Origin of the sequence: Labrys methylaminiphilus subsp. lupini, assembly GCF_051161885.1 — a bacterium.
In the GTDB taxonomy this organism is placed as follows: Bacteria; Pseudomonadota; Alphaproteobacteria; order Rhizobiales; family Labraceae; genus Labrys.
Map to the genome: position 1 here is coordinate 1,668,274 of NZ_JBMDIH010000002.1, position 56,239 is coordinate 1,724,512.

55 protein-coding genes, 4 pseudogenes and 1 other annotated feature (2 of these 60 running past the window's edge) are annotated in these 56,239 nt (G+C 61.6%); of the genes and pseudogenes, 42 read left to right on the forward strand and 17 right to left on the reverse strand.

What is annotated here, in order from left to right; translation table 11 throughout:
- The 5 genes from ACN6KF_RS33290 to ACN6KF_RS33310 form a co-directional block, all read left to right on the forward strand.
- A protein-coding gene (locus tag ACN6KF_RS33290; RefSeq protein ID WP_434961156.1) for an ABC transporter permease crosses the window boundary here: on the forward strand, window positions 1–763 show its 3' portion. The gene continues 281 nt to the left of window position 1, outside the view; the window shows 763 of its 1,044 coding nt (coding positions 282–1,044); the start codon falls outside the window, past its left edge; the stop codon is at window positions 761–763.
- A 107-nt stretch (window positions 764–870) separates the two neighbouring features.
- The gene (locus ACN6KF_RS33295) at window positions 871–1,818 is read left to right on the forward strand and encodes a D-ribose ABC transporter substrate-binding protein (protein ID WP_434961157.1); all 948 of its coding nucleotides are present in this window, start codon (window positions 871–873) and stop codon (window positions 1,816–1,818) included.
- Between the two features lie 142 nt (window positions 1,819–1,960).
- Window positions 1,961–2,827, forward strand: a complete 867-nt coding sequence (locus ACN6KF_RS33300; protein ID WP_434961158.1) for a DeoR/GlpR family DNA-binding transcription regulator — start codon at window positions 1,961–1,963, stop codon at window positions 2,825–2,827.
- A gap of 72 nt (window positions 2,828–2,899) precedes the next feature.
- The gene (locus tag ACN6KF_RS33305) at window positions 2,900–4,423 is read left to right on the forward strand and encodes an FGGY-family carbohydrate kinase (RefSeq protein WP_434961159.1); all 1,524 of its coding nucleotides are present in this window, start codon (window positions 2,900–2,902) and stop codon (window positions 4,421–4,423) included.
- A gap of 123 nt (window positions 4,424–4,546) precedes the next feature.
- A complete protein-coding gene (locus tag ACN6KF_RS33310) occupies window positions 4,547–6,211 on the forward strand; it encodes a glycerol-3-phosphate dehydrogenase/oxidase (RefSeq protein WP_434961160.1) in 1,665 nt (554 codons plus the stop codon).
- 401 nt (window positions 6,212–6,612) lie between these two features.
- Here ACN6KF_RS33310 and ACN6KF_RS33315 read toward each other — a convergent pair whose 3' ends face one another.
- Complete coding sequence (locus ACN6KF_RS33315; RefSeq protein ID WP_434961161.1) at window positions 6,613–7,623, reverse strand: GntR family transcriptional regulator; 1,011 nt, start codon at window positions 7,621–7,623, stop codon at window positions 6,613–6,615.
- Between the two features lie 609 nt (window positions 7,624–8,232).
- Between ACN6KF_RS33315 and ACN6KF_RS33320 the strand changes: the two genes are divergently transcribed.
- The 11 genes from ACN6KF_RS33320 (at window position 8,233) to ACN6KF_RS33370 (ending at window position 18,793) form a co-directional block, all read left to right on the forward strand.
- Window positions 8,233–9,309: an ABC transporter ATP-binding protein gene (locus ACN6KF_RS33320; protein WP_434961162.1), complete on the forward strand. Its 1,077-nt coding sequence runs from the start codon at window positions 8,233–8,235 to the stop codon at window positions 9,307–9,309.
- Between the two features lie 51 nt (window positions 9,310–9,360).
- Complete coding sequence (locus ACN6KF_RS33325) at window positions 9,361–10,260, forward strand: ABC transporter permease (RefSeq protein ID WP_434961163.1); 900 nt, start codon at window positions 9,361–9,363, stop codon at window positions 10,258–10,260.
- Window positions 10,261–10,263: 3 nt separating this feature from the next.
- Window positions 10,264–11,109, forward strand: coding sequence for an ABC transporter permease (locus tag ACN6KF_RS33330; RefSeq protein WP_434961164.1), 846 nt, complete (start codon window positions 10,264–10,266; stop codon window positions 11,107–11,109).
- A complete protein-coding gene (locus ACN6KF_RS33335) occupies window positions 11,106–11,849 on the forward strand; it encodes an SDR family NAD(P)-dependent oxidoreductase (protein ID WP_434961165.1) in 744 nt (247 codons plus the stop codon). Before ACN6KF_RS33330 ends, ACN6KF_RS33335 begins: the two co-directional genes overlap by 4 nt.
- Before the next feature lie 25 nt (window positions 11,850–11,874).
- On the forward strand, window positions 11,875–12,636 hold the full coding sequence (locus ACN6KF_RS33340; protein WP_434961166.1) for an SDR family NAD(P)-dependent oxidoreductase: 762 nt from the start codon (window positions 11,875–11,877) through the stop codon (window positions 12,634–12,636).
- A gap of 35 nt (window positions 12,637–12,671) precedes the next feature.
- A complete protein-coding gene (locus ACN6KF_RS33345) occupies window positions 12,672–13,907 on the forward strand; it encodes an ABC transporter substrate-binding protein (RefSeq protein WP_434961167.1) in 1,236 nt (411 codons plus the stop codon).
- A gap of 67 nt (window positions 13,908–13,974) precedes the next feature.
- A complete protein-coding gene (locus ACN6KF_RS33350; RefSeq protein ID WP_434961168.1) occupies window positions 13,975–15,069 on the forward strand; it encodes an ABC transporter ATP-binding protein in 1,095 nt (364 codons plus the stop codon).
- 56 nt (window positions 15,070–15,125) lie between these two features.
- On the forward strand, window positions 15,126–16,007 hold the full coding sequence (locus ACN6KF_RS33355; RefSeq protein WP_105865590.1) for a polysaccharide deacetylase family protein: 882 nt from the start codon (window positions 15,126–15,128) through the stop codon (window positions 16,005–16,007).
- Window positions 16,008–16,112: 105 nt separating this feature from the next.
- The gene (locus ACN6KF_RS33360; protein WP_434961169.1) at window positions 16,113–16,445 is read left to right on the forward strand and encodes a hypothetical protein; all 333 of its coding nucleotides are present in this window, start codon (window positions 16,113–16,115) and stop codon (window positions 16,443–16,445) included.
- Entirely contained in the window at window positions 16,435–17,520 is a 1,086-nt protein-coding gene (locus tag ACN6KF_RS33365; protein ID WP_434961170.1) for a CobW family GTP-binding protein, read from the forward strand. The genes ACN6KF_RS33360 and ACN6KF_RS33365 overlap by 11 nt, the downstream gene beginning before the upstream one ends.
- A 49-nt stretch (window positions 17,521–17,569) precedes the next feature.
- Window positions 17,570–18,793: an ABC transporter substrate-binding protein gene (locus ACN6KF_RS33370; RefSeq protein ID WP_434961171.1), complete on the forward strand. Its 1,224-nt coding sequence runs from the start codon at window positions 17,570–17,572 to the stop codon at window positions 18,791–18,793.
- Window positions 18,794–18,895: 102 nt separating this feature from the next.
- Here ACN6KF_RS33370 and ACN6KF_RS33375 read toward each other — a convergent pair.
- Window positions 18,896–19,758 (reverse strand): annotated as a pseudogene (locus tag ACN6KF_RS33375) (IS3 family transposase); the annotation flags it as partial.
- A 323-nt stretch (window positions 19,759–20,081) separates the two neighbouring features.
- Here ACN6KF_RS33375 and ACN6KF_RS33380 point away from each other — a divergent pair.
- The gene (locus ACN6KF_RS33380) at window positions 20,082–20,435 is read left to right on the forward strand and encodes a COG4315 family predicted lipoprotein (protein WP_434961172.1); all 354 of its coding nucleotides are present in this window, start codon (window positions 20,082–20,084) and stop codon (window positions 20,433–20,435) included.
- Between the two features lie 498 nt (window positions 20,436–20,933).
- Here ACN6KF_RS33380 and ACN6KF_RS33385 read toward each other — a convergent pair whose 3' ends face one another.
- Window positions 20,934–22,004, reverse strand: coding sequence for an ABC transporter ATP-binding protein (locus ACN6KF_RS33385; RefSeq protein WP_434961173.1), 1,071 nt, complete (start codon window positions 22,002–22,004; stop codon window positions 20,934–20,936).
- 131 nt (window positions 22,005–22,135) lie between these two features.
- On the opposite strand from ACN6KF_RS33385, the gene ACN6KF_RS33390 reads away from it, so the two are divergent.
- The 13 genes from ACN6KF_RS33390 to ACN6KF_RS33450 all read left to right on the forward strand — a co-directional run bounded on the left by ACN6KF_RS33390 (window position 22,136) and on the right by ACN6KF_RS33450 (window position 36,175).
- Complete coding sequence (locus ACN6KF_RS33390) at window positions 22,136–22,846, forward strand: GntR family transcriptional regulator (protein WP_434961174.1); 711 nt, start codon at window positions 22,136–22,138, stop codon at window positions 22,844–22,846.
- Window positions 22,843–23,844, forward strand: coding sequence for an alpha/beta hydrolase (locus ACN6KF_RS33395; protein WP_434961175.1), 1,002 nt, complete (start codon window positions 22,843–22,845; stop codon window positions 23,842–23,844). The genes ACN6KF_RS33390 and ACN6KF_RS33395 overlap by 4 nt, the downstream gene beginning before the upstream one ends.
- A 32-nt stretch (window positions 23,845–23,876) precedes the next feature.
- Window positions 23,877–25,094, forward strand: coding sequence for an ABC transporter substrate-binding protein (locus ACN6KF_RS33400; protein ID WP_434961176.1), 1,218 nt, complete (start codon window positions 23,877–23,879; stop codon window positions 25,092–25,094).
- Between the two features lie 67 nt (window positions 25,095–25,161).
- Complete coding sequence (locus ACN6KF_RS33405; protein WP_434961177.1) at window positions 25,162–26,085, forward strand: carbohydrate ABC transporter permease; 924 nt, start codon at window positions 25,162–25,164, stop codon at window positions 26,083–26,085.
- On the forward strand, window positions 26,082–26,915 hold the full coding sequence (locus tag ACN6KF_RS33410) for a carbohydrate ABC transporter permease (RefSeq protein ID WP_434961178.1): 834 nt from the start codon (window positions 26,082–26,084) through the stop codon (window positions 26,913–26,915). Before ACN6KF_RS33405 ends, ACN6KF_RS33410 begins: the two co-directional genes overlap by 4 nt.
- 46 nt (window positions 26,916–26,961) lie before the next feature.
- Window positions 26,962–27,843, forward strand: coding sequence for a sugar phosphate isomerase/epimerase family protein (locus ACN6KF_RS33415; RefSeq protein WP_434961179.1), 882 nt, complete (start codon window positions 26,962–26,964; stop codon window positions 27,841–27,843).
- Entirely contained in the window at window positions 27,840–28,835 is a 996-nt protein-coding gene (locus ACN6KF_RS33420; RefSeq protein WP_434961180.1) for a Gfo/Idh/MocA family protein, read from the forward strand. Before ACN6KF_RS33415 ends, ACN6KF_RS33420 begins: the two co-directional genes overlap by 4 nt.
- A gap of 1,286 nt (window positions 28,836–30,121) precedes the next feature.
- Entirely contained in the window at window positions 30,122–30,463 is a 342-nt protein-coding gene (locus ACN6KF_RS33425) for a hypothetical protein (protein ID WP_434961181.1), read from the forward strand.
- A 128-nt stretch (window positions 30,464–30,591) separates the two neighbouring features.
- On the forward strand, window positions 30,592–31,110 hold the full coding sequence (locus ACN6KF_RS33430) for a hypothetical protein (protein ID WP_434961182.1): 519 nt from the start codon (window positions 30,592–30,594) through the stop codon (window positions 31,108–31,110).
- Window positions 31,111–31,137: 27 nt separating this feature from the next.
- The gene (locus ACN6KF_RS33435; protein ID WP_434961371.1) at window positions 31,138–32,346 is read left to right on the forward strand and encodes an HlyD family secretion protein; all 1,209 of its coding nucleotides are present in this window, start codon (window positions 31,138–31,140) and stop codon (window positions 32,344–32,346) included.
- A gap of 222 nt (window positions 32,347–32,568) precedes the next feature.
- Entirely contained in the window at window positions 32,569–33,840 is a 1,272-nt protein-coding gene (locus ACN6KF_RS33440; protein ID WP_434958807.1) for a paraquat-inducible protein A, read from the forward strand.
- Complete coding sequence (locus ACN6KF_RS33445) at window positions 33,837–35,540, forward strand: PqiB family protein (protein ID WP_434961183.1); 1,704 nt, start codon at window positions 33,837–33,839, stop codon at window positions 35,538–35,540. Before ACN6KF_RS33440 ends, ACN6KF_RS33445 begins: the two co-directional genes overlap by 4 nt.
- The gene (locus tag ACN6KF_RS33450; RefSeq protein WP_434961184.1) at window positions 35,540–36,175 is read left to right on the forward strand and encodes a PqiC family protein; all 636 of its coding nucleotides are present in this window, start codon (window positions 35,540–35,542) and stop codon (window positions 36,173–36,175) included. The genes ACN6KF_RS33445 and ACN6KF_RS33450 overlap by 1 nt, the downstream gene beginning before the upstream one ends.
- A 160-nt stretch (window positions 36,176–36,335) precedes the next feature.
- Here ACN6KF_RS33450 and ACN6KF_RS33455 read toward each other — a convergent pair whose 3' ends face one another.
- Entirely contained in the window at window positions 36,336–36,554 is a 219-nt protein-coding gene (locus ACN6KF_RS33455) for a transposase (protein ID WP_434961372.1), read from the reverse strand.
- A gap of 422 nt (window positions 36,555–36,976) precedes the next feature.
- Here ACN6KF_RS33455 and ACN6KF_RS33460 point away from each other — a divergent pair, with 422 nt between their 5' ends.
- Together ACN6KF_RS33460 and ACN6KF_RS33465 are read left to right on the forward strand one after the other, a co-directional pair.
- Window positions 36,977–37,474: a hypothetical protein gene (locus ACN6KF_RS33460; RefSeq protein WP_434961185.1), complete on the forward strand. Its 498-nt coding sequence runs from the start codon at window positions 36,977–36,979 to the stop codon at window positions 37,472–37,474.
- 2 nt (window positions 37,475–37,476) lie between these two features.
- Window positions 37,477–38,094 (forward strand): OmpA family protein, encoded by a 618-nt coding sequence (locus ACN6KF_RS33465; protein WP_434961186.1) that lies wholly within the window; start codon window positions 37,477–37,479, stop codon window positions 38,092–38,094.
- A gap of 507 nt (window positions 38,095–38,601) precedes the next feature.
- On the opposite strand, the gene ACN6KF_RS33470 is transcribed toward ACN6KF_RS33465, so the two are convergent.
- The 5 genes from ACN6KF_RS33470 to ACN6KF_RS33490 all read right to left on the reverse strand — a co-directional run bounded on the left by ACN6KF_RS33470 (window position 38,602) and on the right by ACN6KF_RS33490 (window position 41,477).
- On the reverse strand, window positions 38,602–38,982 hold the full coding sequence (locus ACN6KF_RS33470; RefSeq protein WP_434961187.1) for a hypothetical protein: 381 nt from the start codon (window positions 38,980–38,982) through the stop codon (window positions 38,602–38,604).
- A gap of 182 nt (window positions 38,983–39,164) precedes the next feature.
- Entirely contained in the window at window positions 39,165–39,545 is a 381-nt protein-coding gene (locus ACN6KF_RS33475; protein WP_434961188.1) for a DUF6481 family protein, read from the reverse strand.
- Between the two features lie 36 nt (window positions 39,546–39,581).
- Window positions 39,582–39,806 carry a hypothetical protein gene (locus tag ACN6KF_RS33480; protein ID WP_434961189.1) on the reverse strand — a complete coding sequence of 75 codons (225 nt, stop codon included), beginning with the start codon at window positions 39,804–39,806 and terminating at the stop codon, window positions 39,582–39,584.
- A 135-nt stretch (window positions 39,807–39,941) separates the two neighbouring features.
- A complete protein-coding gene (locus ACN6KF_RS33485) occupies window positions 39,942–40,151 on the reverse strand; it encodes a cold-shock protein (protein ID WP_434961190.1) in 210 nt (69 codons plus the stop codon).
- Window positions 40,152–40,835: 684 nt separating this feature from the next.
- A complete protein-coding gene (locus tag ACN6KF_RS33490; protein WP_434961191.1) occupies window positions 40,836–41,477 on the reverse strand; it encodes a dihydrofolate reductase family protein in 642 nt (213 codons plus the stop codon).
- Between the two features lie 140 nt (window positions 41,478–41,617).
- Here ACN6KF_RS33490 and ACN6KF_RS33495 point away from each other — a divergent pair, with 140 nt between their 5' ends.
- Window positions 41,618–41,974, forward strand: a complete 357-nt coding sequence (locus tag ACN6KF_RS33495; RefSeq protein WP_434961192.1) for an ArsR/SmtB family transcription factor — start codon at window positions 41,618–41,620, stop codon at window positions 41,972–41,974.
- Window positions 41,958–42,449 carry an SRPBCC family protein gene (locus ACN6KF_RS33500; protein WP_434961193.1) on the forward strand — a complete coding sequence of 164 codons (492 nt, stop codon included), beginning with the start codon at window positions 41,958–41,960 and terminating at the stop codon, window positions 42,447–42,449. Before ACN6KF_RS33495 ends, ACN6KF_RS33500 begins: the two co-directional genes overlap by 17 nt.
- A gap of 225 nt (window positions 42,450–42,674) precedes the next feature.
- Here the strand turns inward: ACN6KF_RS33500 and ACN6KF_RS33505 are convergent, their stop codons facing one another.
- The 5 genes from ACN6KF_RS33505 to ACN6KF_RS33525 form a co-directional block, all read right to left on the reverse strand.
- On the reverse strand, window positions 42,675–43,307 hold the full coding sequence (locus ACN6KF_RS33505; RefSeq protein WP_434961194.1) for a class I SAM-dependent methyltransferase: 633 nt from the start codon (window positions 43,305–43,307) through the stop codon (window positions 42,675–42,677).
- 102 nt (window positions 43,308–43,409) lie between these two features.
- On the reverse strand, window positions 43,410–43,823 hold the full coding sequence (locus ACN6KF_RS33510) for a nuclear transport factor 2 family protein (RefSeq protein WP_434961195.1): 414 nt from the start codon (window positions 43,821–43,823) through the stop codon (window positions 43,410–43,412).
- A gap of 81 nt (window positions 43,824–43,904) precedes the next feature.
- Window positions 43,905–44,507, reverse strand: a complete 603-nt coding sequence (locus ACN6KF_RS33515) for an NADPH-dependent F420 reductase (RefSeq protein WP_434961196.1) — start codon at window positions 44,505–44,507, stop codon at window positions 43,905–43,907.
- Window positions 44,508–44,539: 32 nt separating this feature from the next.
- On the reverse strand, window positions 44,540–45,292 hold the full coding sequence (locus ACN6KF_RS33520; protein WP_434961197.1) for an SDR family NAD(P)-dependent oxidoreductase: 753 nt from the start codon (window positions 45,290–45,292) through the stop codon (window positions 44,540–44,542).
- A gap of 49 nt (window positions 45,293–45,341) precedes the next feature.
- On the reverse strand, window positions 45,342–46,076 hold the full coding sequence (locus ACN6KF_RS33525; RefSeq protein WP_434961198.1) for an SDR family NAD(P)-dependent oxidoreductase: 735 nt from the start codon (window positions 46,074–46,076) through the stop codon (window positions 45,342–45,344).
- A gap of 227 nt (window positions 46,077–46,303) precedes the next feature.
- On the opposite strand from ACN6KF_RS33525, the pseudogene ACN6KF_RS33530 reads away from it, so the two are divergent.
- A pseudogene (locus tag ACN6KF_RS33530) lies at window positions 46,304–46,633 on the forward strand (LysR family transcriptional regulator); the annotation flags it as partial.
- Here ACN6KF_RS33530 and ACN6KF_RS33535 read toward each other — a convergent pair.
- Both ACN6KF_RS33535 and ACN6KF_RS33540 read right to left on the reverse strand, forming a co-directional pair.
- Window positions 46,633–46,787: pseudogene (locus ACN6KF_RS33535) on the reverse strand (transposase); the annotation flags it as partial. The pseudogenes ACN6KF_RS33530 and ACN6KF_RS33535 sit on opposite strands and share 1 nt — an antisense overlap.
- Window positions 46,788–47,132: 345 nt before the next feature.
- Window positions 47,133–47,957: an alpha/beta fold hydrolase gene (locus tag ACN6KF_RS33540; protein WP_434961199.1), complete on the reverse strand. Its 825-nt coding sequence runs from the start codon at window positions 47,955–47,957 to the stop codon at window positions 47,133–47,135.
- A 393-nt stretch (window positions 47,958–48,350) separates the two neighbouring features.
- On the opposite strand from ACN6KF_RS33540, the gene ACN6KF_RS33545 reads away from it, so the two are divergent.
- The 3 genes and pseudogenes from ACN6KF_RS33545 (at window position 48,351) to ACN6KF_RS33555 (ending at window position 51,655) form a co-directional block, all read left to right on the forward strand.
- Entirely contained in the window at window positions 48,351–48,473 is a 123-nt protein-coding gene (locus tag ACN6KF_RS33545; RefSeq protein WP_434961200.1) for a hypothetical protein, read from the forward strand.
- A gap of 50 nt (window positions 48,474–48,523) precedes the next feature.
- A pseudogene (locus ACN6KF_RS33550) lies at window positions 48,524–49,751 on the forward strand (IS3 family transposase).
- Window positions 48,805–48,921, forward strand: a sequence feature (AL1L pseudoknot). (Overlaps the previous pseudogene by 117 nt.)
- Before the next feature lie 305 nt (window positions 49,752–50,056).
- On the forward strand, window positions 50,057–51,655 hold the full coding sequence (locus ACN6KF_RS33555; protein ID WP_434961201.1) for an HAL/PAL/TAL family ammonia-lyase: 1,599 nt from the start codon (window positions 50,057–50,059) through the stop codon (window positions 51,653–51,655).
- Between the two features lie 130 nt (window positions 51,656–51,785).
- Here ACN6KF_RS33555 and ACN6KF_RS33560 read toward each other — a convergent pair whose 3' ends face one another.
- The gene (locus ACN6KF_RS33560) at window positions 51,786–52,661 is read right to left on the reverse strand and encodes a LysR substrate-binding domain-containing protein (protein WP_434961202.1); all 876 of its coding nucleotides are present in this window, start codon (window positions 52,659–52,661) and stop codon (window positions 51,786–51,788) included.
- A gap of 246 nt (window positions 52,662–52,907) precedes the next feature.
- Here ACN6KF_RS33560 and ACN6KF_RS33565 point away from each other — a divergent pair, with 246 nt between their 5' ends.
- From ACN6KF_RS33565 to ACN6KF_RS33580, 4 genes are all read left to right on the forward strand, one after another.
- Window positions 52,908–54,299, forward strand: a complete 1,392-nt coding sequence (locus ACN6KF_RS33565; RefSeq protein ID WP_434961203.1) for an ABC transporter substrate-binding protein — start codon at window positions 52,908–52,910, stop codon at window positions 54,297–54,299.
- A gap of 97 nt (window positions 54,300–54,396) precedes the next feature.
- The gene (locus ACN6KF_RS33570) at window positions 54,397–55,011 is read left to right on the forward strand and encodes a dimethylsulfonioproprionate lyase family protein (protein WP_434961204.1); all 615 of its coding nucleotides are present in this window, start codon (window positions 54,397–54,399) and stop codon (window positions 55,009–55,011) included.
- The gene (locus tag ACN6KF_RS33575) at window positions 55,008–55,961 is read left to right on the forward strand and encodes an ABC transporter permease (protein ID WP_434961205.1); all 954 of its coding nucleotides are present in this window, start codon (window positions 55,008–55,010) and stop codon (window positions 55,959–55,961) included. Before ACN6KF_RS33570 ends, ACN6KF_RS33575 begins: the two co-directional genes overlap by 4 nt.
- On the forward strand, window positions 55,958–56,239 hold the start of the coding sequence (locus tag ACN6KF_RS33580; protein WP_434961206.1) for an ABC transporter permease. It continues 612 nt past the right edge of the window; only the first 282 of its 894 coding nucleotides appear in the window; it begins with the start codon at window positions 55,958–55,960; the stop codon falls past the right edge of the window. Before ACN6KF_RS33575 ends, ACN6KF_RS33580 begins: the two co-directional genes overlap by 4 nt.

Below are 56,239 nucleotides of genomic sequence, written 5' to 3' on the forward strand. Positions count from 1 at the left end.
CTTCCTGATGGGAGGCGTGACCCTGCAGGTGGCCGGCGTCATCCTCTACCCGCCGGTCTGGGCCATCGTGATCCTGACCCTGGTGGCCGGCGGGCTGGTCGGAGCCTTGAACGGCGTGCTCATCGCCTGGTTCCGCGTGCCTGCCTTCGTGGCGACGCTGGGCGTGATGTATGTCGCCCGCGGCGTGGCGCTGCTGATGACCAACGGCCTCACCTACAACAATCTCTCCGGCCATGCCGATCTCGGCAACACCGGCTTCGAGTGGCTGGGCTTCAATCGCCTGTTCGGCGTGCCGATCTCGGTGCTGATCCTGGCGGCGCTCGCCATCGTCACGGCTCTGGTGCTCGGTCGTTCCGCCTTCGGCCGCTGGCTCTATGCCTCGGGCGGCAATGCCCGCGCCGCCGAATTGTCGGGCGTGCCGGTCAAGCGCGTGCAGATCACCGTCTATACCGTCTCCGGCATCCTGTCGGCGATCGCAGGGCTCGTTCTGTCCTCGCAGCTGACCTCGGCCGGCCCGACGGCGGGCACCACCTATGAACTGACGGCCATCGCGGCCGTGGTGATCGGCGGCGCGGCGCTCACCGGCGGCCGCGGCACGGTGCAGGGCACGATGCTCGGCGCCTTCGTCATTGGCTTCCTGTCGGACGGCCTGGTGATCATCGGCGTGTCCTCCTACTGGCAGACCGTCTTCACCGGCACGGTGATCGTGCTCGCCGTCCTGCTCAACTCGATCCAGTACAAGGCCCGCGGCCGGCAAGGCTGAGGGCCCGCACAGAAACCTTCCCATTTCGGCAACAAATAACAGATCTGCAGTGGGATCGTTGCCGTCTTGCGACGGCAGACAACTTCACCAATCAAGGGAGATGCCCCATGTTCAAAAAAGGCATGCGTTTGCTGGTCGCGGCCGCCGCCGTGACCCCATTGCTGATCGGCTCGGCCTCGGCGGCCGGCCTGATCTCGATCATCGTCACCGATCCGGCCAATCCATATTGGTACACGGAAGGCGAAGTCGCCAAGAAGACCGCCGAGCAGCTCGGCTACACTGCCTCGGTTTCCGCCCATAAGGGCGACACCAACACCGAGAGCACACTGGTTGACACCGCCATCACCAACAAATCCGCCGCCATCATCCTCGACCCGGCCAATGCCGATGGATCGGTCGGAGCGGTGAAGAAGGCCGTCGATGCAGGCATTCCGGTGTTCCTCGTCAATGCCGAGATCAACAAGGAAGGCCTCGCCAAGGCGCAGCTCGTCTCTAATAACGCGCAGGGCGCCGCCGTCGGTGCCGAGCAATGGGTGAATTCGGTCGCCAAGACGGGCAAATATGTCGAGCTGTTCGGCAACCCCGCCGACAACAACGCCGCCACCCGCTCCAACGGCTACGAAACCGTACTGACGCAATATCCCGACCTGACCAAGGCCGCCAAGGAAGTGGCCAACTGGGATCGCGCCCAGGGCTACCAGAAGATGCAGTCCATGCTGCAAGCCCATCCTGACATCACCGGCGTGATCTCCGGCAATGACGAGATGGCGCTCGGCGCCATCGCGGCGCTGAAGGAGGCCGGCAAGCTCAGCAAGGTCAAGGTCGGCGGCTTCGACGGCTCGCCCGATGCGGTTGCCGCCATCAAGGCCGGCGAGCTGCAATATACCGTGCTGCAGCCGGTTGCGGTCTTCTCCAAGGAAGCGGTGGTCCAGGCCGACACCTTCATCAAAACAGGCAAGACCGGCGCAGCGACCGAAAAGCAGCTCTTCGACTGCGTCCTGATCACCAAGGACAATGTCGACAAGTATGTTTCGGCCTTTACGCTCGCCAAATAATGACGAAGCCGGGATGGCCGTTGGCTATCCCGGCTTTCTTACGGGTCGGTGGCGCGTCCTTCCACAGCGGTGATTGCTGCAGGCAGGCATATTCCAACACTTCGGGATATCCTGCCAGCGCTCAACCCGGAAACAGACCGCCATGACATCGACGAGAGCCACGCAGGAAGACACGCTGGAACAGATCATCGCCGATCAGGTGCCGAGCGACAGCCGCCATGCCCGCCAGCTTGCCCGCCGCCAGCTCATCATGCAGGCGGTGATGGCTGAGGGCACCATGCGCATCGAGGAACTGGCCGAGCGCTTCGCCATCAGCCTGATGACCGTGCACCGCGACCTCGACGAACTGATCAATCGCGGCCTGCTGCGCAAGTCGAGGGGCATCGTCTCGGCGACACCCACCAGCTTGGTTGAGTCGAGCGATGTCTACCGTTCCATGCGCGAGGCCGTGGAAAAGCGCGCCATCGCCCAGGTGGCGGCCCAGTTCCTGGAAGCCGGCCAGGCCGTCTTCTTCGACGATTCCACCACCGTGCTGCAGATGGCCCCCCATATCGCAGCCCGCGTGCCGCTGACGGCGATCACCAACTCGATCCCGCTGATGAACGAGTTGAAGGAGATGAGCGACGTGACGTTGCTCGGCCTCGGGGGACGCTATTACAATTGGTGCAACGCCTTCATGGGCCCGGCCACGACGGCCGAGATCCGCCGGCTGCGCGCCGACTGCGTCTTCCTGTCGATGTCGGCCATCACCGATGACATGGTGTTCCACCAATCCGCGGAGATGGTCGAGACCAAGCGAGCTATGTTCGACAGTGCGGCCAAGCGGATCCTGCTTGCCGACCACACCAAGTTCCAGCGTCGCGCCCTGCACGCCATGGGCACTCTGAGCGAGTTCGATGCCATCATCGTCGACGACGGCATGGCCCCGCTCCAGGTCGAATTGCTGCGCTCGCGCGGCATCAACATCGTGATCGCGCCGATCAAGCAGCGCTCACCCCACCCCGCGTGACGCGACGAGGCGTTTCGTCTCCGTCGGACATCGCGATTTCTGCAATATCCTTTCGAGACGGAGTGCCTGCCAATGCCCACCCTCATCGGAATCGACAACGGGCTGACGGTGACCAAGGCGGCCGTCTTCGATGAAAAAGGCGTGCTGCTCGCCGTGGCCCGCCGGCGCATTCCCCAGATCATTCCCCATCCCCACCATGTCGAACGCGACATGGTGGGCCTGTGGCAGGCAACGGCCGAGGCCATCGCCGAGGCACTCGAAAAAGCCGGGCGTCCTGCCAGCGATGTCGCGGCGGTTGCCGCGACCGCCCATGGCGACGGCCTCTACCTTCTCGACGCGGAGCATCGTCCGCTCGGCCATGGCATTCTCTCGCTCGACAGCCGCGCGGCCGCCATCGTCGCCGAATGGGACGGGGATGGCACCTCCGCCACCGCCCTCGCCCGCACCGGCCAGGTCGCGCATGCCTCGGCCCCCTCGGCACTGCTGGCCTGGATCAAGCGCCACGAACCCGAGCGCTTTGCCAGGATCGCCCATGTCCTGGCCTGCAAGGACTGGCTGCGCTTTTGCCTGACCGGAACGCTTGGCACGGATCTCACCGAGGCCAGCACATCGTTCACGGCGATGGAAAGCCAGGTCTATGAACCTGACATCCTGCCGATCTTCGGCCTCGAGGGCCTTGCCGGTGCCCTTCCCGCCGTTACCCGGCCCGATGAGATCATCGGCACGGTTTCGCAGGCCGCGGCCTCCGCGACCGGCCTGACGGCCGGAACCCCGGTGGTGGCCGGCGTGCATGACGTCGTCGCCTCCGCCCTCGGCATTGGAGGCCATCGCGAAGGCACCGTGGCGATCGTGGCGGGGACCTATTCCATCAACGAGACGATCGCCAGCACGCCGAAGACCGATACCCGCTGGTTCTGCCGCAACGGCATCAAGCCGGGCGAATGGAACCATATGAGCATATCGCCGGCATCCGCCGCCAACTACGACTGGTTCCTGGATACGCTCTGCGCCGTCGAGCGACGCAGCGCGGAGGAGACAGGCGGCTCCATCCACGCCGCCATCGGCACCGAAATCGAGGCGGCACTCGCGCGGCCCTCCACCGTGCTCTTTCACCCCTATCTCTACGGTTCTCCCCATGGCGCGACCGCCAGCGCCGGCTTTCTCGGGCTGCGTGGCTGGCATGATCGCGGTGACATGCTGCGCGCCGTCATCGAAGGCATCGCCTTCAACCACCGGGTACATGTCGACGCCCTGCGGGAAGGCTTTTCCCCCGGCACCATCAGCCTGACGGGCGGCATATCGAGGAAGCCGCTCTACGCCCAGATCTTCGCCGACGCTCTCGGCCTGCCCGTCACCGTGAACGAGACCGAGGAGGCCGCCGCCTGGGGCGCTGCCTTGTGCGCCGGCGCCGGAGCCGGCCTCTACGCATCGCCGACGGACGATCCCCGCGATCTCGCAGCTCTCGCCCGGCATTACCAGCCAGATCCCACGCGCAGCCAGCAGTTGCAGGAGCGTTATGCCCTGCATTGCGACATCGCCACGCAGCTTGCACCTCTCTGGCCGCGCATCGAGGCCCTCGCCTCGCAGGCAGCGTAGAGCAAAGTGCGATTCCGTTGAAACGCACTTTGCTCTAACTCTTTGTTTTGACGCGTTTTCTTACTCGAAAAGTCTATCAACTTTTCTAGAAAATGCTCTGGCGCGGCCCCATCGGTATTTGACATGACTAAAGACATTGACGTTCTCATCCTCGGCGCCGGTATCAATGGAGCCGGCCTGTTTCGCGATCTCTGCGAGCAGGGCCTGACCTGCCTGATCGCCGACAGGGCCGATTTCGGCTCGGGCACCAGCGCCGCCCCGTCGCGGCTGATCCATGGCGGCATCAAATATCTGGAGACCGGGGAATTGCGCCTCGTCGCCCAGTCGACTCTGGAACGCAATCTCCTGCTGCGCAATGCGCCGCATCTGGTCGAGCCCCTGCCGACCGTGATCCCGATCTTCTCGTGGCTGCAGGGTATTCCGGCGGCGCTGCGTACATTGTTCGGCTCGACCACGGCTCCCCGCAACCGCGGCGCGGTGCTGATCAAGATCGGCCTGGCGCTCTACGATTTCTATGGCTCCCGCCACCGCGTCATGCCCCGGCATGCCTTGTGGTCACGCCGGCGTACGCTGAGCGAAATTGCGCCGATGACGCCGAAGATCGTCGCCGCCGGCACCTATTACGACGCCAAGGTCACCTGCCCGGAGCGGCTGGTGCTGGAGTTGCTGCAGGATGGCACGGCAGCCAATCCAGCCTCAGAGGCCCTGAACTATACGAACATGATCTCGGCCGAGAACGACCTCATAGGCCTGCGCACACCGGATGGCGGGGAGCGAACCGTTCGCCCACGGATCGTCGTCAATGCGGCCGGCCCTTGGATCGATCACGTCAACCAGGCTCTCGGTTCACCCACCCGGCTGATCGGCGGCACCAAGGGCTCCCATATCCTGCTCGACCATCCCGAGTTGATCGCGGCGCTCAAGGGACGGATGATCTATTTCGAGGCCAATGACGGACGTATCTGCCTGGTCTACGACTATCTCGGCCGAGCACTGGTCGGCTCGACCGACATTCGCGCTGACGATCCCGACACGGTTTGCTGCGACGACGAAGAGATCGACTATTTCCTCAAGAGCCTGCGCGATCTGTTGCCCGGCCTTGCCTTTTCGCGTGACCAGATCGTCTACGCCTATTCCGGCATCCGACCCCTGCCCGCCTCGGGCAGTACGGCGGCCGGGCTGATCAGCCGCGACCATTCGGCTCCCGTGCTCGAGCCCGCCGATGATCGTCCCTACCCGGTCATCTCGTTGGTGGGCGGCAAATGGACGACCTTTCGCGGCTTTGCCGAAGAGGTCTGCGATCTCGTCTTGGGGCGTCTTGGCCATAATCGCCGCCTGAATACGCGGGCCCTTCCGATCGGCGGCGGACGCGACTATCCGACGGAACCAGCCGCACGTGCCAATTGGATCGAGCACACAGCAAAGGCGACGGGTGCATCCGCCATGCGCACCACCGAGTTGCTCGGGCGTTATGGCACGACGGCACGAGCAATCCTCGCCCATGAGGGCCCGCAGGCACAGCGCTTGACGGACACCAACAGCTATTCTCTAAGCGAAATCGACTGGATTGCGCGCTACGAAAAAGTCGTTGAACTCGAGGACATTGTGATGCGGCGTAGCACGCTCGCCATCACGGGCCGTCTGAGCGAACGTGATCTGGCAGCGATTGCGGACATTGCAGCTGAAGCACTTGGATGGAGCGCAGAGCGACGGAATGTACAATTCGCCAAAACGCGAGATCTTCTTGCAGCGCGCCATCGCATCCAATGGGAAAAATCGCATCCTTGAACAGGGCGTCGATCGGCTCCCGGGGAGAGTGGCAATCGCATCGTCATAGTTCGAGCGCTTCCTCGTTCTCGGGGCCGCGGCTGCTCGGATGGCCAACCCGTTTATGACTGTGTGGTTCACGCCTCCGAAGGACGGAGACAACTTGCAGGAGGCTTTCGCAGGAAAGAACCCGTCAGATAGCGGCAGATCCTCCGCCCATGAGCGCTAACTTTGGGTGGTGGCACCAGATTTGGAGGGTCGATCTGGAGATCGACCATCTTGGAAATGTCGAGCGAGTTAGAGGACAAAGGTGGTCGATCTCGCTCCATCAATTGATGGAGCTGTGGAGATCGACCCTCTACGCTACCCGCGCCTCCGGCCGCAAAGTTAGCGCCATGGATCCTCCGCCTGCGCCCGCAGGCCTACTCCGCGATCCTGGTCAAATAAGATGCGATCGACTGCGGTGCCGGGATCACCGCGACAATCTTCATCTGCGCGATATTGCGGTTCTTCGCTTCTTCGAGGTGAGCATCGAACATCGCAGCCGCGGCGTCGATGGCGCCGCGCGTCAGCAATTCGACGATCAGGCGATATTCGGCAATGGCGATACGATCACGCGGCAGGCCTAATTGGCGCAACAGGCGCTCCGAGGCCACGACCGGCAACAGATTGTCCCGTATCAGGTCACGCAGCCTTTCGTTCGGGGTGGCCATCACGCAGGTCTCGACCAGCTTCGTCTCCAGATCCTCCCACTCGACCAGGTCGGCATCCGATTCGGTTCTTTCGGCCTCGGACAAACTGTCGAGAAGCGCCGTCAATCTCGCACGATCGATGCGCGGCGCCGCCGACACCAGGGCAGGAGGTTCGAGGATGCGCCGCAACGCAAAGCGGTCCTTGATCGATTTTGCCGTGAGTGGGCCGGCGATCCAATGGGAGCTCTGGTTCTTATGCACCAGTCCCCTTTCCTGCAGGCGCCCGAGCACGTCGCGCACCACGGTGCGGCTGACATGGAAGTGATCCGCCAGCTCGATCTCGATGATGCGATATTGCCCGAATACGACACAGGCCGCGACATCCGCCTCGATGGAATCGTAGATGCGTTCCCAGGTCGACCGGCTTTGCAACGCCTCGTCGATGGCCTCGGGTACCACCAGGCCCAGGGTCTTGATATCGGTGCGCACCGGCGCGATGCGCCGTCCCGGCGCCCCGACGAGATAGCCGCGCCCATCGAAGCGATGGATGAGCTGCTCCGCCTCCAGGCGCAGCAGCGCCCTCTGAACCGGGGCACGCGACGTCTGAAAGATCTCGGCGATCGGCCCCTCGAGCAGGACCAGCCCCCGTGGCAGCAGCCCGTCGGCGATATTGGTACGCAAGACGTCTTCGACAATTTCGTAGCGCCGCTGGGCGGTCTGGCGAGGCTTGGACAATGGCATGCCGTAAACGGACCTCCTTGCGGGCGTCATCGCAGACCGCCGCTCGAACTGCCCGTGTCTAACGCGTTTGACACAACCTGTCCTATATTCGGATAAATGATCTTTGAATACCATAGTTCAATTTTTCTTAGGGAGAGTCCATTTTCATCGATTTCCCGCGAAATTTATTGCAAATTCCACCCCCTGGCACTTCCACCCTCCTCCAGCTTCCGCGCCGCCCTTGCCATCCACCATCTTTGCCAAACGAAACATGCGCTGTCGAAAGACCCAAAAAATCTCGCTTAAATAGCCAATTTCCTACAAGAATTACGCAAACTTCGGCCACCTCTCGTCAAGGATCCAAATTCCGGATCCGCTCGTATTTTAAGCACCCGATGCACAAAAAAGATTGTTGCATACAAAAATCGATTGCACTAAGATCCAAGCACTCATTGCCAAAGAAGCAATGCAGAGGCGAACTGAATTAAGAAATCTGATTGATATTATGTTGGGCGCAGACGTATTGCGACCAATTAATATTTATCACCTTAAATTATGCTGCTGATGATTCATGCTGTTCTCAGGAATGGCAAGGTATTGGTGTGGCCTAATATGTCCTGGGAGGCTCGTTTGGCAGATGTACTTCGTCTCTCCGGCGTCAGGAAGTCGTATGGCGACCTGCAAGCGCTGGACGGTATCGACCTCGCCATCCCCGACAATACCTATGTATCGCTTCTGGGGCCTAGCGGTTCGGGCAAGACGACACTCCTGCGCGTGATCGCGGGTTTCGAAGACCCTGACCAGGGCAGCGTTGCCCTCGGTGGCCTTTCCGTCGACAATATCCAGGCCCATCGGCGCGGCATCGGCTTCGTCTTCCAGAACTTCGCCCTGTTCCCTCATCTTTCCGTTGCCGGGAACATCGCCTACGGCCTTGAAAACCGCGAAGTCGCCGTACTGACCGATCGCGCCGCCATTCGCCGCAAGGTCGGGGAGATGATCGAACTGGTCGGCCTAGCCGGCCTGGAGGATCGCGGCGTTGCCCAAATCTCAGGCGGTCAGCGCCAACGCGTGGCATTGGCGCGCACGCTCGTGACCGAACCGCGCCTGGTGCTGCTCGACGAGCCGCTGGGCGCCCTCGATGCCAATCTGCGGGCCCGGATGCGGGCGGAGCTCAGGAGCATCCGCGAGCGCCTCGGCGTCACCTTCCTGCATGTCACCGGCAGTGAATCCGAAGCGCTGGCGATGGGCGACATCGTATTGGTGCTCGACCGCGGCCGTATCGCCCAGTCGGCGGATGCCGACACGATCTATAACCGCCCGGCCGCGCCTTCGGTCGCGCGTTTCCTCAATTGCTACAATCTATTCGAAGGGGCGATCTCGGGCGAGGACTTTGTCGGGCCGGCGGGCAGCTTCCCGATTGAGGGAAGCACGCGCCTCGCAGGCGGGAAAACCGCCTATGCCGTCCGCTATGACCGCATTCAGGTGCGCCCGACATCGTCGGCCCTGGCGAGCGACGAAGTGGGCTTCGAGGCTGCCTTCATCGCCAGCGAATATAGCGGCGCGGCCGTGAACTCCTTCTTTGCACTCGACAGCGGCCAGGTGGTGGAGGTGGAGACCCATCTCAGCCATCGCCCCCCCGCCGACTACGCGCCGCAGGAACGCTACGGCCTCGTCTGGAAGCGCGACCTTGCGCTCCTCTTTGCGTGAGCAACGCCCATGTCCCTTGCTGACCCTCGACCCGGAACGGAGATCGACTGGATGACGACGCCTCCCGGCAGCGAAGCGGCGGCGCCGCAGGCTGCATCGCCGCGCAGGTCCCGCAACAAGACAATGTGGCTGCTGGCTCCAGGCGTCGTGTGGATGGTGCTCTTCCTGCTCGTCCCCATCCTGATGATGGTTTATGTCTCGTTCTGGACGCAGACCACCTTCAAGATCGAGCCCATCCTCACTACCAAGAGCTGGGCCACCTTCTTCACGAGCGACACCTATCTCCAGGCCCTCTGGACCACGATCCGCATCTGGCTGACGGTACTGGTCGCGACCCTGGTGGTCGGCTACCCCACGGCCCTGTTCGTGGGCCTGTTCGTGCGCAACAAGGCGCTGCAGACGGCGCTCCTGGTGCTGTGTGTCATCCCGTTCTGGACTTCGTTCCTGATCCGCGTCCTTGCCTGGCGCCCGATGCTGGGCAAGGAGGGCGCCATCAACCTGATCCTGCTCAAGGCCGGCATCATCACACAGCCGATCGAGGCCCTGCTCTTCTCCGACCTGTCGGTGGTGATCGGCACGACGCAGATCTACTGCGTCTTCATGGTCGGCCCGATCGCCTTCATGCTCGGCCGGATCGACCCGAATGTGATCGAGGCGGCGCGCGATCTCGGCGCCGGCTTCTGGCGCATCTTCCGCACCATCATCCTGCCTCTGTCCATGCCCGGCGTGGTCGTCGGCTCGATCTTCGTCTCGGTGATGGTGCTGGGCGAATTCGCCACCTCCGCGGCCCTGTCGGGACGCAAGGTCAACCTCCTCGGCAACATCATCGTCACCCAGGTCGGTTCACTCAAATGGGCCTTTGCCGCAGTGGTCGGCGTGATCCTGACAATCGTCATGGGAGCCGTGGTCGCCGCCCTGCTGCGCGTCGTCGATCTCAGGAAGGAGCTCTGAGCCATGCAGGCACGCGGCGTCAAACCGGTCCTGGCCATCTATACGGCCCTGTTCCTCTTGTTTCTCTATGGCCCCTTCGTCGTGCTGGCGATCCTGTCCTTCCAGACCGGACCGGAAGGCGGGCCGCAATTCCCGATCATCGAATGGTCGACCTACTGGTACCAGCATCTCTTCGGCCTGACACCGCCCTCCCGCATCGCCCCGCTGCCGATCGAAGAGAGCCTGGGACGTTCGGTCGTCCTTGCCATCATGACGATGGTGGTCTCGACCGTCCTGGGCGTGACATCCGCACAGGCCTTCCGCAAAAAATTCCGGGGCTCGGGCATCGCCTTCTATCTGATCGTCCTTGGCATGATGGTGCCCGGCGTGCTGGTCGGCCTCGGTATGGCGCTGGTGGCGAACGTCCTCGGCATCGACCGGCACTGGTGGGGCACGGCCTTCGTCCTCCACGTCGTCTACACCTATCCGTTCGCCTTCCTCGTCATGCTGGCGATCTTCAACCGCTTCGACCAGAGCGTCGAGGAAGCCTCCTGGTCCCTTGGCGTCTCGCCGATCCGCACATTCCGGAAGGTGACGTTCCCGTTGATCTTCCCAGGCGTCCTGTCGGCGATGCTGTTCGCCTTCACCCTTTCCTATGACGAGTTCTCACGCACGCTCTTCGCGTCGGGGCGCGACCTCACTTTGCCGCTGGCGATCTACGGCACGTTCTCGGTCGAGATCCATCCCAATGTCTTCGCCTTCGGCGTGCTGACCACCCTGTTCTCGTTCGCCCTGCTCGCGGTCTACGCGATCCTGATGGGCCTGTCCGTCCGGCGCGGCCGGCGCATCGCCATCCAGGAGGACGCATGATGCCCAGCCAGAAAACCGCCATCGTCACGGGTGCGGGCTCGGGCATCGGCAGGGCCATCGCCGAACGTCTCGCGGCGGACGGCTATGGCGTGCTCGTCAACGATCTGGCGCTGGATCGCGCGCAGGCCATCGCCGAGGCCATCCAGGCGGTTGGCGGGAGGGCGGTCGCCGCAGCCGGCGATGTTTCCAGCGAGGCTGATGTCGCGACCATCGCCACGGCGGCCAAAACGCATCTCGGCCCGGTGGACCTGCTCGTCAACAATGCCGGCCACGTCCATCAATGCCTGTTCGAACAGCTCGAACCCGGTGATTTCGATCGCATGTTTGCCGTGCATGTGCGCGGCACCTTCCTGATGATACGGGCCGTGTTGCCGGCGATGCTGGAGACGGGATCGGGCATCATCATCAATGTCGCATCCCAGCTCGGCCAGATCGGCGGGATCGAACTCGCCCACTATTCCGGTGCCAAGGCCGCCGTGATCGGCATGACCAAATCGCTTGCCCGCGAAGTGTCGAGCCGCGGCGTGCGGGTCAATGCCGTCGCACCGGGGCCGATCAACACGCCGCTGGTGAGAGCGCTCTCGGATGACTGGAAGGAGCGCAAGGCCAGGGAGTTGCCGCTCGGCCGCTTCGGCGAACCGGAAGAGGTGGCAGCCACCGTCGCCTTCCTCGCCTCCCCGGCCGCCAGCCTCTTCGTCGGCCAGACGCTCGGGCCCAATTCCGGCGACGTGATGTTGTGAACGAGCAGAGGGAGAAGACAGCACCATGACGAAGGCACGCATCGTCCTGATCACCGGCGGAGGCATCGGCATCGGCTGCGCCAGCGCAAAGGCCTTCGCCGCGCTCGGCGACCATGTGGTGGTCACCGACATTCTGGAAGCGGAAGGCAAGGCTGTCGTCGAGGAGATCAAGGCCGCCGGCGGCTCGGCCGAATTCGCGCCGCTCGACGTTCGTTCCACCGACAAGGCCGACGCCCTCGTCGCCGATGTGGAGGCTCGTCACGGCGGCATCGATGTCGTCGTCGCCAATGCCGGTATCGCCCACCGCGTGCCGCTCGCCAGGCTCGATGACGACAAATGGGACCTGACCTTCGATATCGACCTCAAGGGCATCTTCCGCGTGGCGCGGGCAGCGCTGCCCGGCATGCGCGCCCACAGATCCGGCGCCATCGTCGCGCTCTCCTCGATCATGGGCGTCGCCTATGGCTGGGACGAGCATGTGCATTACTCCTCGGCCAAGGCCGGTGTCGTCGGCCTGGTGCGGGGCCTCGCCGTCGAGGTCGCCCGCGACGGAGTGCGGGTCAATGGCGTGGCACCCGGGTACATCCGCACCGCCCAGCTCCTCTCCAAGGAGCATTCCCTCGGTCCCGAGGGCGCGGAGACCGCCGGCGCCTTCATTCCCATGGGCCGCATCGGCGAGCCCGAAGAGATCGCCGACGTGATCGTTTTCCTAGCCTCTTCCAGCGCTCGCTACCTCACGGGCCAGACGCTGGTGGTCGATGGCGGCCTGCTGGTGGGTCGCTACTGAAACAAAAGCAAATAACCAGAACCGGAGAAGGAACGATGTCTGACCGAAGCGAGATGACGCGCCGCTCTTTGTTGAAGCGATCCGCGGGAATGATGGCCCTGGCACTGGGCGGCGGCACGCCGTTCCTCTCCTCCCGGGCCGCCTGGGCGCAAGGTACTGGCCTGGCGAGCGAGAGCCTGCGCACGATCGGCCTGTCCGTGACGGTGCAGGAACGCATCCTGGCCGAGTTCAAGGCCGCCTCCGGCGTGGGCACGACCTCGGGCACGGCCGCGACCTTCCCCGATGCCCAGACCAAGATCCTGTCGGGTTCGAAGGACTATGATTGCTGGGAAGTGATCGCCGAACGCCTGCCATCGGTGGTGATGACCAACAATGTCGCGCCGATCGCCGCCTCGTCGCTGAAGAACTGGGCCAATATCCGCGATACTTTCACCAAGCCGAGCGACAAGTGGGATCCCAAGGCCCAGATCACCGGCCAGATCTGGCAGGACGATGCCCATAGCCAGCTCTGGATGGTGCCGGCCGTCTATAATTACGACTCCATCGGCTATAATCCGGACGTGCTGTCGGATGAGGAGGCCAACACCTGGGCGGCGATCTTCGATCCCAAATGGAAGGGCAAGTCCGGCCTCAACACCGACCCCCTGATCGCCTTCGGGCAGGCCGTGATGGCCATGAACTCGCTGGGCCTGTCGGCCGTCAAGAACCCCGGCAATCCCTCGGAAGCCGAGATCGACGAGGCTGCGAAATTCCTGGTTTCGAAGAAGAAGGATGGGCAGTTCCGTGCGCTCTGGGGTGATTTCGGCGAGCTCGTCAATCTCCTCGCTTCCGGCGAGATGGTGGTGTGCGACGCCTGGCAGCCGGCCGTGATGGCGGTCAAGGCCCAGGGCAAGGCCTGCAAATATGCCCGCCCGAAGGAAGGCTATCGCGCCTGGGCGATCGGCCCCTCGCTCATCGCCGGTTCCACCAACAAGGAAGCCGTTGCCGCCTATGCCGATTACTGGCTTTCGGGAAAGCCCGGCATCACCGTTTCCGAACAGGGCTATTACTCGCCGACGACCAACATCAAGAGCGAGATGGCACCGGAAAAATACGCCTTCTGGTACGAAGGCAAGCCCTGGGTCGGCGCAGCCGAGCGCGGCATCAAGGAAGGTGACCTGCGCGACGGCGGCAGCCTGGCAGAACGGGCCGCCAACGTCGCCTATTGGCACCAATGGCCGGATGCCTATGACCATCTCATTCAGAAATGGGACGAGTTCCTGAACGCCTGATCACGATCCGGGCGGAAAGCGCGCCTTTCCGCCCGCCTCCCCTGCCATTCCCGCGGAGCACGAAGCGATGATCCACGATCTCGAACTCATCAAGGTCGGCAAGGTCTATGACAACGGCACGCCCGCCGTCGCCGGTTTCGACCTGGCCGTCGCCAAGGGAGAGTTCATCGCCTTTCTGGGGCCTTCCGGCTGCGGCAAGACGACAACCTTGCGCATGATCGCCGGCTTCGAATCCATCTCGTCCGGCAACATGCTGATCAGGGGAACGCGCATCAACGACGTGCCGCCAGAACGGCGCCCGACATCGATGATCTTCCAGAACTACGCGCTCTTCCCCCATATGACCGTACGCCGCAATATCGGCTATGGCCTCGAGGTCAAGGGACTGGCGAAAGCCGAGCGCGACGCGAAGGTCGATCGCATCCTGGACACGCTCGGCCTCGAGGATGTCGCCGACAAGCGTCCCGACAAGCTCTCCGGCGGCCAGCGCCAGCGTATCGCTTTGGCGCGCGGCCTCGTCGTCGAACCCGATATCCTCTTGCTGGACGAACCGCTGGGCGCGCTCGATGCCAATCTGCGCAAGGCGATTCAGAACGAATTGAAGCTCCTGCAGAAAAGGCTGGGCGTCACCTTCGTTTTCGTCACGCATGCCCAATCCGAGGCCTTGGCTCTTTCCGATCGCATCGTGGTGATGAACCAGGGACGCGTCGAACAGATCAGCCCGCCGCACCAACTCTATACAAGGCCGAACACACCCTTCGTGGCGCAGTTCATCGGCCGCAACACCATTCTCGACGGCTCCATTGGCGGTGTCGAGGACGGGCGCGTGGTGGTCGATACCCCGCTCGGCATCCTGCGCGGCACGGCGAACGGCAGGCTGGCCAATGGCAGTGCCGCCAAGATCGTCGTCCCGGCCGAAGCCATAGAAGTTCGTTCGGCCTCGGATGGGCGCGTCACCGAGATGGGCAATACCATCGCCGCGACCGTCCGTCGCCTCGATGTCGTCGGGCACATCTCGCATCTGTCCGTCGAGCTTCCGGGAGGCCGGGCGATCTCCCTGGAAGCGCATGTCGAAAAATACCCGCCGGGCCTCTTCGCTCCCGGCGGTGAAGTCGTGCTGGCCTGGAATGCCGCCGAGGCGACCGTCATTCCAGCCGCCTGACAGACCATTCTTTCAAGAAAACATCGATTTCAACATGAAATGAGGAGACCTCACCCATGGCAAAGGAAATACTCTGCGGCTTCGGCGTCGACGTCGATGCGGTCGCCGGCTGGCTCGGTTCCTATGGCGGCGAGGATTCGCCGGACGACATCTCGCGCGGCCTTTTCGCCGGCGAGGTCGGCTCGCCCCGCCTGGTCAAGCTGTTCGAACGCTTCGGCATCAAGACGACCTGGTTCATTCCAGGCCACTCGATCGAGACCTTTCCCGAGCAGATGCAGGCCGTCGCCGACGCCGGCCATGAAATCGGCATCCATGGCTACACCCATGAAAACCCGATCGCGATGACGCGCGAACAGGAGATCGAGATTCTCGACAAATGCATCGATCTCGTCACCAAGCTCTCCGGCAAGCGTCCCACCGGCTATGTGGCACCGTGGTGGGAATTTTCCAACGTCACCAATGAGTTGCTGCTCGAGCGCGGCATCAAATACGACCATTCGCTCATGCACAACGACTTCACGCCCTATTATGTGCGCGTCGGCGATTCCTGGACCAAGATCGATTATTCCGGCAAGCCGAAGGACTGGATGGTGCCGCTGAAGCGGGGGCATGAAACCGACCTGATCGAAATCCCGGCTTCCTGGTATCTCGACGATCTGCCCCCGATGATGTTCATCAAGAAGGCGCCCAACAGTCACGGCTTCGTCAACCCGCACGATATCGAGCAGCTCTGGCGCGACCAGTTCGACTGGGTCTATCGCGAGATGGATTATGCCGTCTTCCCGATCACCATCCATCCCGACGTCTCGGGCCGCCCGCAGGTCCTGATGATGCTGGAGCGCCTCTATGCGCATATGGCCAAGCATCCCGGCGTCAAGTTCGTCACCATGAACGAAATGGCCGACGATTTCGCCCGCCGCTTCCCGCGCAAGAAGTGACGAGGGAGGCCGGGTCCCCTATCGTGGGCCCGGCCATCCATGCTGTCGGGAAAGGGCGACAGCCCTTTCAAGTCGAAAAAATGCGCCGCAACGGGGAAGATCTGCATGTGTTCGCTCTGCGGCATTCTGGGTGGCAATGAGCACTGGGCCGATGCGGTGGCCCGGCCGGGCGTCTTCACGCGCAATGGCGACAGAATCGATCGCCGCCGTGAGCGCATGAACCGCGTGCGCATTGCCTGCCAGGTTCTGGAACCCTTCGGCATGACCCTCTCCGATTGGCAGGGCGCTTCCTTCCTGCTGTCGACGAAAACCGGCAAGACCGAGATCATCGACGATCTCGGCCATCTGTGGCCCGCGGCCGAAAGGCTGGTCCGGCGCGCCTGCGATCCGCTCTCCCTGCCGGTGATCGAGGCCATGGAGAAGCGCCATGGCGGATGACGTCCCGGCCTTCACCCCGGTCCACCTCCTCACCGGCTTCCTCGGTTCGGGCAAGACGACGTTGTTGCGACGGCTGCTGTCGGACCCGGCCATGGCGCGCACGGCCGTGCTGATCAACGAATTCGGTGAAATCGGGCTCGACCACCATCTACTCGAACCCATCGACGAGACCATGGTGCTGCTGCCGTCGGGGTGCTTGTGCTGCACGATACGCGGCGAACTGGCCCAGGCGATCCGCGATATCCATGCCAAGCGGGCGCGTGGCGACATTCCACCCTTCGACCGGCTGGTGATCGAGAGCACCGGCCTGGCCGATCCCTTCCCGATCCTGTCGACCATCAAGGCAGATCCCGTCCTGCGGCATCATTTCCGGCCGGGCACGGTGATTGCAACGGTGGATGCAGTGAACGGCCAGTTCCAGCTCGAGAACCATGTCGAGTCGACACGCCAGGCCGCGATCGCCGACCGGCTCGTGCTCACCAAGACCGATATCGCCGACGAAGTGACAATTGCCCGGCTCCTCAATCGACTTCGGCGCTTCAATCCGGATGCACCGATCCTGCGGTCGGCCGAGCGGGATTTCGACGCCCCGGCTCTGTTCAGTCAAAATGACTTCGCTGCTGCAGGCCAACCGGAGCGCTCGACCCGCGAATGGTTCCGCCAGACCTTTCAAAGCGACGATCCGCTCACCCCCGAAACAACCAGCCAGCCCGGGCACGAACATGGTTCAGGCGACCGTACACGGCATGGCGAGCGTATCCGCTCCTTCGTGGTCACGGTCGATGAACCGCTCGACTGGACGGCCTTCGGCATCTGGCTGACCATGCTCCTCAACCGGCATGGCGATCGCATCCTGCGGGTGAAGGGCATGCTCAACCTTGCGGGCGAGAGTGCCCCGGTGGCAATCCACGGGGTGCAGCATCTGGTGCATACACCCGTGCATATGCAGGCCTGGCCCGATGGCGATCGACGCTCGCGCATCGTTTTCATCGTGGATGACCTCGATTCCAGCTTGATCCGGCGCTCCCTGGCAGCCTTCAACAGATTGGCGGCTCCAGTGTCGCAACAATCATGATCAAGCGATTTCGAATGCCATTGTCTCAGCTCCGTTATCCGAGCTTCCCATGAAGGGGGCAGCATCGGAAGAAAAGTTCTCGGCACCCGCCTTGCATCTCACGGAACGGCCGACCCTGCGGGTATTGGGAACCGAGATTTCGCATCTGGAGGAACTGCGCCTCAGGGCAGAAGCCGATCTGGGGATCAATGTCGTCTTCGATACCCAGGACTTCATCACCACCCAGCACAAGGCGGCGGCGGAGCCGGGCAGCTATGATGTCTATGACCAGTGTTTCCACAACCTCGACATCGTCTGGTATTGGCGCGCCATCCAACCCATCGATCTCACGCGCATCCCGCTCTGGGGCGAAATCACCGACCTGACCAAGACAGGTCGGCTCGATCCAGGGGCCCGCGTCGGTTTCGGCGATGCCCCCGTGACCAAGCTCTTCGTCCAGCCCAACCGTGCCTTGGGCCCGACGCCGTCGCGCTGGCTTTCGATGCTGCCGACCACCCATAATTTCGATTCCTTCGCTTTCCGACCAGATCTCGCCAATGGCGATGCCGAGCAGATCGTCTCCTGGGGTGCCCTGCTCGACGAGCACTGGCATGGCAAGGCAGCTCTGGTCGATGAGCCGGCGATCGGTGTTTTCGACGCGGCTCTCGCCGCCCAATCGCTGGGATTGATGAGCTTCGAGGATATCGGCAACATGTCGATCGAGGAGATCGACACTCTGCTGGGCATCCTGATCGAACGGCGCAAGGCCGGCTTTTTCGCCGGTTTCTGGAAGACCGCGGCGGAAGCCGCCGGCCTGATGCGCGATGGCGGTGTCGTCATCCAGAGCATGTGGTCCCCCGGCATCACCGCCCTGCGCCATTGCAACGTGCCGGTCATGGAGGCCGTGCCCCGCGAAGGCTATCGAGCCTGGCACGGCGGCCTGTGCCTTTCGAGCAACCTATCGGGGCGCATGCTCGACGTCGCCTATGACTATCTGAACTGGTGGCTGTCCGGCTGGCCAGGCGCGGTGATGGCACGCCAGGGCTATTACATGTCCATCCCCGCCCGCGTTCGGGCTTATCTGACACCAGACGAGTGGGCCTACTGGTATGAGGGCCTGCCGACACAGACTGAGTTGCCCGGTCCGGACGGAACCATCACCATCAAGGCCGGATCCGCGCGCGATGGTGGATCCTACCGGCAGCGCGCCAATTCGATCGCCGTTTGGAACACGACGATGGACGAGCACAATTATCTGGTGCGGCGGTGGTCGCGATTGGTAACCGCCAATTAGTGTCCGCTGTCATGCATAGAAAAACGTCTCGATCAGATCGAATTAACTGCGATGACTCTGTCGTAAAGGTGGCCGGATCCCAATGACTGGTCCGGTTTGAAGTTAGTGCAGGGTCTGTTTGATCCGCGCCCATTTGGGGGCACCACCGGAGTTCTGCAACGAGATCGGGGTCTTATGGCCTATCGCACCGTGCGGCCGAACCTCATTGTAGTATCTGAGCCAATCTTCCATCTTTTCGGCAGCATCTGCAAGCGACAGGAACCAATGCGTGTTCAGGCACTCGGTGCGGAACCTCCCATCGAAAGCCTCTATAAAGGCGTTGTCCGTGGGCTTGCCGAGCCGCGAGAAGTCCAGCGTGACGCCCTTGGCATAGGCCCAGAGATCCAAATCTCGCGAGACGAATTCCGAGCCCTGATCAACCCTTATCGTCTTGGGATAACCTACCTTGGCACAGACGCGCTCCTGTGTGGTGACCACGTTTTCTCCCCGGTAGCTGAACCTGGGGTCGACCACCGGCGAGAAACGCGAGAAGGTATCAACGACGGTCAGAATGCGGATTTTCTTGCCGGTCGCCAATTGATCATGGACGAAGTCCATCGCCCAGACATCGTTCGGGCGGGCCGCCGGCGCGCGGTCGTCGCGAAGCTTCGCCTTGACCCTGCGCTTGGATGTCTTGTTCCTGAGCTGCAGCCCCAACTCTTTGTAAATCTATGGTTCTCTTGATGTTGATGCTCCAGCCCTCGCGCTGGAGCATGACATGGACACGCCTGTAACCATACCGGACCCGTGTCTGGCAGAACTCCTTGATCCGGGCTGCGATGCCGGCCTGGTCGGGTTTGCGTGACCGGTAGTGATAGGTCGAGCGATCGAACTCCAGAGCACCGCAAGCTCTGCGGATCGAGACGCTCCACTCCCATACATATCACGCTCACGAGCTTGCGCTTCCGACCAGGCCTTAGAATTTTCGCTGACGCGTCCTTCGGTTCGGCGGAAGATTGGCGAGGCTTTGATCAAGCGCGAAATCCCGGATTTCCGCGAGCGTATCTTTTACATCTCGGGGCCGCGCGAGATGGTTGTCGGTTTCCAGGACGCTCTAAGACAGCTTGGAATCGCCAGGTCTCGCATCAGGGTCGATTTCTTTCCCGGCTTTACTTGACGAAACGCGCGTCACCCACCGAAACAGCCGACGCCTATGAATAAAAGCGTATCTGCGGTGTTTATGGACGTCCTTGATATTTGAGAGGAAGCGGCCCGAAAAAAACGGACCACTCCACGGAGGAGTCATTCGATGAAGACCTTACTCGCTCTCGCCACATCTTTGCTAATGTTGTCTCTGCCATTGGCCCCAGAGGCGAGCGCCGCAACGACGCTGACGGCCAGAAACGGTATGACGATATACGTCTTTGACAAGGACACCGGTGGCAAGCCGTCGTGCTATGGCGGCTGCGCGGCAAAGTGGCCTCCATATGTCGCCAAGGCTGGCGAGAAAATGGGCGAAGGCTGGGCAGCCGTAAAGCGGACGGATGGTTCACTGCAATGGAGCTATGACGGCAAACCAGTCTATTTCTACGCGCCAGACAAGAAGAAGGGCGACAAGACCGGCGACGGCATCGGCGGTGTCTGGCACGTTATCAGCGAATAGCTGATCCAGCGAGGCAGATTAGCCGACTTTTCCCCACGCCGTAACGGAGCCGAATTGGCCCCAACTGCGTGAATTCCGTTCGTAATCTCAAATCCAAGACCGAAAAAGACGATCGTGCCTTTTTTCAAGCAGCCAAAATATCAAGCTGCAAGAAGCCTAGAGGCGGAAGAGGGCAAGATTTCAGGTACCCAAGTGGAAGGCCCGAGCATTATCTACAGGGTCGCTTGTCGAGCCTCACGGCGCTTGCTGAGAAAGGCCCTTCCACCTGGCATCCGATAGGCAACCTTCGCCGCTTTTCGCCCGGATCCTTACGCGCAAAGTTTTGCTCCCGCCATGGTCAAACGGGCGCTCTATTTGCTGGACGCTTCCGTCGGGGTTAGCCGCCAGCCCTCATTGTTGCCCCATACCGAGCAGGATGCCGGATTGTCGGAATCCCGCGTCAACAGGAATTGCTGCAATTTGGTTCGAGATTCTGGAGCGGGAAGACCAGGTAACCGGTCAGTCCGGCTTTAGCCGTGTGCCGCTGCTCCCATCGAAAAGATGCAGGGCATCCCCCTCGCCCCTTACGGAAACCCTATCCCCCACTTTCACGGCGCTGTGACGCGGAAATTCGACCGTAATCATCCGGTCACTGCCATGATCGAGATAACCGAAAGTCTGCCCGCCGAGACGTTCGACCATCGCCAATTCGCCGGTGAACCAGGCTTGGGAGGCGTCGCAGGGTGAAAGGTCCTCCGCCCGAATGCCGAGGATGACGGACGTTCTGGGAGCTAGCGACAGCCATGGCAGGACAATTTTGGCGCTACCGACTGAGAGCTCGCCATCACCATTCAGCCGCAGCTCCACGGTATTCATGGTCGGACTGCCGATAAAGCGCGCGACAAACAGACTTGCCGGATGGTGATAAAGTTCGAGCGGAGGGCCGACCTGTTCCATGCGGCCCGCATTCATCACCACGATACGGTCGGCCAGGGTCATCGCCTCGACCTGGTCATGCGTGACATAGACCGTGGTTGCCTGGATGCGACGGTGGAGCTTTGCGATCTCAAGGCGCATCTCTACCCGCAAGCCAGCGTCGAGATTTGAAAGCGGTTCGTCAAACAGGAAAGCCTGAGGATCGCGAACGATGGCCCGCCCCATGGCGACACGCTGACGTTGCCCTCCCGACAATTGCCCCGGTCGACGCTCCAACAAGGGTGCCAGTTTCAGGGTTTCAGCGGCCTGTCTCACGCGCTGGTCGATCATTTGCGGGTTCTGGTCGCGCATGCGCAGCCCAAATCCCATGTTCTCGGCGACCGTCATATGCGGATAGAGCGCGTAATCCTGGAATACCATGGCGATGTTGCGTTCTGCGGGCGTAAGCGCATTCACCACCCTGTCCCCGATGCGCATCTCTCCACCGGTGATCTCTTCGAGCCCGGCGACCATGCGCAGCAAGGTGGATTTGCCGCAACCCGAAGGACCGACCAGTACGAGGAATTCGCCCTCGGCGATATCGAGGTCGACACCATGGATCACCGTATGGGTGCCGTAAGATTTGCGAATATCCCTGAGGCCAATGCCCGCCATTGCGTTTTCCCCCGATACTGCCTGCGACAAGCGAGGCCATTCCAGCTCTTGACCTGATTATCAATATCAATAATGATAATTGCAAGAGGTATGCGAACACTCTCAAGATGGCGCCAGCACAAGGGGGAGACATGAGCGAGCGGCCAGCATCTCGGCGTTTCAACCCGGCATTGCGCGCCAAGGGCGGCCGGCCGAGCCCTGTCGCCCGCTCGGCGATCGCCTTCGACGCCCTCAAGCACGACATCATGCTCGGCGAACTCGCTCCCGGCGAACCCCTGGTGGAACTGGAACTTGCCGCCCGTTTCGGCTGCAGCCAGGGCACGGTGCGGGAGGCCCTGCTGCAGCTTCAGGAGGAAGGGCTGGTGCACCGGCGCGGCCATCGCGGCACGCAGGTCTCAGACTGCACGGCGGACGAAGCCGTTGAGATGTTCCGCGTCCGCAAGCAGATCGAATGTGCCGGCGTGCTGCGCGCCTTGCGCAACCCCAGCCGCGGCCTGCTTTCCGATCTGAAGGCACTGGTCGAGGCCATGGAGGAGGCCGCGCGGGAGGATGACGAGATGGGGCTCGCCGCCTTCGACCGCGACTTCCACCGCCGTCTATTCCACGATGCAGACCTGCCCGCCCTGGATCCGATCCTGCATCGCTGCCTGATCCACAACCATCGCTTCAAGATTTCGCGCACGCAAGGCCAGCGCGATCTCGTGCTGACGGCCCAGCGTCATCGGCCGCTGGTAGGCGCAATCGAGGCCGGCAACAGCGCCGCGGCCGTGACCTCTCTCGAGCATCATATCGCGACCATCGTCGATTTCGGGCCCAACGTTTTTCCTGGAGCGGGGCAATGAATGCCCCAATCCCTAATACGGCGGTCGAACAGCTGCCCGGCCAGCTCGATCCGGAACTGGCACGCCTCCTGGCCGCCATTGATGATGAAATCGGCCCGCAGCCGGATACGACGCTGCTACCGCCGGCAGAGGGTCGGGCCCTTGCCGCGCAACTCAACCAGCGTTGGAACCGCGATCTGCCGGCAATGGCCTTTACGGGCGACTTCGTCGTTCCTGCGGATCCGACATTCTCGTCAGCCGATTGCCGCGTCAAGGTGCTTATCCCGCCGGAGGCGGGAGCCGGTGCACTGATCTTCGTCCATGGCGGCGGCTTTGCCTTCTGCAGCCCGCAGACCCATGAGCGTTGCGCCCGGGTTCTTGCCATCGAGACCGGCCTGCCCGTTCTCCTGCCCGATTACCGCCTGGCCCCGGAACATCCTTTCCCGGCGGGGCTGCACGACGTGATTGCCTGTATCGGCCGCGTTTTCGATCACACCGTTGCACTCGGCATCCGTCCAGGTCCGCTGCTGCTGGCGGGCGACTCCGCCGGCGCCAATCTGGCGCTCGCCGCCATGCTTCATCGCCAGGCCGACGGACGCAGCCTGCCCGACGGTGCCCTGCTCTTCTACGGCGTCTACGACGCTGATTTCGAGACACCCTCCTATCGACGTTTTGCCGAGGGTCCTGGCCTGACCACGGCGCGGATGCAGCGCTATTGGAACTGGTATCTGCCCGCCCCGAAGGCACGCCAGACGGTGCTCGCCTCGCCCCTTCATGCCAGTGACGAGGCACTAGTTGGCCTGCCGCCCCTCTTCCTTCTGGCCGCGGAGATCGATCCGCTCTTGTCCGACACGCTCAACCTAGCGGCGCGCCTGCGATCGGTGGGGCGGCAGGCCGACATACACATCGTCAAGGGTGTGACGCACGGATTTTTGCAGATGAGCGCCGGGCTGAGCGCGGCCCGCAACGCCCTCAAGACCGCGGCCCAAGCGGCAAAGTCAATGATCAAGCCGGCGTGAACCGGCACCAAAAACACATTCTTCGGGAGGAAATGATGAGGACAGGACTGAAGAAAATGCTGAAGGCGCTCGGTGTCGCCTGTGCCCTGAGCGCCAGCATGATGCTCGGGGCGGCCAAGGCGCAGACCGTGCGCTTCTGGTATCATTTCGATAATCCGGCCAACCCGATGGATGACCTCATCAAGAAATTCGAGGCGGCCAATCCCGGCATCAAGGTCGAAGCCGAAAACGTGCCGTGGAACTCCTATTACGACAATCTCTACACGGCGATCGTCGGCGGCAATGCGCCCGACGCCGCCATGGTGAAGCTGTTCGCCCAGCCCCGCCTCGTCGAGATGGGAGCCCTGGAGCCGATCGGCGAACGCATCGATGCCTGGCCCGGCAAGGCGGACCTGCTCGACAATCTCCTCAATCTCAACAAGGGACCGGACGGCAAGCAATATTACCTGCCGATCCAATATGTCGTTCTCTATCTTTACTATCGCGCCGACCTGTTCAAGGCCGCCGGCCTGGAACCGCCCAAGACCTGCGACGAATTCCGCGAGGACGCCAAGAAGCTCACCAAGGCGCCGGACACCTATGGCTTCGGCCTGCGCGGCGGCAAGGGCGGCTGGGACCAGTGGGGCACCTTCGTCTTTTCCAAGGGCGCCAAGCTCGAGCCGGGCGGCCTGACCACGCCGGAGGCGATTGCCGCCAACAAATGGCTGGTCGACATGTTCCGGGAGGACAAGTCGATTCCACCCTCTGCGCCGAATGACGGCTTCCAGGAAATCATTGCGGCCTTCAAGGCCGGAAAGACCGCGATGACCATCCACCATGTCGGCTCGTCCAACGACCTCGTCAAAGCCCTGGGCGACAAGGTTTCGGCGGTCCCCGCTCCAGCCTGCAACGGCAAGCAGTGGACCTCCTATGGCGATGAATCGCTGGCGCTCTTCTCTTCCTCGCAGGTGAAGGACGCTGCCTGGAAATGGATCTCCTTCCTGGCGGAGGGACAGAACAATGTCGAGTTCAACAAGGCCACGGGCCAGATGACGGTGACCAAGTCGGGTTCGGCCAACTGGACACTGCACCAGCGGCGCTTCGTGGATGTCACCGTGCAGTCGCTGCCCTTCGCCTCGGTGCTGCCGCAGACGCCAGCCACGACCGAATTCGTCAACACGGCCTGGCAGACCAACATGCAGCAGGCCCTGACGGGCGCGGCGACGCCCGAGCAGATGATGCAGCAATTACAGACGCTGTTTGCAAACTAGGCAAGGTGCCGGACTTTCTGTCCATCGTGCAGAAGGTCCTCTTTTTCTCCCACTACGACGCCGAGCCATGTCGCTGCATTCCTCCACCTCCCAGCTCGATCGGGAATTCGCGGTCCGCCTGCGGGCGCGTCTAATGCCTTATGCCCTGTTGGCGCCGGCTCTGCTGGTGGTGTTCGTCGTCGTCTTTGTCCCGATGATCGAGGCCATCTACACGAGCCTGTTCGATCTCGTGCTGTGGAAGCCCAATGCCGCCAGATTCGTCGGCTTCGGTAACTACATCAAACTGTTTGCCGACCCGGTGTTCTGGACCGCATTCTGGCACACCGTGGTCTGGATCGGCCTCACGGTACCGCTGCAGATGGGGCTCGGCCTGATGACCGCCCTGCTGCTCAATCGAGACTTTCCATGGCGGGGTCTGGCCCGCGCGATGATCATCATCCCCTGGGCGCTGCCGAGCGTGGTCATCGCCTTGATGTGGCGCTGGATCTACGACCCCAACACCGGCGTGCTCAACGACATGCTGCTCAGCGTGCACCTGATCCAGAGTGCGGTACCCTGGCTCGCCGATCCCAATGTCGCGCTCTACGCCGTGATCGCCACGCTCACCTGGCAGGGCTTCCCCTTCTTTGCCGTGATGATCCTCGCTGGCCTGCAGGGCATTCCACGCAGCCAGTACGAGGCTGCATCCATCGACGGTGCCACGCCCTGGCGTCAGTTCGTCAACGTCACCCTGCCCGGCATAGCACCCGTCCTGGCCACGGCCGGGCTGCTTCGCGTGATCTGGGTCGCCAACTCCATGGACGTCATCTTCGTGATGACGGGCGGCGGTCCCGGCTACGCGACGCACACATTGCCGCTCTACGCTTTCATCAAGGCCCGCCAAAATCTCGATTTCGGCTACGGCACGGCGATAGCAGTGACCTTCACCGTCCTCCTTGGAGCCTTCGTCGCCATCTACATCATCCGCACCATGAAGGAGGTCGAGCGATGAACAAACCATCGACCCTCCGGCGCATCCTGACGACCGACCTGCCGGTGGCGGCAATCGTGCTCTTCGCGCTCGGGCCCTTCGCCTGGATGATCCTGACCTCGCTCACACCGTCCGAGCGCATCGCGGCGAGCGGGGTTTCGCTCTCGCCCATCGGCTGGAGCTTCGACAATTACACCCGCCTGTTCGAGCAGACCTCCTTCCTCGGCAATATGGGCCACAGCCTGATCATCGCACTCGGCACGGTGGTCGTCGGCCTTGGCGTCTCGGTCACAGCCGCCTATGCCTTCTCGCGCTTTCGCTTCCTCGGCCGCAGGGCGATCATGCTGCAATTCCTGCTGGTGAACATGTTCCCGGTGGTGCTGCTGATCCTGCCGCTCTTCGTGCTGATGCGCCGGCTCGGCCTGCTCGACACCCATGTCAGCCTGATCCTGGCCAACGCGACCGTCGCCATTCCCTTCGCGGTGTGGATGCTGACGAGCTATGTGGCAGCCATACCCAGAAGCCTCGACGAAGCGGCGATGATCGACGGCTGCTCGCGCCTGGCGGCGCTGCGCCGGGTGGTGCTGCCGCTTGCCATGCCCGGCATCATCTCCACCGGCATCTACATCTTCATCACCGCCTGGAACGAGTACCTCTACGCGCTCACTTTGGGCGGCAAGAATGTGCGCACGGTGACCGTGGCGATCCAGACCCTGATCGGCGAATACCAGATCGAATGGGGGCTGCTCGCTGCCGGCGGCGTGGTCGGTGCCCTGCCTGCGACGCTGCTCTTCCTCATCGTGCAGAAACGCCTGGTCGGCGGCCTGACCCAAGGAGCGGTGAAGGGATGATGAAGCCAACGCCGCGCCTGCCCTCTGCAAACCGTGAAATGATACAATGAATCCTATCGGCCTGATATCGATGCAATATGCCCGGCCCTTTGCTGCCGAGCATTTTCCCCTCTTCACTCGCATGAAGGAACTCGGCTACGACTTCGTCGAGCTCCTGGTGCCCGAGCCCGGGGAAATGGACCTGGCGGCGGCGCGCGCAGCGCTGGCCGATGCAGGCCTCGGGGTGGTGTTGGCGGCTCGCGTCAATCTGCAGCGCAACCTATCTTCGGAAGATGCGGCCAGCCACCGAGCCGGCATCGATTATTTGAAATATGCCGCCGACTGCGCGGCAGAACTCGGCGCGACAGTGGTGGGTGGCCCCCTGACGGGCAATCCACTCGTCTTTGCCGGCCGTGCCCCCCAGCCGGTCTCCGAGACCGAGCGCCTCGCCCGCAGGCAGCGTTGTGTCGTCGGCCTGAGGGAAGCAGGCGATCATGCCGCACGCCTTGGCGTTACCCTCGCCGTCGAGCCCCTGAACCGTTTCGAAAGCGACGTGCTGTGCACCACGCAGCAGGCAATGGAATTACTCCATGCCATCGACCATGTCGCTGTGCGGTTGATGCTCGACACGTTCCACATGCATATGGAGGAAGCCTCCATCTCGGAAGCCATTCGCCTTGCCGGATCTCTTCTCGTGCATTTCCAGGCCAATGAGAACCATCGCGGGTTTCCGGGAACGGGCGCCACGGACTGGGTCGACGTCTGCCGCGCCCTTCACGACATCGACTATAGCGGCCCCATCTCACTCGAACCCTTCCGGCGCAACGATGATCGTTTCGGCGTGCCCCTGGCACAATGGCGCGCGCCACATGAGGACGAGAGCGAACGCCTCGCCGCCTCAGCCTCCTTCATCCGCTCCCATATCTCGCTGACGGAATTTCGCAGATGACCTTGAATATCGGCTGGATCGGCTGTGGCGTGCACGCCACCCAGATGCTGTTGCCCCAGCTCGCACGCCACGACGTCAAAATCGCAGCCCTTTGCGACATCGACGGCAAGCGCCTGGCCGATGCCGGCCGCCAATTCGGCGTTTCGACGCTCCTCACCGACGCAACGGAGTTGATCCGCACGCCCGGCATCGATGCCGTCGGCATGGCCGTCGGCCCCGACCAGCACCTTTCCTTCGGCAAGGCTGCGCTGGAATACGGACTGCCCGTTTTCATGGAAAAGCCTCCCTCAGGCTCGGCCGAGGGGGCTCGCCTATTGCGTCAAGCATCCGAAAAGGCTGGCAAGCCCCTGCTTGTTGGCTTCATGAAACGCTATTCAGTGGGGAACAAGATTGCACATAACATCTTGAAATCCGGCCGTTTCGGCCCCGTTCTTGGTCTCACCGGCTACTACATGACGGCGCCCGGCTATTTCGCCGGCAGCGTCGATTACACCGGCTTTTTCCTGCATCATTGTGTGCATTACATGGATCTAGTCTCCCACCTCGTCTCGCCCGTCAGCGCCCTGACAGCACGCAAAGTGGAGAAGTCGCCGGGCCGCGTACTGTTCCACATTGCTCTGGACTTCGATTGCGGCGCCATCGGCACCGTAGCAATGGGCACGATCCAGTCCCGGGGCACGCCAGTCGAGCGGATCGACGTCATGGGAGATCATCAACGTTTGGAGATCGAAGATGTGGTGGAGGTGCGTTGGCACCGAGATCCCCCTTTCAAGGCAGCCGATGCAGCGGCAACCCTCACCGACACCCAGGACAGTTTGACCTGGAAACCCAATTTCACTGCAGCCGCCAACGAGGATTTCAAGGGATACCATGCCCTCCTTGCTGACGTTGTCCCAGGGCTCAAGGGGGAAAACACGCCTGCTCCGACCATCCACGACGGCGTTGTTGCGATGGAACGGCTGGAAGCTCTCCGCAAAGCCCTCGATCTTTGACATCGAGAACAGACCTGGAATGCAATCCTTGGAGGCTTCGTCCTGCGGCGGTGCGGATGCGGACAACTTCGAGCCAGGCGCTCATCGCCGCTCTCGCTCAAGAAAATATCAATGCATCTGCGGAAATTGCAGTCTTGCCCGTCCCCAGCAGGACGATGGCGACGATTTCCGGCCCACAATTGCGCATCCTGCTCCGGAAGGCTTAATGCCAGAAAGTGTGGCTAAGTCGTGGCTGTCTGGTAGGTGATCGATCCTGGCAGGTCCTCGCCAATCTCCTGTCGTAGCTTTGGCTTCTTGGCCAGCCGACAACCGAACTCGATAACGAAGGAATCCAACTTCTCGCCAAGTTTTGCGCGAGTGGCTTACGCAGTAGACTCCGGCAAAGCCGGTGTTGTGCCCGGCCAGAAGCGCATGAAAATTGCGGGCGACTCGACTGCGATTCCAAGATCGCGCCTAAACCGCACTCTGTGATGATCGAGCCGGTCGAGCCGTTTGGTGATCGCCGCCCCTTGCCACGAGTGAGCGTTATTGACCACGCAGCAAAGCACGCTCGGCGAGCCTGCTCATGACGAGCCAGGTTCTGCGTACCGGCGCGGGGCCATTTGATTCATGTCAAAGCAGCTGTGACCGCATGGCCTATAAGTGAAGATTGCGCCGTCGCTGTGCACTGCGACCCTTTAATTGACCCAGTACTCCGACAACTGATTCATTCTGAATGTGGAGTGGCTTCATTGAAAAATAAAAAAGACAAATTCGCACGAAATGACCAGCCAAAAAATACTGACTTGTGTGTTGCTTCGACGACATATTACAAGCAGCGCTTGGATATTTCTCACGAAATACAGAGCGACGACATAGAAGAAACCCGCGAAGAAACGGTCAGCATTAAAATCGCCGATGTGGCACCGTGCAAGCGAACGAGAGCCCAAAAGACTTCCCTACGAAAGCGACCGGTCGGGAGAAGGCGCTTATCCCGCCCGTTCTCCTAGGGTGCCTTGTTGCGCACTTGCAACAAGTAAAAAAGCGGGAAATGGGGCGTTGGCGGAGGTCAAGGCATTCCCACCACGGAGTATTGATCCCTCGCGATCCGCAACCCGATTTAGATCAATATGCCTGTATCGATATTCTGGCAAATGAGAAGCAGCGGCGGGCTTATGCGTTATGGCACGTTGCCAACTCGCCCGGCCCCTCCAGGGAACCGGGCTTTCTGAGAGCCGATCCGGGCCGACCTGCCGGCTGGCCCGGTCATTCCAACCCTGGACGAACGATCATGAAACAATTCATTTTTGCGCCCTGCCAATTCCCAGAATGTCGAGGCCATCGACCAAACGATCCGCCTGTTGTCGGAGAGCCTGAACCGGGCACGTAAGCCGGATGAAAAACGCGTCGTGGAGGCGGTGTTTGCCGCTTTGCGGGCCGCCAAGGGCGCACGCCAGCACCTGAACTTGTTGCCGGCATGCACGGGAGGGCATGACGTGGCTGAATACAATGTCATCCTTAAGGACGCTAATGGCAGCGATACTGCCAGTGACCTGATCGAGGGCCTTCCCGCTGTGAAGAAGCGCGCTCGGCGCCTGTTCAGCAACGAATTTGCCCAATTTCTCGGAACCACGCACGAGTGCATTTGATTGTGTCGTTCGCTATGTCGACTTGATCTGTAAGGGCTATCGAAGCGCTGAGTGCTGGCGCGAAATGGCAAGACAGCCCCCCCAAGGCCACTTAGATGGGGCAAATCGAAAACTAAGGGGCGATCTCGTTGGACGGAAGAATTCATCGGTCTGCTTTAGACCATCTGCCGTTTTTTATCACCGCACCTGGCGAAACCGACGTCCTGTTCAGCGGGATGGTCGTCGTCATGCTGGTGTTAATCCTCGTCATTGGCAACCTCTACTTCCAGCTCCATGCCCTTCCCGAACGGATGGCGCACAGAACCAACTTAGTCCAAATGGAAGTTGTTGCCGTTCTGGTTTTGATTTCTCTTTTCACGCACAACCATTTTTTCTGGATCGCCGGCTTGTTGCTGGCTCTCATCCGTATTCCCGACTTCTCTACCCCGCTCGCATCCATCGCGGGTTCTCTTGCAAAGATCGCCGAACAACATGACGAACATCAGGAAAATCCAACCCCTGTTCGTGATCCATTAAGCGGCGTCACCCCGAACCGCCCAGCCGAATTGCCCCTTCGCTCAGCATCTGACCTGAATCCTAATCACGACGAGCATGACCCTGCGCCCGAAGGAGTGCCTAACGCACCTCCGTTGAACAAAGGAAACTAAACGGTGTTTGAGCTATTGCTGTGCTCGATGTTGACGATTCTTCCCGATTATCTAGTTCGCCGCTATGTTCAGAACAAGCGTATTGGTCGTGACATTACTCTCTATTCTGTTTGGTATGAATTGCGGTGGGGAATCAGCGCCTGTGTGATTCTGACGGTTTCGTTAATCACACTGATCTTCTACTTCCACCCTTCGACCAAGTACGCCACCACCATTTACCGCACCGTCTCGATTCTACCGGAAGGAAACGGAAGAGTGGCGAAGGTGTTTGTCAACACCAATGAAAAGGTCCTGGCCGGAGATCCGCTGTTTCAGCTCGATGACTCAGATCAGAAAGCCGCTGTGGAGGCCGCCAAGCGCAGGATCGCTGAAATCGATGCTCAGATAATTGTAACTTCGACCAAACTAGGAGCTGCAGACGGGACAATTCAGCAGGCGCAAGGAGCTTATCAACAAGCTTTTGACGAACTGAAGACAAAGCAGGAGCTCATGCGACGCAATGCCGACGTAGTCGCCGTACGAGAAATTGAACGCCTGCACGTTTCCGTTGAGGGCTTAAGGGGGGCAGCCGATGCCGCCAGAGCGAATAAGCAGACCCTCCAAGCACAGATATCCACGCTTCTGCCAGCGCAAAAGGCGAGCAGCGAGGCAGCCTTGGCGCAGGCACAGGTTGAGTTGGACAAGAAACTCGTGCGCGCTGGCATCGCAGGCACTCTGCAGCAATTCACGTTACGACCGGGTGACGTGGTAACAACGTTTCGACCGGCAGGTATTCTGGTGCCGGCCGGAGCAGGACGGACCGCGCTCGTAGCTGGGTTTGATCAGATCGAGGCTCAAGTACTGAAGGTCGGCATGATCGCCGAAGCGACCTGTATAGGTAAACCCTTCACTATTATTCCAATGGAAGTAACCTTGGTTCAAGATGTCGTCGCTACCGGACAGTTTCGTCCCACAGACCAGTTGATCGACGTCCAGAAGGTAGGACCGCCGGGATCCATCACTGCTTATCTAGAACCGCTTTATGCCGAGCAATTAGAAGACGTACCGCCCGGTGGTAACTGCATAGCCAATGTCTATACCAACAATCATGACGCGTTAGCCGCGCAAGATATCAGCTCGGGACGTTGGCTCTTTCTCCATATCGTTGACACGGTCGGTCTGGTACACGCCATGATCCTGCGGATCCAAGCCATGCTTCTGCCCGTGCAAACCTTGGTTGTGAGTGGTGGGCATTAATAACAAAGGACCGGCAGAAGCGTATTGCGGCAATGCAGTTGTCCGCTTGCGAACGTTTAGGAAAGAGCCGTTCGATATTAAGACATCGGATTTGCGATCGGCTCGAAGAGAGACTTCAGGGGAGATTCATCGTCTCCATTGGCAAAATGACGTTGCGGCAGGGCCGGAGTTCTTTTGTGATTCGAGTGCAACGGTGACATGGTAGCCGGCCGGACAGATCGGGTGATCACCCCGACGACGCGAAGCTCCACCCAGATCATGGAGTGCCACGATTGCGGGCTGCTGCATGACGTGCCGCCGCTCCAGGACGGCATGCGCGCGCGCTGCTCGCGCTGCGGCGCCACGATGGAGCATTATCGCGCCATCTCGCTGAGTCACGCCTACGCCTATAGCTGGGCCGGTGCCATCTGCTTCGCCATGGCCAATTTCCTGCCCTTCATCAAGCTCGAAATATCCGGGCGCGCGCAGGTGGCCAGCCTCGTCACCGGCATCAAGGCGCTCTACGACCAGGGATTGTGGGAACTGGGAATCGTCGTCGCCTTCACCATGCTGGTGGCGCCGGGCCTGCAGATTCTCGCCCGCCTCACGGTCCTGACCGGGCTGAGGATGCGGCGCCCGCCGCGCTGGCTGCCGCTCGTTCATCGCGGCGCCAGTTTCGTCGGCCGCTGGGCGATGATCGAAGTCTATATGCTCGGCCTTCTCGTCGCCTATGTGAAGCTGATCGATCTCGCACACGTCGATCTCGGCCCCGCCGTGTTCGCCGTGGTGGCGCTGATGCTGGTGACGGTGGCGACCGGCTCCCTCCTGGACGACGAAACCATCTGGCGCAGCTTTGCGCGCAAGGGCGTGGCTCCCCATCCTCCCCGGGTGGATCCGAGCCGCCCGACCGCCCTGTGCGAATCCTGCTGGCTCGTGTCGAACCTGCCCGCTTCAGGCCATGACGCGGCCTGTCCACGCTGTTCGGCGCCCCTGCATCAACGCAAGCCCAACAGCCTCACCAGAACCTGGGCCCTGCTGATCAGCGCCGCCATCCTCTACATACCGGCCAATCTCTTCCCGATCATGACGGTGATCTCGCTCGGGCATGGCGAGCCCGATACCATCATCAGCGGTGTCATCGCCCTGGCCGATGCCGGTTTGTGGCCACTGGCCGCCCTGGTCTTCTTCGCCTCGATCCTGGTTCCCGTGCTCAAATTGGCGGGCCTGACGATGCTGCTGATCACCACCCAGCGCGGCTCGACCTGGCGTCTGCAGGACAGGACAGTGCTCTACCGGATCATCGAGTTCGTGGGACGCTGGTCGATGATCGACATCTTCATGATCTCGATCCTGGTTGCCCTGGTGCAGCTGGGCGAGATCGCCACCATCGAGCCCGGCATCGGGGCGATCGCCTTTGCCAGCGTGGTGATCATCACCATGATCGCCTCCGAATCATTCGACCCACGGCTGATGTGGGATGTCTTGCGCCGCGACACAGGAAAGAAGGGCCATTGACCGACTCCGACGCCTCCAAGAACGGCAGTGACACGGCCACGCCGGATATCGATCCGCCGCGCCGCCGCCGCCTGTCCGCGATCTGGCTCATCCCGATCGTGGCGGCCGGGATCGCGCTCTATCTGGGCTGGGTCACGCTGTCGGAGAAGGGGCCGGTGATCACCATCACCATGCGCACGGCGGAAGGGCTGGAGCCGGGCAAGACCCAGATCCGCTACAAGGCCATCGTCTTCGGCACGGTGAAGAGCGTCGCGCTTGCGCCGGACGGCAGCCACGTCATCGTCGCCGCCGATATGACCAAGCAGGCCGAACCGCTGATGCGCGAGGGCACGCTGTTCTGGGTCGTCAGGCCGCGCCTGTCGGCCAGTTCCGGTATTTCCGGCCTGTCGACCATCATTTCCGGCGTCTATATCGAGTTCGATCCCGGCAAGGCCGGCACGACAGCCGACAGCTTCGCCGGCCTCGAGCTGCCTCCCGTCATTCCCACCGACGCGCCCGGAACGGAATTTGCGCTCAAGACCACGCAGATCGGCTCGATCAGCGCGGGGTCGCCGATCTTCCATCGCGGCCTCGAGGTCGGTCAGGTCCTCGGCTACGATTCCTCCAACCTCGCTGACGGCATCACCATCCGCGCCTTCGTCAGGGATCCCTATGACAAGGAAGTGCGCACCAGTACCAATTTCTGGAATGCCTCCGGGGTCTCCCTCACCACCGGTCCCCAGGGCTTTCGGCTCCAGCTCGATTCCATCCAGGCCCTGCTCGCGGGCGGCATCGCCTTCGACACACCGGCCGACGTGCTTTCGAACGAGCGCGCCGCTCCCAAGACGGCTTTCACCCTCTACCGGGACCAGGCCAGTGCCGACGAGGCCAAATATACCGTTCGCCTGCGCTATCTGGTCTATTTCGATTCCTCGGTCGGCGGCCTTGCCGCCGGTTCCAACGTGGAGTGGCATGGCCTCAAGATCGGGGAGGTCATCGATGTCAGCCTGCAATACAACATCGGCAAGAACGCGCCGCGCGCGCCCGTCCTGATCGAAATCGAGCCGCAGCGCATCCAGATCGTCGGCGCGGACGGCCCGATCAATCCCGAAACCGTGCTGAAATCGCTGGTCGCCAAGGGCCTGCGCGCCGAGATCAAGACCAGCAATTACCTGACTGGCCAGAGCGTGGTGTCGTTCGACATCGATCCCAAGGCCGGGCCGGCGGAACTGGGAACCGGCGCTATCTATCCGGTGATCCCGACCAGTCCGAACCAGTTCGACTCCGCCCTGCGTTCGGTCAACGACATCCTCGACCGCATCTCGAAACTGCCGCTGGACAAACTGGTGGTCCAGGCCAACGACACCATGAAGTCGTTCCAGGACCTTGCCGCCGGACCGGAGATCAAGGAATCGCTGCGCTCGCTCGCCGGCGCCCTCACCTCGGCGCGGGAGCTGATCGACAAGGCCAAGACCGATCTCGCCCCGGCAATGCAGAGGCTGCAGCCGGTGCTCGACACCGCCCAGCAGTCGATGAAACGCATCAATTCCACCCTGGGCTCTTTCGACCAGGGCTATGGCAGCTCGTCCAGCTTCAAGCGCGACCTCACGCGCCTGATGTCGCAGGTCGACGATGCCGTGCGGTCCATTCGCGTGCTCACCGACTATATGCAGCAGCACCCCGAATCCCTGATCCGGGGCAAGACCAGAGGAAGCAACTGATGCCGTTCTCCTCCTTCCGTCGTTCTGGACGCATCGCGGCCCTCGCGGGCCTGGGCCTGGCTCTGGCTTTACTTTCGGCCTGCGCCTCGCCGGCGGCCAAGATCTATACCCTGGCCGCCCAAAGCGGGCATAAGGTTGCGGGCCGGCCGGTCTCGCTGTCGATCGAAACGGTGGATGTCGCCAAATATCTCGATCGGCCCCAGTTGGTGCGCCGCTCCGGCGACGTCCAGCTCGGCGTCTCCGAGTTCGAACGCTGGGGCGAGCCGATGGGCTCCATGGTGCAGCGCGTGCTCGCCGAGAATTTGCGCCGGCGCCTGCCCGCCGGCTCGCTGGTGACCACCAGCCAGACCGTGTCGGGCAAGGAAGCGGCCAGCCTCGAACTTTCGGTGAGCCGCTTCGATACCAATGCCGAGGGCGTGGTCATGCTGCAGGCACAATGGCGGCTGCATTACCGCAATGGCGGGCGTGGTGCCGCCGCCCAGGCCAGCATCGCCGTGCCCCCGGCCGATACCGGAGCCCCCGCCCAAGTCGAGGCGATGAGCTCGGCCCTTGACCAGCTCGCCGGACACATCGCCGCCAAGCTAGGGCGGGAACAAGAACTGCTCCGCCCGATACGCTCTCATCGGCGATTTTAGTTTTCCGGACGCAATTAAACTACCCCGCATAAGCGAGGCTGGTCCAACCTTACGCCCCGCAAATGCCTGGGCTTCCAAACCCCGGCCGAGGTCTTCCGCCGCGAGCTGATGGCAGCCCGCCGATGAACGCGCTATCTTTCGCCTGCTTGCAAGTCGCGCTTCAACGGGAACTCACACGCAACAGGTTTAGGCTCAGGCCCCATTGATTGAGCCGGCAGGTGACCGTTGCCGCGATGCAGATGGCGGACAAGAATGTATGCGCGCAGCGATCATAACGGGTGTGGATGCGGCGCCAGTCCTTGAGTTTGCCGAACATAATCTCAATCTTGTGGCGCTGGCGGGTAGAGCGCGACGTTGTGCGGGATCGGCACCTTCCGATTTATCTTTGACGGGATGCAAGCGGCAATCTTGCGCTCCGCGAGCGCTGCGCGGAACCAGCCGGCATCCTAGCCTCTGTCACCAAGCAGGGCTTTGGCCCGGGGCAAGGCGTCGAGCATGAACGCGGCACCTTTGATGATCCGACGATCACCGACGCGAGACACCCCGTGCGAAAGAGGAAAATACGGCTCAATCCGGTGCATCTGCCCTTCCCGACTAGCGTTGATCGCAGGTACTCCGAGCCAGAAATTTCGATGATTCCACGTCACTGCAATTAGAGACGGGTAGGGTGCGATCAGAGCAGGGACAAACGTGTGAGTTCTAGGAAGTCGCAAAATTTCTCGCACGTGAGTAAGCTATCGAGTATACGATTCGTGATTCGAATGAATAGCCATAAGCTTTGAAGAACGGAGGAATATTGTCGTGAAAGTGGCCAGAACTGCTACAAAAATCTTTACACTTGCTACCTTCCTAGCGGTGATTGGATTGGCTCAAACGGCATCTGCCCAAACACAAGTCGAGGCTGCTTCGACCGCACCCCTGGCCACGGGTTTGACCAATGGCGGGGCCGCCGAAGCTCAGGTGATCGAGGCAGTCCGGCACGGCGACATCCTGACGATCAAGCTGCGCTTCAAGCCTCTCGTGGCGGACAAGCTGGAGCGGATCTATGATTCGATCAGCCGGGACGCCTATGAGAACAGCTTCTATGTTCTTGCCGGGAACAAGAAGCATCTGCTGCTGACAGACAACAATGACCAGCCACTGACAAATCCCAATCTGATCATCAAAACCAGCAAGGATTCTCTGATCGCAGGCTCCTGGCACGGCCGGTTTCCCGCTCCACCAAAAGACGTCACCGAAGTGTCGTTGACGATCCCAGGTGTCGAGACGCTCGACGCAATCAAGCTCACTGATCGATAACGATGGGCGGCCTAAGCAAGTATGCCCTCGTGCTGGGCATGATGGTGGCTGGCACAAGCAACTCTTCCGCGGAAGATCCCTCGTACAAGCGTGATATCCGTGATCTCAAGGCTACGATTCTGGATCTCCAGGGCGTGCCGTCCGATCTCAAGGGCCTGCCGTCCGATCTCAATAATGCTGTGTTGGATCTGTCTGCGAAAGCCGACAGGCTCGCCGCTCAACACAGCGGTCTTGCTGTGCGGCAAGAGGAGAAAACCGTCACAGTTTCCATGAAAGGCGATATCCTGTTCGATTTCGACAAGGCCACCATACAGCCGGCCGCCGAACCGACGCTTGCCGATATCGCCCGCCTGATTACATCCATTCCCACCGGCATAGTCGTTGTCGAGGGCCACACCGATTCCAAAGGCTCGGCCCGATATAATCAGGGCCTGTCTCTCCAGCGGGCGAACGCCGTCGCGAAATGGCTCGTGAAACATGGAGTAGAGAAGGCAAGATTGTCGGCAAAGGCTTTCGGCGACAGCCGCCCGATCGCTGCGAATACGCTGGATAATGGCACGGACAACCCGGATGGGCGCGCGTTGAACCGGCGCGTCGAGTTCGTTTTGCCGAGACTGTAACGCATGGAAATCTCCGGGCCGATGATCCCTCTTCGGCCTGTCGCCTCAATTTTTTTGCCCAAGGCTCGAGGGGCAATGTCATGTAAGAGTTTGGTCGGTGTGAGGTCGGGGATGACGACCATTTCCTATGCCGGCCGTTCCCGCCCCCTATTATCCAGCATGCAGCTCGGTTGTATCCGTGCTCCACGCTGAGCCAACGTGACATCGAGGTATTCCTGGCGAGTGCTGGCGGTTTGGCTGTCCTCTCGTCCCGGAGAGATCGACAGTTCCGACCCTTGCCCGCTCGCTATTCCTCTTGTGCGTGGCGGGCATTTTTTTGACGAACTGCCGCTGCGGCATTCTGGACTTGCGCGCGGGCCTCGCTACATTTCCGCCTTGGAAGAGCCATCATTGCGCTCGTTTTTGTGTGGGGTGGTTGAAATGCATGGATCGCCAGAAACGCCTGATCGCCTTGAAGCGGTGGCGGCAAAGATCCCCGTATTCTGCAGGTTCGAGAGAAGCTATGATCTACATCTGATCGAAGTGAACGTGAGCCGCATCTGCTATGTCGAAGGCAACGACGGCGACACTTCGACGATATACTTCGACAAGGAACACTTCGTGGTCGTGCGCGGCAGCGCGGAGCAGATCCGAACGCAGATCGAGTTCGAGATATTCCAGTCGCAGATCGTACCTCCGAGGCGCGGCCTCGATTGAAAGGATCGAACCGCTTGGGCTTGAACGGCAAGTTGCAAAAACGAGACTTTCGGTTGCCTGGCAAGATGCCTTGTCAGGCAGGTCGCGCAACATGATGTCGTGGATCTGCTGAATCAAAAGCCTGATGATCGGCTCAACAGTGCCGAAGTCAGGCACAGGCGCCGCAAAAAGAGCGTGACTGGCCGCGCCCATGAACGTTTCCACGAAATGCGCGCTGCCAGGATCGCCTTGCGAACAGCGGCCGAAGGCGCATGAAGGCTCGTAGAATATGAGTCCAGGTTGAACTACGATCCCAGATAATCCGATCCAGAAAATGCGATGGTCTCAAGCCCAAGCCCGGACAATCTCGATCCGCTACGCTAGGTTCGAGTCCCTCAGATCTGGCGGGCTTTGCGGTTGGCGTAACGGCGGTCCCGTTCAGCCTTACGGGCTGCTTCGTCCTCGATGACACGGGAGATGCGCGTCTTGGCAGCCAGTTCGCGAGCGTCTGCCTCAGCGCTCGCGGCCGCCATAGCTATCGCACTGCGCTGCGCAATCTCGGCTTCGAGTCGGGCTTGTTCGGCGAGCTTGATCTGCTCGCGTTCGACGCGTCGCAACTCGCGGGCTTCGGCGATCGCAATTCGTTCGGCCTGCCTGGTCTCACGGCTTGGCGCGGCAGCCTCCTTGGCGGCGCGATAGCCCTGCAGGAGAGCTGCTTTTGCGTCGATAGCCCTGCTGCGACGGTCAGAAAATTCGTCGTTTCTGATGTTTCTCAAATCTCTATTCCAATTGAACTGCGTTGCTGACCGAAGTCAGGACTTTCTGGTTCGTTTCGAGGCTGGCTTGGCAACCAATTCGATGCCGTCCTGCAATTGCCTGGCAAGACGTGCTTCCCGCAGCCTCAGGATTTTTTCATCCCGGGCAACCGTTATCGAATCGAGCTCCTCGAAAGCGCGCCCGCGCGCGAAGAACTGCGACTGTGTTTTGCCGAAGGCAACCTCGGCTTGTTGACGCGGTTTGGTGTAGTCCCCGATCATCTCTATCCTCGTGATGGGTGCTCTCCAGGAGAGCCGCAACAAAAAAGGTCAGGCAAATTGCCTGACCTCACTTGGTCTCATGCTTTCGGCAGTGCCAGTACATCCGTGGTCAAGCGAAAGCAGATCCCGGATCGATTAGGCCGCCTGCAGATTGCAGGCCGACATCTTGCCCGACTTATTGTCGCGTTCCAGATCGTAGCGGATTTTCTGGCCTTCGACGATTTCGCGCATGCCAGCGCGCTCGACAGCCGAGATGTGGACAAAAGCATCTGGACCGGCGCTGTCAGGCTGAATGAAGCCGAAACCTTTAGTGGAATTAAACCATTTGACTGTGCCAGTGGTCATGAAAAACCCCTTCATAGCAAGATTGATAATCGCAGCGTTTGAGAGCCGCGGATGGTGATAACGATGCTTTAAAGGGAGGTTCGTTCAGAACGCGGGGCCAACCGCGTAAAATCAAAACTCGGCAAGAAAATATCGATATCAAAAAATACGAGCCTTGAGTCTTATTGTCAACCTTTAGTTTTCAGCGCCAGGTGTCTTCATCACGATGCGATCAATTACTGAAAATCAATCTGCATCTCCGTCCAAATCATTTCAGAAATTTCGACAGAATATACCCGGAATTGAAAATAATCCTGGTGAACCGGGCTGGCGACATGGATGCAGTTCGCGCCAACGCCACTGGCAGTCAGACCGTTCGTGCGAGCTGGGTAGTTCCGGCTCGAGCGGCCTCCCGATCCTCTATATTACGGTTCACCGGATGTGAGTTGCAGATCATCGACCTTGCGCCAGGACAGCTGGTTCGATCGCGGTCTCTTCGAGAGCGATAATATGAATGACATAACCTAAATGACGGCGGCTTTCGGAAGCGACCTAGCGCGCCTTCAACGGTCGACATGGGGCGCATTGCGGACAGTCGAATGCCGCCCCAGAAGCGGACTGGCGCCACCGGTGCTGACTGTTCGAAAAACCGACATCATGGACGCCTATGGGCAGTCCATGATTATGCTGTCCATGCGCCAGCGGTTAGCGCCGGAATGTCAGGTGAATGGTGCCGCTCTCTGCCGTTTCTGACTCTGCCGTGTAGCCAAGTTCGAAGCCTCGCAGGTCGTCCCAGAGGCGGATGCCGCGTCCGAGCAGGATCGGGACGATGGCGACGTGTAGACGGTCGACGAGCCCCGTCTTGAGGAAATCGCGGGTGGTGCTGGCTCCGCCGCCAACCCGCACGTCCTTTCCACCCGCGACGGCAACAGCCTGCCGGAGCGCCTCGACCGGTGTGGCGTCGAGGAAATGGAATATCGTGCCGCCGGCCATTTCGATCGAGGGCAGCTTCCTGTGGGTCAGGACGAAGACTGGGACGCGGAACGGTGGCTCGTCGCCCCACCACCCCTTCCAGTTCGGGTCATCGGGGAAGCTGTGCAGCCCGAACATGCCGGCGCCCATGATCTCCGCACCTATATTGTCGAAATACGCCCTGGCATACCTGTCGTCGACGCCGGTCGTACCTTCACCGCTGGTGTCCTTGAACACGCGTTCACGCATCGTCCTTGTCGCGATATATGCGCCGACGAGGCGCATCCAGTCGGCGCCCATCGGCTGCTCGGGCGTCTGGTCCGTCGTTGTCGCGAAACCATCGAGTGAGATGTTGAAATCGACACGAACTACCACCGGGGCCTCCTTGCGTGTGGTTGCATACTCGCCCTGCACGGGCCAAATACTAAGGCAGATGCCTTTATGTTCGAACAAAGACACTAAGGCAAGTGCCTTTTTGTCATTGACCGGTGCCCGCGACCATTTTACGGATGCACATGCCCTATCATTCGACCCCCCTCGACCTTGCCTTTCATGCTCTCAGCGATCCGACCCGCCGCGCGGTGGTGTCGCGGCTTGCCGAGGGTGAGGTGCCGGTCAGCGTCCTGGCCGAGCCGTTTGACATGGCGCTGCCCTCGTTCGCCCAGCATCTCAGGGTGCTGGAAGATTGCGGACTGATCGCTAGCGAAAAGCGCGGGCGCAGCCGCTGGTGCCGGCTGGTGCGGCCGCGTTTCGACGAGGCGGCGAACTGGATGGAAGCGGAGCGCCAGCGCTGGGCCGAACGGCTGGACCGACTGGAAGTCTATCTGGACAAGACGGAAGAGGACGAGGAAAGACATGGCAAGCCAGTTTGAGACCTGGTCGCTTGATCGCGAGATCGTGCTGGTCAAGCTCCTGAACTACCCGCGCGCCAAGGTCTTTGCCGCTTGGATGGATCCCAAGGCACTCGCCCAATGGTTCGGCCCGACCGCCCTCAATATCGAGAACCACGAAGCCGATATCCGCGAGGGCGGGTTCTGGCGTTTCGATATGGTTGGCATGTTCGAGGGCAAGGAGCAGCGCTTCCCCAACCTCATGCGTTTCCTGGAAATCGTGCCGAACGAGCGGATCGTGATGGACCATGGCACGCCCGACCCGGACGACCCTAACCGTTTCCGCGTCACGGTGACCTTCGACGAACAGGCCGATGGCAAGACGGTGCTGACCATGCGCCAGCTCCACCCCAGCCGCGAACGGCGTCAGGTGGTCATCGGCTTCGGCGCGGTGGAATACGGACTGCAGACGCTGGACGGCCTCGCTGCGTGGCTGGACGGACGAGCAAAAGCTTAGGCGACTAATCGCGCAGCGGCTTTCAGGGGTTACGACCAACGCGTTGAATGGCTGAGACGGGGCGCGTTCCGGACAGTCGAATGCGGGGTCGACAGCGGACGATCCGGTTTCAACCAACTTTTGCGGTCAGCTGTCGTTCCGAAATCGACCCACATTCGGTCATCGCGCTTGTTAACGCCGCCTCCCGTAAGAGAGCCGACCTCGTCGTAGGGGATTTGGTCAGAGTCAGATCTTCAAAAATCGAAAGGCGAAGCGATCAGTCTCGCCTTTGATCGAGGGATCGAAAACCTTGATCGAGTGCGAGTCGTCCTTGTTCGCGAGGATGGAGCTTTGCGCGTCCAATACGAAGTCGGCCGCCTCCACCTCCTTGCGGACGGACGCAGGATCGATCCGATGCAGCGCTTGGGTGTTGCTCGTACCCGTCCCCGCTGCGGCGGCGTGGTCGACGATGACGTAGTACCCACCCGGCTTAAGCCGCTCGTAGACGGCCCGATTGAAGTCGGATGCGGTCGCGCCTCTGGCCTGGATGAGAGCGGTGTGGAGATCGTGGTAGAACAGGTGCAGCCACAGGACATTCGCGGGCGGGGTGACCTCCGGCATTGCCACGAGGTCCGCCGATACGGCTTCGACGTTCTCTCGGCCCGGCTCCTTCGCGAGCGTCCGCATGCGGCCGACCGGATCGTTCTTGAAGTGGGCGACTTCGGCCGGCACGAAGCTGTAGACCCGACCTTGGGGTCCCACGACCCCGGAGAACAGGCGCGTCCAGTCGCCGTCGCCCGGGTAAACGTCGATGACGGTGGAACCCGCATCGATGCGGGCGAACCGGATCAGTTCGGATAGCTTCGATTGGTCGTACATCGCAATCTCCCTTACGGTTAGGTATTTGATGGGTGGGCGGCGGCGGGCAATCCACGGCTGATCCACCATCTGCCCCGAGTTGATGACTGCGGACGGCCAGCGCTACGCAGGCCCAGACGCGTCCATCCGCGAGGCCCGGGCCAGTGCTTGCGTGTCGACATATTCCCGGATGTTGGTCAGCCTGCCGTCCCGAACCGTGATGGCGAAGATCCAGTCGTCCTCGAACGTCTTGTTCGTAGCTTTTATCTTTCCCCTCGCGAAGCCGACAGCGAAGACCCGGTCTCCTTGCGCTACGAACTCCCGGGGTTCCGTGGATGTCTCTATCGACTTGGATGCCGTCTCAAGCAAATCCGCCAGCCCGGCGTGTCCGTGGCGCGTTCCCGCCAGCGACCAGCGCTCGCCCGGAATGATCCACTCGATGTCTTCGGCGACCAGCGTCAGCAGAGCCTCCCTGTCGCCGCGGCCGATTGCGGCGAAGAAGTCCCTCACGGTCTGGATGTTCTTCTCAATGCTCATGGGAATTTCTCCATTTCGCTTGGATCGGACCGCGCTCGATCCGCCCCGTGCATCGTGGGCCTGCCGGTTGGCACGTCGTGTTCATCCGTCGAACTTGACCAGGTCCTTAAAGATCAGATGGCCCCAGCCATTCCCGCGTGCCTGGACGAGCAGCCCACCTTCCGACAGCCCGCCAAGTTTGATCGGCGAGAAACCAAGATTTTCCGCGAGCGCAGCAATCTCCGCTGCGGCAGCGTCATCGTCGCTCGCCAGGAACACGACCCGCCTGCCGCCATGCACGGCCGGATCCTGATCGAGGGTGGCAGCGATCAGATGGTTGAAGCCCTTGACCAGCCTTGCCCCGGAGAAGGCCTGGGCAACGAACCCGGAAGAAGGCTGTCCTCCCAGTTCATCAGGAGGCACGCCGTAGGCGTTGGTCACGTCGACGATGGTCTTCCCCTGCCACGTTGGGAGCGCCTTCGCGACATCCGGATGGGACTCGAAACGGACAGCCAAAAAGATGATGTCCGCCTTGACTGCGTCCGCCAGCCTTTTGGGAGTGACACCGGGTCCGATCGCGGCCGCGGCGCATGCAAAGCTTTCTGGGTCGCGCGTGGTTGCGACGGATACGTCGATCCCACTTCGGGCAAATGCCCTGGCCAGGGCCTGGCCGATATTGCCGAAGCCGATGATTGCATAGGTCATGATGTCTCTCCGATCGCGTCTGATGTCGGGGGTCAGACTTGCGCCAGCCCTCCGTCGACGGCGAGATCCACGCCGGTGATGTAAGAACTCTCATCGGAGGCAAGGAACGTGACGGCAGCCGCGACTTCCTCTGGCTGGCCCCTGCGACCCATGGGGACCTGCGAGGCAAATTGGGCGGCCGCTTGCTCGGCTTGCTCAGGGGTAAGGCCCGTCGTTGTCGCCAGGGCGGGAGTCTCGATCGGTCCCGGGCTCATCGTGTTCACCCGGATCTTGCGATCCTTCAGCTCCAATGTCCAAGCGCGCGCGAAGTTGCGCACAGCCGCCTTGCTCGCGGCGTAAACGCTGAACCCGGGCAACCCCATCACGTTCGAAACCGAAGAGGTCAGGATAATTGAACCTCCGTCCCGGAAGAGGGGAAGGGCCTTCTGCACCGTAAAGAACAGCCCCTTCACGTTCACGTCGAAGGTCTGGTCAAAATGAGCCTCAGTCGCCGCCGCGAGCGGAGCGATTGTTCCGGCGCCCGCGTTTGCAAATAGAATATCGATCTGACCATGTTTCTCCTTCACGACGGCATAGAGCCGGTCCAGATCGTCCAGGCGCGACACGTCGCCGACGACCGTCGTAACGTTTCTCTCGATGAAGCCCGCAGCCTCCTTCAGCTCTTTCTCCCGTCGCCCGGTGATCACGACGTGCGCGCCTTCTTCCACGAAGCGCCTGGCCGTGGCCAATCCGATCCCGCTGCTTCCGCCCGTGATGACTGCGACCTTACCTTCAAGTTTTTTCATGATGTTTATCCTTCGTTGTGCGTGGGCCAGGCATGGCACCACACAGGGGTCAGAGTTGCGCCAGGCCGCCATCGACGGCGACCTCGCTGGCGGTCATGAAGCTGCTGTCCGACGATGCGAGAAAGGCAGCCACGGCCCCGATCTCCGCTGGAGCGGCCATGCGCTGGAGCGGAGTCATCGCGCCGTAGGCCTTCTGGCCCTCCTCGCCCAACGCCTCCTTCGCGAGTTCGGTCGCCGTCGCCCCGGGCGACAGCACGTTTACGCGGATGCCGGTGCCCTTCAGGTCCTCCGCCCAGGTCCGCGCGAGGTTGCGCACCGCCGCCTTGCTCGCGCTATAGGCAGTGAATCCCGGAGCGCCCGTGGTGCCGGCGCTCGATCCGGTCAGGATGATCGAGCCGCCCGGGCCCAACAACGGCAACGCCTTCTGGACCGTGAAGATCGTACCCTTCACATTGGTGTCGAAGGTTTCGTCAATGTGCTCGGCGGTGATCTGGCCGAGCTCAAGCGGGCTTCCCGCCCCGGCATTGGCGAAGACGATATCGAGGCTTCCGCGCTCGGCCTTCACCGCCGCGTAGAGGCGGTCGAGGTCGTCCTCCTTCGAGACCGAGCCCTTCACCGCCCGGGCATTGGACCCAAGCTCGGCCACAGCCTCGTCGAGCGCTTGCTGCCGGCGGCCGAATATGAAGACAAAGGCGCCCTCCTCGATGAAGCGCCTTGCTGCGGCGAGGCCGATACCGGTGGCGCCGCCCGTAATGACGGCGGTCTTTCCATTTAATCTTGTCATGTCGTGCAGTCCTCGTTCGCCGTCTCGGGTCTTTGGCTGTACGGGGAGGTCCCCCGAGAACCTCAACATGGGTTCGCTGGAGACTGGCGGTGAGTGCGGAATCGCGCACATGGGTGGTGCAAAAACGATCCAGTCAGCCGATTGAACGCCGCGGCGTTCGCGTGCACTACAGCTCAGCTTGTTAGAGTGGGCTTCGGAAGGCGCAGCTGGCGGCGCGGGAATGCACCATGATCGACTGGGATGACGTTCGCTACTTTCTTGCCGCTGCGCGCGGCAGCTCAGTGCGGGCCGTCGCCGGGCGCCTTGGAGTGAACCACGCGACCGTGCTGCGACGCATCGCCCAGCTCGAGGAACGCCTCGGGGCGCAGATGTTCGAAAAGCTGCCTTCGGGCTACCGCCTGACGGCTGCGGGCGAGGAGGTCCTCGAGCTCGCCATCCAGATGGAAGCGTCGTCGCAGGAGCTGGAAACGCGCGTCTTCGGGCGCGACCAGAGCGTGCGCGGGCTTCTGCGGGTGACACTGGCACCGACCCTCGCGACACACCTGCTCATGCCGGACCGCCGGCCCTCCGACACCTCCATAGCGCCATACAAGTGTAAAACGTCGCATCCGAGATGCCCTCCTTGCGACACAGCTCAGGCGCGGACAATCCCGCCTGATGCTCCTTCAGGATGCCGATGATGTGTTCGTCCGAGAACCTCGATCGTTTCATGGCCCGTCTCCTCTGTCAGAGAGCAGGCTAACCTCAAAGCGAGGACTTTTCAGGGAGCAGGCCACCGGCACACTTCGGGGGACCCTCGCCCGGGCGCACGTGCGTGAAATGACCAGCAAACCCGGCCCAGGCCTGTACGTCCGTCAACAGGTCGGGAACCTAGGGGACGCGTGGGCGGTCGGCCGGGTGTGCCTGACGAAACCGTGCAGGCGATTCAAGCCTTGTCGAAAACGGACAGGACGCCGGCCGAGATTTGCAAGGCACTGAAAATTAGCCGCAGCAAGTTCTACAAGTTCGCGGCCAAACGGCAGGCATAAACCGCGCATATATATCTAAAGAGTGCACTCATTCGCGCCGTGCCTGTCGCACTTTCGCGACGACTTCGGCAATTGCAGCGATTATCGCGTCGGGCCGCTCCAACTGCACGACGTGGCTTGAATCGCGCAAGGTCTGGTGGGCGCTGTCGCGCGACCACGCGGTTTGCTCGTCCTGCATCTTCGCCCACGCGGCCTCATGGCGTTCAAATTGCTCCCGGCCCATGCCGGCGACGGCCTGCTGGTCGGCACTGTAATCCTGCCACTGCTTGCCGTGTGAAAGGACGGCTAGCGGCCGGCTCCCTAGATCGCGAAAGGTGCCGGCCTGCTGGAAGATCGCCGGCATCGCGACGGCCTCGTCAAGCGCGGCGCGCAGCGACGGCAATTGATAGGCGGCGACCTCGGCCGCTACGCGGTCGGGTAGCTCTGGCAGTTCAGGTGCAGGCAAGAGCAACCGGGGCAGGCCCGTCCATGCAACGTTCGCGATTGCCCGAAACAGGAAGGGGGCCGGATCGTCCACAACGCCGGAGGCGTCTTCAAGCCGCGCGATCTGGTCGGGGTGCGCGCTATCGACAAGCACGACGCCGGCAACGTCGGCCGGGTGGTGCTTGGTGTAGAGCATGGCGAGAGGACCGCCGAGAGACGCGCCAACCATGACATAAGGGCCGTGCTCATTCGTTGCGGCCAGTGCCTTTTGCAGATCGGCGACGATGGCCTCGCCATCGCGCGGAAGCGGGCCGGGGTCGCTCCACATGAGGCCTGCGCGATCATAGGAACAAATGCGGGTAGTCTGCGAGACGGCTTGCATCACGGGATACCAGAGTATTGATCCGCTCGTGTCCGCGCCAGCCTCCAAGATGACGGTCGGCGAGCCGTCGCCCCTGCAATCGATGGGATACGGCGGCCGCCAATGTCGGCCAGCTTGCCGGGCGGCGGGAACGCCGTGGCGGCATCCCGGCGTGCGATAGCTTCATACGCTGCGCCAGAGGCCAGCAGCACTGTGGCCGCCAAAAGCGCGCCGACGCCAATACGACGGGCAACGCGCCCGCGACCAATCCGCCGCATCAATGCTCTCTTTCCGATCCGCCAAAGTAATCGCGGGCGCGATCTGTGTTTGTTGTTTCGCGACTGCTAATCGCAGTCAGTAACGGCCCTATGATGGCCATACCGGGCATTGCCCACAGCTAAACCCGCCGGCCCTTCGATATGTGATGTCTTCGGGCCGGTGGGCGGCTCAACAGCGCCGGCCGTGGACAATGCAGCGTGGCGACAGGTCGCCAACCCGGCCGCGGCCGCGGCGTCACCACGGCCAGACGTGGTGACAATGGAACTCGTCGACCAGCTCGCCGGCGTCGCCACGCTGGCGAAATGAACCGCGCCGGGTTTGCCGAAGGCTCCAACTCCTGAAAAGGTGGAGCCCGCATGAGCAAGACAACGAACAAGTTCTCACCTGAGGTGCGTGCCCGCGCGGTGCGGATCGTACTGGATCATGAGGCCGAGCATCCGTCCCGTTGGGCGGCGATCATGTCGATCTCGGCCAAGATCGGCTGCACGGCGCAGACGCTGACCGAATGGGTGAAGAAGGCCGAGGTCGAGAGCGGCCGCAAGTCTGGGCTGACGACGGACATGGCGGCCAAGCTAAAGGCTGTCGAACGCGAGAACCGGGAGTTGCGACAGGCGAACGAGATCCTGCGTAAGGCGTCGGCGTATTTTGCCCAGGCGGAGCTCGACCGCCGACACCGGTCATGATCGCCTTCATCGACGATCACCGCAGGGCCTATGGGGTCGAGCCGATCTGCAACGTGCTGCCGATCGCCCCGTCAACCTACCACGCTCATGCCTCGCGACGGGGCGATCCGGCCAAGCTCTCGATCCGGGCGAGGCTCGATGCCGCCTTCTTGCCGGAGATCCAGCGGGTCTTTGACGAGAACTTCCAGGTCTATGGCGTGCGCAAGGTCTGGCGGCAGATGCAGCGAGAAGGGCATCAGCTTGCTCGCTGTACCGTGGCGCGCCTGATGCGCAGTGCGGGCCTGCAAGGCGTGATCCGCGGCAAGTCTGTGCGCACCACGATCGGTGACAAGGCGGCGCCGTGCCCGCTCGATCATGTGAACCGGGTCTTCCGGGCACCGGCCCCGAACAGGCTGTGGGTCTCGGATTTCACCTATGTCAGTACTTGGTCGGGCTTCGTCTGCGTCGCTTTCGTCATCGACGCCTACGCCCGCCGCATCGTCGGCTGGAGCGTATCGCGGACCGCGCCCGCCAGCTTCGTGCTCGACGCACTGGAGCAGGCTCTGCACGAGCGACGGCCCGCACACCGCGGCGGCCTCGTGCATCATTCCGACAGGGGTTCTCGATATGTCAGCATTCGACACACCGAGCGGCTCGTCGAGGCTGGCATCGAACCCTTTGTCGGCAGTGTCGGCGACAGCTATGACAACGCTCTCGCCGAAACAATCAACGGCCTCCATAAAGCGGAGCTCATCCACAGGCGCGGACCCTGGCGAAGCTCGAGGCCGTCGAGTTCGCCACGCTGACTTGGGTCGACTGGTTCAACAATCGCCGGCTGCTGGAACCCATCGGCAACATCCCGCCGGCTGAAGTCGAGGAGCGCTACTACGCCATGCTGAGCGAACCAGCCATGGCAGCGTGACTCAAACGAAACGGCCTCCGGCAAACCAGGGGCGGTTCAATATCGCTGGGACCGATTTCGCAGTTCGATACATCACCATGGTGCAGGCGGTTGGCAGCACCCGTTTGATCGCGAGTCTCGGCCTTCGTCGGCTGAACTGCACCGTGCCAACCGACCATTGTAACGCGACATGAAAAGGATTCACGCGCACGTAATTTTTCATCGTTTGCAAAGATATCCCGGACTTTCCAAGGTTCCCTTCAATTCAAAGGGGAAGTCAAATGTCAAAATATCGGCTGCTGTCTTGTATTGCCGGGAGCTACTTGTTGCTGACGTCGGGGGCGTTGGCCGATGTGACCTTGAACGGTCGCGATACGACGCCCGAGATGATCGTCCGTGTTGCCAAGGGAGAAAAGGTCATTGTTCCGCCCGAGAGCCTCCAAAAGGTGTCGAAGGCATTCGACATTCTGCTGCAGGGCGCCAGGGAAGGGCAGGAAATATACGGTCTGACGGTCGGCGTGGGCTGGAACAAGGACCGGAAGATGGTGGATGCCAAGGGTGAACTGACGCCCGAACTCCTGGAGGCATCCCGCCACTTCAACGAAGGGCTGCTGCGCGCCCATTCCGTCGGCGTCGGACCCGATACCGCACTGGATATCGTCCGCGCAACGATGGCCGTGCGCCTCAACAACATCCTTACCGGTGGCCCCGGAGTACAAAAGCACGTCGCCGAAACACTGCTTGCCTTTCTCAACGAACAGATCACGCCGATCATGCCTTCGCGCGGTTCGGTCGGGCAAGCCGACATGACACTGCTCAGCCATGTCGGATTGGCGATGCTTGGTGAGGGCGACGTCGACTACAAGGGCAAGCGCATGCCCGCAGCGCAGGCCTTGCAGGCTGCCAAGATCGAGCCGCTGAAGCCCTTCGGAAAGGATGGCCTGGCCATCCTCAGTTCCAACGCCTATGCAGCCGGGCTCGGGGCGCTGGCGATCCATGATGCGGAGCAGATGATGGCAAGCTCCGAGATGGTCTATGCGCTGAGCCTGGAAGGGTTGAACGGGAATGTTTCTCCGCTCCTCGATGACGTCACCGCCTTGAGACCCTTCCCCAGCTATATCGGCGAAGCCAAGAAACTGCGGACCTTGCTGTCGGGAAGCTATCTGTGGCAGCAGGACGACAAACGCATCCTCCAGGATCCCCTGAGCTACCGCACGGCTCCCTATCTGTTCGGCAGCATGACCGACAGCATCGCGCGGACCAAGGCCCTGCTCCAGATTCAGATCAACTCGTCCGACGACAATCCGGGCATCGCACTGGGAGTGCGTCCGGCTTCGGATCTGCCCCAGGCCAAGCGGGGTTATGTCGAGGGCGGGGCCGTCCTGCCGACCGCCAATTTCGATCCGCTGCCATGGGTCATTTCCTTCGAGGAACTGGGGATCGTCCTGGCCCATCACGCGACGGCTTCCTCCGAGCGCACCTTGAAGCTGAACAATCCCCAGCACTCCAAACTGCCGCGTTATCTGGCAGCCGGCGAAGCCCAGCATGCCTTCCTGGTGGTGGAAGCGCCGCTGATGGCGATCGCCACCGAAAGCCGGGCACTGGCGCAGCCCACCTCCTTCGACTCGCGTCCGATTGCCGGCGGTGTCGAGGACGTCGGCACCAATGCCCCCCTGGTCGTGAGCAGGGTGCGCGCGCAGATCGACAACAGCTTCACAATTCTCGGCATCGAATTGATCCAAGCAGCCCAGGCCGTGGACCTGCGACTGGCCGAACATCAGGATCGCCCTCTCTCGACTGCGACAGCCGCTTTCAAGCAGTCCTTCCGCAAGAAAGTGGCGTTCCTCGACAAGGATCGTTCACTGACGCCCGACATTTCGGTGGCCGCAAGCTTCTTGAAGGAATGGCGCCGGGACCCGAATTGAATCGATCCCTGCATCGCGCCAGGAGCGATGCTCATATCGCTCGACAAATCCTCTGCCGTCACCCAGGTGGCGGCAGATTTGTCGAAATGCCGATCCCTCTCAGTGCCCAAACGTTCGGATCGAGGGCAATCTACTGGGATTGCACCCAGCGCAGAAACTCCCGGATCGGCCTTTCATTGCTGCGCCTCTGCAGATGCGCAAGATACCAGCCGCCGGGCTGCATCACATCGGCTGGCACGGGTATCATCAGATTGCCGCTGCGCAGGTCCGCCTCGACCAGGAAATGGGGAACCACCACCAGGCCCTGGCCGTTCATCGCGGCCTCGATTGCGAGCAAGGTGCTGTCGTAGCGCGGTGCGCTCTTGTGCAGGAGATTGGACAGGCCGAGGCTCTGGGCCCATATCGCGGTATCGTCGGTCGCGCCGGATATCGACAGGAAGGGGAAATGCGACAGATCCTGAGGTGATGAGATCGCCTCGGCAATGGTTCGCGAACAGACGGCGACGAGCCGTTCCTTTCTCAACAAGGTGTAGCTGACCCGGGCCCGTTCGGGCGTGCGTGTATAGATCAATCCGACATCCGCGTGATCGGGATTGAAATCCCAATCGAGCAGGCTCGCATCCAGGCTGACGGTAATCTCGGGCGAGACTTCGTTGAAGTGATGCAGCCTGGGTATGAGCCAGCGCACGGCGACCGTGACATAGACCTGTACGGTCAGCGATCTCTTGACCGGCGCCTCGCGGATGAGATCCGTGGTCAGGGCGATACGGTCCAGGGCATCCTGGATGACCGATAGATACAGCGTCCCCTTCTGGCTCAGCTCGACCCGTCCTGGCTTCCTGATGAAGAGCTGCGTGCCGAGATTGCGCTCCAGGGACGCGATCTGGTGGCTGATAGCCGATTGCGTAAGATTCAGCTCCAAAGCGGCATTCTTGAAACTGCATAGCCGCGCCGCCGCTTCGAAAACGCGCAAGGTGGAAAGGGGAGGAAGCGTTCTCTGGACCACGTTTGGCTCTGCCACATGAATCTCATTCATCTAGCCGCGAATTCTTGTCGTTTGCAAGGGGCCGGCAAAGCTCACTAACATTCTCTCAAATGATAAAAACGGGGAACGCAAGTGAAGAAGCAATTCATAAAATACTCCATCCTCACGCTTACGCTTGGCGTAAGCATTCTTTCAGCAACGGCAGCGTTTGCCGAGGGCCAATGCGTCCGTGTGCTGGGTTATGAATCCGACGGCGAAAAACAAACCATGGATCCTGCTGCGCTGATCGGCACTGACAGCGCCTATCACATACGAGCGGTCTACGAACCTCTGGTCGATCGCAGCAAGACGATGGAAGCTGTTCCCGTCCTTGCCGAGAAATGGGAATCCAACGCCGATGCCACCGAGTGGACCTTTCATCTCAGGAAGGGCGTCAAGTTCCATGACGGCTCGGATTTCGGCGCGGCCGACGTGGTCTATTCCTATCGCCGCCTGCTCGACCCGGCCGTTTCGCCCGGTGGGTTTTCGACACTCGCCTTCCTCGATGCGCAAGGCATTACGGCGGTCGACGCCCACACGGTACGCTTCAAGGTCAAGCAGCCGGTGGTGGAATTGCCGATGCTGATCGCCACGAAATATGCCCTGATGGTGCAGGACGGCGCCAAAAGCGAGGAACTGAAGACCAAGGGCAACGGCACCGGCCCCTTCATGCAGGAAACATTCTCGATCAACGGGCCGGTGCGGGTCATGCGGCGCAATCCCCATTATTGGCGCACGGGCCTGCCCAAGGCCGAATGCCTGCAGATCACCACCAGCCTGGAGTCGACCTCGCGCCTTTCGGCCCTGCTGTCCGGTTCGGTCGACCTGTCGCTGGCCGTCGATCCGGCCAGCCTCATCACCTTGAAGGACAATCCCGCCGTTTCACTGGTTTCCACCCCGGGCGCGACCTCGCTCTATCTTGCGGTATGGACCGACACGGCCCCCTTCGACGACCCACGCGTTCGCCAGGCCCTGAAGCTGGTGATGGATCGCCAGAAGATCCTCGACACCGTGCTCTTGGGCTATGGGGAAACCGGCGGCGATACGCCCATCCCGCCGAATTCCCCCTTCGGCCTCGCCACGCCGCCGAAGGCCGCCGACGTCGAAAAGGCCAAGGCCCTGCTTGCGGAGGCCGGCCATCCCAACGGCATCGAATTCGATCTTTATACCTCCGATTCCTATCCGGGCATGCTGCTCCTGGCCCAGGTCTATGCACAAATGGCGGAGCCCGCCGGCATCAAGGTCAATGTCATCACCTCACCCGCGGAAGGCTATTGGGACACGATCTGGCTAAAAAAGCCGGCCGTGATCTCCTATACCAGCGCCCGCCCGCCGGCCGAGGCCCTGACGCTCTCGCTCAACACCAAGTCGGAGTGGAACGAGACGCATTGGCATCGGCCCGACTTCGACGCTCTGGTCGTCAAGGCAGGACAAACCTCCGATCCGCAGCAGCGCACGGCCCTCTATCGCGACGCCCAGCGCATGGTGGCCGAAGAGGGAGGCATGATCTTGCCGATCTTCACCTCGGCCGTGGCCGGGCTTCGCCAGGGCTGCAGCGGCTACACGCCCCATGTCGATGTCAATCGCATCGACTATGCCGAACTGAGCTGCACCGACTAGCTGCTTTTCCATCACCTCTTTCCGAATTCAGCCTCAGGAGCCCAGTGCTCCTGAGAAAGGCCGTTTGCGCATGCCACTTCATCGTCTGACAAGATTCATGCTCGATTTCGCTGACGGCCTGGACCGTCCACACCATCCGGTGGCTTCCTCCCATGCCAGCCGTCTGCGGGTTCTGGCCCAGAGCCTCACGGCCGTCCGCGAAATCCCGAGCGCGCGCGTGCCGATCCAGTCGGCCTGCGAGGCGGAGCTTGCGGCCAACGGCGATCCTTCGCCGCTGGCAAGCGCCCTCCTCGACCTCCTGCCTGTTGTCCATGTCACACGCAGTCCCAGCTATCTCGCCGCCCCGCCCAGCCCGAGCTTTGCGGACAATTACGGCTATGCCGTCATCTGCGGCCCGCAGAACGGCCCCCCCACCCTGCTGACCGACAGTCAGATCGCCTTCGGCTTGATGTTCCTGGGCCCGCAGACCCATTACCCGCTCCATCATCATCCCGCCGACGAAGTCTACTATCCCTTGACCGGTCCTTCGTTCTGGCAGGCAGGCACTTCGTCCTGGGTCTCGCGTCAGGCCGGCGAGATCATTCACCATCCCCCCTGGCTCCCCCACGCCACATTGTCGGCCGACAGGCCCTTGGTGCTGCTCTACGTCTGGGCGGGCGATCTTCTCACCGATGCAACCTTCCTGACCACACAGGGGAACGAAGCGCCATGAAGATCCTTCGCCTCGTCGTTGCCAGGGTCGGCCTGTCGATCTTCACCTTGTTGCTGGTGTCGATACTGATCTTCCTCATCCTGGAGGCCCTACCGGGAGACATCGCCTCGCGCATCCTCGGACGCGATGCCACGCAGAAGGCTCTGGAAGTACTGCGCCAGCAAATGCATCTCGATCAACCGGCCTGGAGCCGATATCTGACCTGGCTCACCGATCTTCTGCACGGCAATCTCGGTGCTTCGCTTGCCACCGGCCGGCCGATCGCGGACGTCTTGGCCCCGCGCATCGTCAACACGCTGCTGCTTTCCTCGCTGGCATTCACCTTTTATGTCGTGCTTGCGATCGTTCCCGCCGTCGTCCAGGCGACACGACGAGGCAGCATCGCCGACAATGTGATATCCTTCATCACGCTGCTGCTGCTGTCCTTGCCGGATTTCCTGCTGGCAACCATCCTGCTCTTCGTGTTCGCAGTGGCATTGCCGATCCTGCCGGCCCTGTCGACCATATCCGAAACCAGCAGCTGGGCGAGCACGTTGCGCGCCATGGTTCTGCCTGCGGTCACACTGGCCATCATGATGGCCGTCTATGCGATCCGGGTCCTGCGCGACAGCCTGATCGAGGTACTGCGCTCGGACTATGTGCGCCTGGCAGAACTGAAGGGCCTCAAGCCTCGCGCCGTGCTTTGGCGCCATGCGCTGCCGAATGCGATCGTGCCGGCCTTGAACGTCACCGCGCTCAATCTCGGCTTCCTGATCGGCGGCGTGGTCATCGTGGAGCGCGTATTTTCCTATCCCGGCTTCGGCACGCTTTTGATCGACGCGCTGCAATTGCGCGACATCCCGCTGATCAAGGCGACGGTGATGATCAGCGCAGCCGTCTACATCGCGGCCAATCTGCTCGCCGATCTCGGCGCCACCCTCCTGCAACCCCGCTTGAGGACAGGTTCATGACGTTCATCAGGCTCGATAGCCGCCAAAGGCGGCAGAGGCTGCGCATCGGCGGCTGGGGCTGGCGTGATACGCCCGGCCCCTTCCGGATCGGCGCGACGATCCTTGCCGCCCATGTGCTGTTCGCGGCCATCGGCGCGCTGTGGACGCCCTATGGCTTCGCCCAGATGGCGACGGGCATGCCCCTGTCGGGCATGTCCTGGCTGCATCCGATGGGGGTCGACCAGATCGGGCGCGATGTCTTCAGCCGGTTCATGCATGGCGCCCACATCGTGCTCCTG

What these genes read in the sequence shown, in the direction of transcription:
- ACN6KF_RS33380 (WP_434961172.1), top strand. Translation starts at nt 20,082, where the DNA reads ATGAAGACCTTACTCGCTCTCGCCACATCTTTGCTAATGTTGTCTCTG.
- ACN6KF_RS33525 (WP_434961198.1), bottom strand. Translation starts at nt 46,076, where the DNA reads ATGACAAGATTAAATGGAAAGACCGCCGTCATTACGGGCGGCGCCACC.
- ACN6KF_RS33325 (WP_434961163.1), top strand. Translation starts at nt 9,361, where the DNA reads ATGACGACGCCTCCCGGCAGCGAAGCGGCGGCGCCGCAGGCTGCATCG.
- ACN6KF_RS33310 (WP_434961160.1), top strand. Translation starts at nt 4,547, where the DNA reads ATGACTAAAGACATTGACGTTCTCATCCTCGGCGCCGGTATCAATGGA.
- ACN6KF_RS33300 (WP_434961158.1), top strand. Translation starts at nt 1,961, where the DNA reads ATGACATCGACGAGAGCCACGCAGGAAGACACGCTGGAACAGATCATC.
- ACN6KF_RS33400 (WP_434961176.1), top strand. Translation starts at nt 23,877, where the DNA reads ATGATGAGGACAGGACTGAAGAAAATGCTGAAGGCGCTCGGTGTCGCC.
- ACN6KF_RS33570 (WP_434961204.1), top strand. Translation starts at nt 54,397, where the DNA reads ATGCTCGATTTCGCTGACGGCCTGGACCGTCCACACCATCCGGTGGCT.
- ACN6KF_RS33500 (WP_434961193.1), top strand. Translation starts at nt 41,958, where the DNA reads ATGGCAAGCCAGTTTGAGACCTGGTCGCTTGATCGCGAGATCGTGCTG.
- ACN6KF_RS33305 (WP_434961159.1), top strand. Translation starts at nt 2,900, where the DNA reads ATGCCCACCCTCATCGGAATCGACAACGGGCTGACGGTGACCAAGGCG.
- ACN6KF_RS33565 (WP_434961203.1), top strand. Translation starts at nt 52,908, where the DNA reads ATGGATCCTGCTGCGCTGATCGGCACTGACAGCGCCTATCACATACGA.
- ACN6KF_RS33435 (WP_434961371.1), top strand. Translation starts at nt 31,138, where the DNA reads ATGTTGACGATTCTTCCCGATTATCTAGTTCGCCGCTATGTTCAGAAC.
- ACN6KF_RS33370 (WP_434961171.1), top strand. Translation starts at nt 17,570, where the DNA reads ATGAAGGGGGCAGCATCGGAAGAAAAGTTCTCGGCACCCGCCTTGCAT.
- ACN6KF_RS33295 (WP_434961157.1), top strand. Translation starts at nt 871, where the DNA reads ATGTTCAAAAAAGGCATGCGTTTGCTGGTCGCGGCCGCCGCCGTGACC.
- ACN6KF_RS33340 (WP_434961166.1), top strand. Translation starts at nt 11,875, where the DNA reads ATGACGAAGGCACGCATCGTCCTGATCACCGGCGGAGGCATCGGCATC.
- ACN6KF_RS33465 (WP_434961186.1), top strand. Translation starts at nt 37,477, where the DNA reads ATGGGCGGCCTAAGCAAGTATGCCCTCGTGCTGGGCATGATGGTGGCT.
- ACN6KF_RS33575 (WP_434961205.1), top strand. Translation starts at nt 55,008, where the DNA reads ATGAAGATCCTTCGCCTCGTCGTTGCCAGGGTCGGCCTGTCGATCTTC.
- ACN6KF_RS33495 (WP_434961192.1), top strand. Translation starts at nt 41,618, where the DNA reads ATGCCCTATCATTCGACCCCCCTCGACCTTGCCTTTCATGCTCTCAGC.
- ACN6KF_RS33390 (WP_434961174.1), top strand. Translation starts at nt 22,136, where the DNA reads ATGAGCGAGCGGCCAGCATCTCGGCGTTTCAACCCGGCATTGCGCGCC.
- ACN6KF_RS33360 (WP_434961169.1), top strand. Translation starts at nt 16,113, where the DNA reads ATGTGTTCGCTCTGCGGCATTCTGGGTGGCAATGAGCACTGGGCCGAT.
- ACN6KF_RS33345 (WP_434961167.1), top strand. Translation starts at nt 12,672, where the DNA reads ATGTCTGACCGAAGCGAGATGACGCGCCGCTCTTTGTTGAAGCGATCC.
- ACN6KF_RS33415 (WP_434961179.1), top strand. Translation starts at nt 26,962, where the DNA reads ATGAATCCTATCGGCCTGATATCGATGCAATATGCCCGGCCCTTTGCT.
- ACN6KF_RS33335 (WP_434961165.1), top strand. Translation starts at nt 11,106, where the DNA reads ATGATGCCCAGCCAGAAAACCGCCATCGTCACGGGTGCGGGCTCGGGC.
- ACN6KF_RS33510 (WP_434961195.1), bottom strand. Translation starts at nt 43,823, where the DNA reads ATGAGCATTGAGAAGAACATCCAGACCGTGAGGGACTTCTTCGCCGCA.
- ACN6KF_RS33485 (WP_434961190.1), bottom strand. Translation starts at nt 40,151, where the DNA reads ATGACCACTGGCACAGTCAAATGGTTTAATTCCACTAAAGGTTTCGGC.
- ACN6KF_RS33505 (WP_434961194.1), bottom strand. Translation starts at nt 43,307, where the DNA reads ATGTACGACCAATCGAAGCTATCCGAACTGATCCGGTTCGCCCGCATC.
- ACN6KF_RS33420 (WP_434961180.1), top strand. Translation starts at nt 27,840, where the DNA reads ATGACCTTGAATATCGGCTGGATCGGCTGTGGCGTGCACGCCACCCAG.
- ACN6KF_RS33355 (WP_105865590.1), top strand. Translation starts at nt 15,126, where the DNA reads ATGGCAAAGGAAATACTCTGCGGCTTCGGCGTCGACGTCGATGCGGTC.
- ACN6KF_RS33515 (WP_434961196.1), bottom strand. Translation starts at nt 44,507, where the DNA reads ATGACCTATGCAATCATCGGCTTCGGCAATATCGGCCAGGCCCTGGCC.
- ACN6KF_RS33365 (WP_434961170.1), top strand. Translation starts at nt 16,435, where the DNA reads ATGGCGGATGACGTCCCGGCCTTCACCCCGGTCCACCTCCTCACCGGC.
- ACN6KF_RS33470 (WP_434961187.1), bottom strand. Translation starts at nt 38,982, where the DNA reads ATGGGCGCGGCCAGTCACGCTCTTTTTGCGGCGCCTGTGCCTGACTTC.
- ACN6KF_RS33315 (WP_434961161.1), bottom strand. Translation starts at nt 7,623, where the DNA reads ATGCCATTGTCCAAGCCTCGCCAGACCGCCCAGCGGCGCTACGAAATT.
- ACN6KF_RS33395 (WP_434961175.1), top strand. Translation starts at nt 22,843, where the DNA reads ATGAATGCCCCAATCCCTAATACGGCGGTCGAACAGCTGCCCGGCCAG.
- ACN6KF_RS33350 (WP_434961168.1), top strand. Translation starts at nt 13,975, where the DNA reads ATGATCCACGATCTCGAACTCATCAAGGTCGGCAAGGTCTATGACAAC.
- ACN6KF_RS33385 (WP_434961173.1), bottom strand. Translation starts at nt 22,004, where the DNA reads ATGGCGGGCATTGGCCTCAGGGATATTCGCAAATCTTACGGCACCCAT.
- ACN6KF_RS33410 (WP_434961178.1), top strand. Translation starts at nt 26,082, where the DNA reads ATGAACAAACCATCGACCCTCCGGCGCATCCTGACGACCGACCTGCCG.
- ACN6KF_RS33480 (WP_434961189.1), bottom strand. Translation starts at nt 39,806, where the DNA reads ATGATCGGGGACTACACCAAACCGCGTCAACAAGCCGAGGTTGCCTTC.
- ACN6KF_RS33520 (WP_434961197.1), bottom strand. Translation starts at nt 45,292, where the DNA reads ATGAAAAAACTTGAAGGTAAGGTCGCAGTCATCACGGGCGGAAGCAGC.
- ACN6KF_RS33330 (WP_434961164.1), top strand. Translation starts at nt 10,264, where the DNA reads ATGCAGGCACGCGGCGTCAAACCGGTCCTGGCCATCTATACGGCCCTG.
- ACN6KF_RS33405 (WP_434961177.1), top strand. Translation starts at nt 25,162, where the DNA reads ATGTCGCTGCATTCCTCCACCTCCCAGCTCGATCGGGAATTCGCGGTC.
- ACN6KF_RS33450 (WP_434961184.1), top strand. Translation starts at nt 35,540, where the DNA reads ATGCCGTTCTCCTCCTTCCGTCGTTCTGGACGCATCGCGGCCCTCGCG.